This is a genomic window from Rhodococcus sp. IEGM 1318, from assembly GCF_033142465.1.
Taxonomy (GTDB): Bacteria; Actinomycetota; Actinomycetes; order Mycobacteriales; family Mycobacteriaceae; genus Rhodococcus_F; species Rhodococcus_F qingshengii_B.
Genome location: NZ_JAWLSC010000006.1, coordinates 255,531 through 312,899 on the forward strand (window position 1 = coordinate 255,531; position 57,369 = coordinate 312,899).

General features: G+C 62.9%; 53 protein-coding genes and 2 pseudogenes (2 of these 55 running past the window's edge). 27 read left to right on the forward strand and 28 right to left on the reverse strand.

Going from position 1 to position 57,369, the window contains the following annotated elements:
• Positions 1-952, forward strand: partial view of an APC family permease gene (locus R4P65_RS16525; protein WP_317827305.1) — the 3' portion only. The gene continues 575 nt to the left of window position 1, outside the view; 952 of the gene's 1,527 nt are visible here — the last part of the coding sequence; the start codon falls outside the window, past its left edge; the stop codon is at positions 950-952.
• Here the strand turns inward: R4P65_RS16525 and R4P65_RS16530 are convergent.
• Positions 949-1,566: a TetR/AcrR family transcriptional regulator gene (locus R4P65_RS16530; protein ID WP_317827307.1), complete on the reverse strand. Its 618-nt coding sequence runs from the start codon at positions 1,564-1,566 to the stop codon at positions 949-951. The genes R4P65_RS16525 and R4P65_RS16530 overlap by 4 nt on opposite strands.
• A gap of 149 nt (positions 1,567-1,715) precedes the next feature.
• Here R4P65_RS16530 and R4P65_RS16535 point away from each other — a divergent pair, with 149 nt between their 5' ends.
• Positions 1,716-2,663, forward strand: a complete 948-nt coding sequence (locus R4P65_RS16535; protein ID WP_317827308.1) for a nitrilase-related carbon-nitrogen hydrolase — start codon at positions 1,716-1,718, stop codon at positions 2,661-2,663.
• On the forward strand, positions 2,660-3,685 hold the full coding sequence (locus tag R4P65_RS16540) for an agmatine deiminase family protein (protein ID WP_317827309.1): 1,026 nt from the start codon (positions 2,660-2,662) through the stop codon (positions 3,683-3,685). Before R4P65_RS16535 ends, R4P65_RS16540 begins: the two co-directional genes overlap by 4 nt.
• A gap of 11 nt (positions 3,686-3,696) precedes the next feature.
• Here R4P65_RS16540 and R4P65_RS16545 read toward each other — a convergent pair whose 3' ends face one another.
• From R4P65_RS16545 to R4P65_RS16555, 3 genes and pseudogenes are all read right to left on the reverse strand, one after another.
• A complete protein-coding gene (locus R4P65_RS16545; protein WP_317827310.1) occupies positions 3,697-5,634 on the reverse strand; it encodes a VWA domain-containing protein in 1,938 nt (645 codons plus the stop codon).
• Positions 5,635-5,643: 9 nt separating this feature from the next.
• Positions 5,644-7,020: an ATP-binding protein gene (locus R4P65_RS16550; protein ID WP_317827311.1), complete on the reverse strand. Its 1,377-nt coding sequence runs from the start codon at positions 7,018-7,020 to the stop codon at positions 5,644-5,646.
• A gap of 54 nt (positions 7,021-7,074) precedes the next feature.
• Positions 7,075-7,406 (reverse strand): annotated as a pseudogene (locus tag R4P65_RS16555) (VOC family protein).
• Between the two features lie 85 nt (positions 7,407-7,491).
• Between R4P65_RS16555 and R4P65_RS16560 the strand changes: the two are divergent.
• The 3 genes from R4P65_RS16560 to R4P65_RS16570 all read left to right on the forward strand — a co-directional run bounded on the left by R4P65_RS16560 (position 7,492) and on the right by R4P65_RS16570 (position 9,733).
• Positions 7,492-8,064, forward strand: coding sequence for a DUF4126 domain-containing protein (locus R4P65_RS16560; protein WP_317827312.1), 573 nt, complete (start codon positions 7,492-7,494; stop codon positions 8,062-8,064).
• 27 nt (positions 8,065-8,091) lie between these two features.
• Positions 8,092-9,060: an alpha/beta fold hydrolase gene (locus R4P65_RS16565; RefSeq protein ID WP_317827313.1), complete on the forward strand. Its 969-nt coding sequence runs from the start codon at positions 8,092-8,094 to the stop codon at positions 9,058-9,060.
• Between the two features lie 451 nt (positions 9,061-9,511).
• On the forward strand, positions 9,512-9,733 hold the full coding sequence (locus tag R4P65_RS16570) for a hypothetical protein (RefSeq protein WP_003946391.1): 222 nt from the start codon (positions 9,512-9,514) through the stop codon (positions 9,731-9,733).
• 79 nt (positions 9,734-9,812) lie between these two features.
• On the opposite strand, the gene purH is transcribed toward R4P65_RS16570, so the two are convergent.
• The 4 genes from purH to R4P65_RS16590 all read right to left on the reverse strand — a co-directional run bounded on the left by purH (position 9,813) and on the right by R4P65_RS16590 (position 14,816).
• Entirely contained in the window at positions 9,813-11,372 is a 1,560-nt protein-coding gene (purH, locus tag R4P65_RS16575; protein WP_003946407.1) for a bifunctional phosphoribosylaminoimidazolecarboxamide formyltransferase/IMP cyclohydrolase, read from the reverse strand.
• Positions 11,365-12,084, reverse strand: a complete 720-nt coding sequence (gene purN / locus R4P65_RS16580; protein WP_411742550.1) for a phosphoribosylglycinamide formyltransferase — start codon at positions 12,082-12,084, stop codon at positions 11,365-11,367. Before purN ends, purH begins: the two co-directional genes overlap by 8 nt.
• Before the next feature lie 6 nt (positions 12,085-12,090).
• Positions 12,091-13,632, reverse strand: a complete 1,542-nt coding sequence (locus R4P65_RS16585) for a DUF6350 family protein (protein WP_317827316.1) — start codon at positions 13,630-13,632, stop codon at positions 12,091-12,093.
• A 122-nt stretch (positions 13,633-13,754) separates the two neighbouring features.
• Positions 13,755-14,816 carry a DUF5336 domain-containing protein gene (locus tag R4P65_RS16590; RefSeq protein ID WP_317827317.1) on the reverse strand — a complete coding sequence of 354 codons (1,062 nt, stop codon included), beginning with the start codon at positions 14,814-14,816 and terminating at the stop codon, positions 13,755-13,757.
• 86 nt (positions 14,817-14,902) lie between these two features.
• Here R4P65_RS16590 and R4P65_RS16595 point away from each other — a divergent pair, with 86 nt between their 5' ends.
• On the forward strand, positions 14,903-15,538 hold the full coding sequence (locus R4P65_RS16595; protein WP_230814350.1) for an IMPACT family protein: 636 nt from the start codon (positions 14,903-14,905) through the stop codon (positions 15,536-15,538).
• Between the two features lie 42 nt (positions 15,539-15,580).
• Here the strand turns inward: R4P65_RS16595 and sucD are convergent, their stop codons facing one another.
• The 3 genes from sucD to R4P65_RS16610 all read right to left on the reverse strand — a co-directional run bounded on the left by sucD (position 15,581) and on the right by R4P65_RS16610 (position 19,689).
• Positions 15,581-16,483 (reverse strand): succinate--CoA ligase subunit alpha, encoded by a 903-nt coding sequence (gene sucD, locus R4P65_RS16600; protein ID WP_003946432.1) that lies wholly within the window; start codon positions 16,481-16,483, stop codon positions 15,581-15,583.
• Between the two features lie 15 nt (positions 16,484-16,498).
• Positions 16,499-17,668: an ADP-forming succinate--CoA ligase subunit beta gene (gene sucC, locus R4P65_RS16605; protein WP_003946426.1), complete on the reverse strand. Its 1,170-nt coding sequence runs from the start codon at positions 17,666-17,668 to the stop codon at positions 16,499-16,501.
• A gap of 179 nt (positions 17,669-17,847) precedes the next feature.
• Positions 17,848-19,689 carry a hypothetical protein gene (locus R4P65_RS16610; RefSeq protein WP_317827318.1) on the reverse strand — a complete coding sequence of 614 codons (1,842 nt, stop codon included), beginning with the start codon at positions 19,687-19,689 and terminating at the stop codon, positions 17,848-17,850.
• Positions 19,690-20,050: 361 nt separating this feature from the next.
• On the opposite strand from R4P65_RS16610, the gene R4P65_RS16615 reads away from it, so the two are divergent.
• Complete coding sequence (locus R4P65_RS16615) at positions 20,051-20,944, forward strand: M23 family metallopeptidase (protein ID WP_021332297.1); 894 nt, start codon at positions 20,051-20,053, stop codon at positions 20,942-20,944.
• A gap of 76 nt (positions 20,945-21,020) precedes the next feature.
• Here R4P65_RS16615 and pcrA read toward each other — a convergent pair whose 3' ends face one another.
• Positions 21,021-23,513, reverse strand: a complete 2,493-nt coding sequence (pcrA, locus tag R4P65_RS16620; RefSeq protein ID WP_317827319.1) for a DNA helicase PcrA — start codon at positions 23,511-23,513, stop codon at positions 21,021-21,023.
• 316 nt (positions 23,514-23,829) lie between these two features.
• Between pcrA and R4P65_RS16625 the strand changes: the two genes are divergently transcribed.
• On the forward strand, positions 23,830-24,165 hold the full coding sequence (locus tag R4P65_RS16625; RefSeq protein ID WP_153211831.1) for a chorismate mutase: 336 nt from the start codon (positions 23,830-23,832) through the stop codon (positions 24,163-24,165).
• A gap of 74 nt (positions 24,166-24,239) precedes the next feature.
• On the opposite strand, the gene R4P65_RS16630 is transcribed toward R4P65_RS16625, so the two are convergent.
• On the reverse strand, positions 24,240-25,694 hold the full coding sequence (locus R4P65_RS16630) for an NAD-dependent succinate-semialdehyde dehydrogenase (RefSeq protein WP_317827320.1): 1,455 nt from the start codon (positions 25,692-25,694) through the stop codon (positions 24,240-24,242).
• Between the two features lie 92 nt (positions 25,695-25,786).
• Between R4P65_RS16630 and pgi the strand changes: the two genes are divergently transcribed.
• Complete coding sequence (pgi, locus tag R4P65_RS16635; RefSeq protein ID WP_317827321.1) at positions 25,787-27,442, forward strand: glucose-6-phosphate isomerase; 1,656 nt, start codon at positions 25,787-25,789, stop codon at positions 27,440-27,442.
• Between the two features lie 2 nt (positions 27,443-27,444).
• Here pgi and R4P65_RS16640 read toward each other — a convergent pair whose 3' ends face one another.
• On the reverse strand, positions 27,445-28,257 hold the full coding sequence (locus R4P65_RS16640) for an FAD:protein FMN transferase (protein WP_317827322.1): 813 nt from the start codon (positions 28,255-28,257) through the stop codon (positions 27,445-27,447).
• Between the two features lie 836 nt (positions 28,258-29,093).
• Here R4P65_RS16640 and R4P65_RS16645 point away from each other — a divergent pair.
• Positions 29,094-29,537, forward strand: coding sequence for a helix-turn-helix domain-containing protein (locus tag R4P65_RS16645; RefSeq protein WP_411742551.1), 444 nt, complete (start codon positions 29,094-29,096; stop codon positions 29,535-29,537).
• A 13-nt stretch (positions 29,538-29,550) separates the two neighbouring features.
• Here R4P65_RS16645 and R4P65_RS16650 read toward each other — a convergent pair.
• Both R4P65_RS16650 and R4P65_RS16655 read right to left on the reverse strand, forming a co-directional pair.
• Positions 29,551-30,148: pseudogene (locus R4P65_RS16650) on the reverse strand (ABC transporter permease); the annotation flags it as partial.
• A gap of 117 nt (positions 30,149-30,265) precedes the next feature.
• Complete coding sequence (locus tag R4P65_RS16655) at positions 30,266-30,580, reverse strand: hypothetical protein (RefSeq protein WP_317827323.1); 315 nt, start codon at positions 30,578-30,580, stop codon at positions 30,266-30,268.
• Between the two features lie 123 nt (positions 30,581-30,703).
• On the opposite strand from R4P65_RS16655, the gene R4P65_RS16660 reads away from it, so the two are divergent.
• Complete coding sequence (locus R4P65_RS16660) at positions 30,704-31,207, forward strand: hypothetical protein (protein ID WP_317827324.1); 504 nt, start codon at positions 30,704-30,706, stop codon at positions 31,205-31,207.
• Positions 31,208-31,210: 3 nt separating this feature from the next.
• Here the strand turns inward: R4P65_RS16660 and R4P65_RS16665 are convergent, their stop codons facing one another.
• Both R4P65_RS16665 and R4P65_RS16670 read right to left on the reverse strand, forming a co-directional pair.
• On the reverse strand, positions 31,211-32,533 hold the full coding sequence (locus R4P65_RS16665; protein ID WP_317827325.1) for an NAD(P)/FAD-dependent oxidoreductase: 1,323 nt from the start codon (positions 32,531-32,533) through the stop codon (positions 31,211-31,213).
• On the reverse strand, positions 32,533-33,285 hold the full coding sequence (locus tag R4P65_RS16670) for an SDR family oxidoreductase (RefSeq protein ID WP_317827326.1): 753 nt from the start codon (positions 33,283-33,285) through the stop codon (positions 32,533-32,535). The genes R4P65_RS16665 and R4P65_RS16670 overlap by 1 nt, the downstream gene beginning before the upstream one ends.
• 82 nt (positions 33,286-33,367) lie before the next feature.
• Here R4P65_RS16670 and R4P65_RS16675 point away from each other — a divergent pair, with 82 nt between their 5' ends.
• From R4P65_RS16675 to R4P65_RS16685, 3 genes are read left to right on the forward strand one after another with little or no spacing between them, the layout of a single operon-like run.
• Entirely contained in the window at positions 33,368-34,777 is a 1,410-nt protein-coding gene (locus R4P65_RS16675) for an NAD(P)/FAD-dependent oxidoreductase (protein ID WP_317827417.1), read from the forward strand.
• A 29-nt stretch (positions 34,778-34,806) separates the two neighbouring features.
• Complete coding sequence (locus R4P65_RS16680) at positions 34,807-36,336, forward strand: carboxylesterase/lipase family protein (RefSeq protein ID WP_317827327.1); 1,530 nt, start codon at positions 34,807-34,809, stop codon at positions 36,334-36,336.
• Positions 36,333-37,805 (forward strand): carboxylesterase/lipase family protein, encoded by a 1,473-nt coding sequence (locus R4P65_RS16685; RefSeq protein WP_317827329.1) that lies wholly within the window; start codon positions 36,333-36,335, stop codon positions 37,803-37,805. The genes R4P65_RS16680 and R4P65_RS16685 overlap by 4 nt, the downstream gene beginning before the upstream one ends.
• A gap of 7 nt (positions 37,806-37,812) precedes the next feature.
• Here the strand turns inward: R4P65_RS16685 and R4P65_RS16690 are convergent, their stop codons facing one another.
• Positions 37,813-38,238, reverse strand: a complete 426-nt coding sequence (locus R4P65_RS16690) for a hypothetical protein (protein ID WP_317827330.1) — start codon at positions 38,236-38,238, stop codon at positions 37,813-37,815.
• Positions 38,235-38,825, reverse strand: a complete 591-nt coding sequence (locus R4P65_RS16695; RefSeq protein WP_317827332.1) for an XRE family transcriptional regulator — start codon at positions 38,823-38,825, stop codon at positions 38,235-38,237. The genes R4P65_RS16690 and R4P65_RS16695 overlap by 4 nt, the downstream gene beginning before the upstream one ends.
• A gap of 165 nt (positions 38,826-38,990) precedes the next feature.
• Here R4P65_RS16695 and R4P65_RS16700 point away from each other — a divergent pair, with 165 nt between their 5' ends.
• From R4P65_RS16700 to R4P65_RS16725, 6 genes are all read left to right on the forward strand, one after another.
• Complete coding sequence (locus tag R4P65_RS16700; RefSeq protein ID WP_317827333.1) at positions 38,991-39,776, forward strand: aldolase; 786 nt, start codon at positions 38,991-38,993, stop codon at positions 39,774-39,776.
• A gap of 33 nt (positions 39,777-39,809) precedes the next feature.
• Positions 39,810-40,712 carry a dihydrodipicolinate synthase family protein gene (locus tag R4P65_RS16705; RefSeq protein WP_317827334.1) on the forward strand — a complete coding sequence of 301 codons (903 nt, stop codon included), beginning with the start codon at positions 39,810-39,812 and terminating at the stop codon, positions 40,710-40,712.
• 59 nt (positions 40,713-40,771) lie between these two features.
• On the forward strand, positions 40,772-41,653 hold the full coding sequence (locus R4P65_RS16710) for an SDR family oxidoreductase (protein ID WP_317827335.1): 882 nt from the start codon (positions 40,772-40,774) through the stop codon (positions 41,651-41,653).
• On the forward strand, positions 41,653-43,431 hold the full coding sequence (locus tag R4P65_RS16715; RefSeq protein WP_317827336.1) for a DEAD/DEAH box helicase family protein: 1,779 nt from the start codon (positions 41,653-41,655) through the stop codon (positions 43,429-43,431). Before R4P65_RS16710 ends, R4P65_RS16715 begins: the two co-directional genes overlap by 1 nt.
• Positions 43,432-43,618: 187 nt before the next feature.
• Entirely contained in the window at positions 43,619-44,095 is a 477-nt protein-coding gene (locus tag R4P65_RS16720; RefSeq protein WP_230814369.1) for a nitroreductase/quinone reductase family protein, read from the forward strand.
• Between the two features lie 57 nt (positions 44,096-44,152).
• Positions 44,153-44,932, forward strand: a complete 780-nt coding sequence (locus R4P65_RS16725; RefSeq protein ID WP_317827337.1) for a DUF427 domain-containing protein — start codon at positions 44,153-44,155, stop codon at positions 44,930-44,932.
• Positions 44,933-44,962: 30 nt separating this feature from the next.
• On the opposite strand, the gene R4P65_RS16730 is transcribed toward R4P65_RS16725, so the two are convergent.
• Positions 44,963-46,195 (reverse strand): MFS transporter, encoded by a 1,233-nt coding sequence (locus tag R4P65_RS16730; RefSeq protein WP_317827338.1) that lies wholly within the window; start codon positions 46,193-46,195, stop codon positions 44,963-44,965.
• A gap of 72 nt (positions 46,196-46,267) precedes the next feature.
• On the opposite strand from R4P65_RS16730, the gene R4P65_RS16735 reads away from it, so the two are divergent.
• Complete coding sequence (locus R4P65_RS16735; protein ID WP_317827339.1) at positions 46,268-47,143, forward strand: LysR family transcriptional regulator; 876 nt, start codon at positions 46,268-46,270, stop codon at positions 47,141-47,143.
• On the opposite strand, the gene R4P65_RS16740 is transcribed toward R4P65_RS16735, so the two are convergent.
• The 3 genes from R4P65_RS16740 to cobF form a co-directional block, all read right to left on the reverse strand.
• On the reverse strand, positions 47,136-48,002 hold the full coding sequence (locus tag R4P65_RS16740) for an Fpg/Nei family DNA glycosylase (protein WP_317827340.1): 867 nt from the start codon (positions 48,000-48,002) through the stop codon (positions 47,136-47,138). The two genes, R4P65_RS16735 and R4P65_RS16740, sit on opposite strands and share 8 nt — an antisense overlap.
• 40 nt (positions 48,003-48,042) lie before the next feature.
• On the reverse strand, positions 48,043-48,189 hold the full coding sequence (locus R4P65_RS16745) for a hypothetical protein (protein WP_317827341.1): 147 nt from the start codon (positions 48,187-48,189) through the stop codon (positions 48,043-48,045).
• 230 nt (positions 48,190-48,419) lie between these two features.
• Complete coding sequence (gene cobF / locus R4P65_RS16750; RefSeq protein WP_317827342.1) at positions 48,420-49,160, reverse strand: precorrin-6A synthase (deacetylating); 741 nt, start codon at positions 49,158-49,160, stop codon at positions 48,420-48,422.
• An 86-nt stretch (positions 49,161-49,246) separates the two neighbouring features.
• On the opposite strand from cobF, the gene R4P65_RS16755 reads away from it, so the two are divergent.
• From R4P65_RS16755 to R4P65_RS16775, 5 genes are all read left to right on the forward strand, one after another.
• Positions 49,247-50,047 (forward strand): thymidylate synthase, encoded by an 801-nt coding sequence (locus R4P65_RS16755; RefSeq protein WP_269590705.1) that lies wholly within the window; start codon positions 49,247-49,249, stop codon positions 50,045-50,047.
• 2 nt (positions 50,048-50,049) lie between these two features.
• On the forward strand, positions 50,050-50,541 hold the full coding sequence (locus R4P65_RS16760; protein WP_317827343.1) for a dihydrofolate reductase: 492 nt from the start codon (positions 50,050-50,052) through the stop codon (positions 50,539-50,541).
• A gap of 84 nt (positions 50,542-50,625) precedes the next feature.
• Positions 50,626-50,958 (forward strand): cupin domain-containing protein, encoded by a 333-nt coding sequence (locus R4P65_RS16765; protein ID WP_230814377.1) that lies wholly within the window; start codon positions 50,626-50,628, stop codon positions 50,956-50,958.
• Between the two features lie 19 nt (positions 50,959-50,977).
• Positions 50,978-51,673 carry a hypothetical protein gene (locus R4P65_RS16770; RefSeq protein ID WP_317827344.1) on the forward strand — a complete coding sequence of 232 codons (696 nt, stop codon included), beginning with the start codon at positions 50,978-50,980 and terminating at the stop codon, positions 51,671-51,673.
• Between the two features lie 27 nt (positions 51,674-51,700).
• Positions 51,701-53,392 carry a GAF domain-containing sensor histidine kinase gene (locus R4P65_RS16775; RefSeq protein ID WP_317827345.1) on the forward strand — a complete coding sequence of 564 codons (1,692 nt, stop codon included), beginning with the start codon at positions 51,701-51,703 and terminating at the stop codon, positions 53,390-53,392.
• A gap of 2 nt (positions 53,393-53,394) precedes the next feature.
• On the opposite strand, the gene R4P65_RS16780 is transcribed toward R4P65_RS16775, so the two are convergent.
• The 4 genes from R4P65_RS16780 to R4P65_RS16795 all read right to left on the reverse strand — a co-directional run.
• Positions 53,395-54,033 (reverse strand): response regulator, encoded by a 639-nt coding sequence (locus R4P65_RS16780; RefSeq protein WP_003946380.1) that lies wholly within the window; start codon positions 54,031-54,033, stop codon positions 53,395-53,397.
• 76 nt (positions 54,034-54,109) lie between these two features.
• Positions 54,110-55,003, reverse strand: coding sequence for a universal stress protein (locus R4P65_RS16785; RefSeq protein WP_317827346.1), 894 nt, complete (start codon positions 55,001-55,003; stop codon positions 54,110-54,112).
• A 358-nt stretch (positions 55,004-55,361) separates the two neighbouring features.
• Positions 55,362-56,402, reverse strand: coding sequence for an LLM class F420-dependent oxidoreductase (locus R4P65_RS16790; protein WP_230814737.1), 1,041 nt, complete (start codon positions 56,400-56,402; stop codon positions 55,362-55,364).
• Positions 56,403-56,577: 175 nt separating this feature from the next.
• Positions 56,578-57,369, reverse strand: the 3' portion of a protein-coding gene (locus tag R4P65_RS16795; protein ID WP_020970378.1) for a universal stress protein. The gene runs 102 nt beyond the window's last position; only the last 792 of its 894 coding nucleotides appear in the window; its start codon lies beyond the right edge, outside the window; its stop codon occupies positions 56,578-56,580.

Genomic DNA, 57,369 nt, shown 5'->3' on the forward strand with positions numbered 1-57,369 from the left:
TGCCGGCGATGCCCCGGCCGGATTGTCCTTCGACCTGAGTTGGTTCAACCCGTTCAGTGGACTCGCCATCGGCGCATTCGTCATCGGACTCACCGGATCGATCTTCGCGTTCTGGGGCTGGGATACCTGTCTCACGCTGGGCGAGGAGTCGAAGAACCCCAAGAAGACCCCGGGCCGTGCCGGTTTGCTCTGTGTCGCAACCATTCTCCTGACCTACCTGCTGGTCGCCGTGGCCGCGATGATGTACGCCGGCGTCGGCGAGGAAGGCCTCGGCCTCGGTAATCCCGACAACTCCGAGAACGTCTTCGGCGCTCTGGCCGACCCGGTCTTGGGCAACTGGGGTGGAATGCTCCTGTTCCTCGCCGTATTCGTCTCTTCCGTCGCGAGCCTGCAGACCACGTTCCTGCCCGCCGCGCGAACCATGCTCGCCATGGGCGCGTACGGAGCCTTCCCCAAGAAGCTCGCCGAGGTCTCCCCGCGCTTCCTGGTGCCGTCGTACGCCACAGTCGTGGCCGGCGCTGTGACCGCCGTGTTCTACAGCGTCGTCACGTTCCTTTCCGAGAGTGCACTGCTCGATACGATCGCCGCACTCGGCATCATGATCTGCTGGTACTACGGCATCACGGCATTCGCGTGCGTGTGGTACTTCCGCAAGACGGTGTTCGACAGCGTGCGAAACTTCGTCTTCCGGCTCGCGTTCCCGCTCATCGGGGGGCTCATGCTGCTTGCGGTGTTCGTCATTTCGGTCCAGGAGAGTATGAATCCGGACAACGCCAGTGGAGCATCCATCGGCGGTATCGGCCTGGTCTTCTTCCTCGGATTCGGAATCCTCATCCTCGGCGCGGTCCTGATGATGGTCATGCGAGTGCGCAATCCCGCGTTCTTCGAGGGCAAGACCCTCAACCGCGACACGGAGGCTCTGCGCGACGAGAACGACCTCAGCGTGTCCTAGGAGACAGCGGATTCGGGAGCCTGCGCGATCAGGCCCGCCATCAACACACGTAAGCCGAATTCGAAGGCGGCGTCGGCACGTTCGGGATTCTTCCCGGACGTTGCCAACGCCGCCTTCATCGCGTCGTTGGCCTCGGGCCCCGACGCCCACTGGACGTCCGGCGCCGCCAGGTCCAAGGCCGAACCGAGAACAAAACTGTCGACGGTCGTGATCGCGTGCAGTGTTTCAGCCGGGCCGAAGCCACCATCGGCAAATGCCTGCGCCAATGCGTTGTAGAGGGTGAACGCCACACCGGCTTGCACGGTCTGCGCCGTGAAGAGCGGAATCAGACGAGGATGCGCGGCGTAGCTTCGCCGATACTCGGCTGCCAGCGCCGCGACGGTCTCACTCCAGTTCCCCGAAGCCGACTTCACGTCGATTCCTGCCATCAGTTGAGCCCTCATCAGTTCGACGATCTCAGCTCGTCCGGAAACGTGGTTGTAGAGCGACGAGGGTCGAACCTTCAGTCTTGCGGCGAGTCCCGGCATGGTGAAGTCGCCGGACTCGTCCACCGACTCGATCGCTGCCTCGGTGATGATCGCCGGTGAGAGCAGTCGTTGCGATGGCCGCGGCATATGTCCTCCTGTAGTGATCCACACCGTTCGGGGCGCCGCAAAAAACAATTCCTCGAAAGTCCTTGATCAATCAGCGCTCACCCACCATACTTAACGAATCACATTCGTTTTACGTTGAACGTCGAATACCCGAGCGCCGAGGAAACCCCATGCTGACGATCACCGCCCTCACTCCACCCGAGTCGCTGGCCGCGACTTCGCCCTCCACGTCTGCCCCACTGCGAATAGGTCTCGTCCAACATCGCTGGCACGAGGATCAGGACGACCTCCGCGCCGAACTGAGTGAGGGCATCGCGGCCGCAGCGAAGCTGGGAGCGGCGGTGGTGTTCCTTCCGGAGTTGACGCTCAGCCGCTACCCCGCCTCCACTCCTGCCGGGGACAATCCCGGACGCGAAGCGGAAGACCTGCTCACCGGACCCACTCTCTCCTTCGCTGCCAAGGCCGCCGCCGAGAACCAGGTCCTCGTTCATGCGTCGCTGTACGAGCGCAGCGAAGCCGAGGACGGACTGGGATTCAACACCGCGATCCTCGTCTCCCCCGGAGGTGAGCTTCTCGCTCGCACCCGCAAGCTCCACATTCCGGTGACGGCCGGGTACTACGAGGACACGTACTTCCGAGGCGGTCCGTCCGAGGACGCATACCCCGTTCACGAGGCGCTCGGCGCCAAGTTCGGACTCCCGACGTGCTGGGACGAATGGTTCCCCGAGGTCGCTCGTGCTTACTCCCTCGCCGGTGCACAGGTTCTGGTGTATCCGACGGCGATCGGTTCGGAGCCCGATCACCCGAACTTCGACACCCAACCACTGTGGCAGCAGGTGATCGTCGGAAACGGGATCGCGAACGGCACGTTCATGGTTGTCCCCAATCGCCACGGCAGTGAAGGCCTCATCACCTTCTACGGTTCTTCCTTCATCTCGGACCCATACGGACGCATCCTCGTTCAGGCTCCCCGCGACGAATCAGCCGTGCTGGTCGCCGATCTCGACCTGCAGCACCGTGAAGACTGGCTGGCACTGTTCCCATTCCTGGCAACGCGTCGTCCTGACACCTACTCGACTCTGACCGCACCGGTGAACACCGCGGGAGCCAAGCGATGACCTGGCGCATGCCCGCGGAGAGCGAACCGCACGAACGTACCTGGATGGCGTACCCCAGCGCCGGATATTCCCTCGGGGACACCGCGGAAGAACAACACGAAGCTCGCTCGACGTGGGCTGCAGTTGCACACGCCGTCGCCGAATTCGAGCCGGTCACCGTCGTCGTCGATCCCGCCGAGGTCGAAGAAGCGCGAAAGTACCTGTCCGAGAAGGTAGACATCGTCGAGGCACCTCTCGACGACGCATGGATGCGCGACATCGGACCGACGTTCGTATTGTCCGACGAAGGCCGTCTCGGCGGAGTCGACTGGGTGTTCAACGGATGGGGCGCACAGGATTGGGCGCAGTGGGACAAGGACTCGAAGATCGGCAGGTTTGTCGCCGAACAATCCGGTGCCCAGTTGATCGACTCACCAATCGTCAACGAGGGCGGCGGCATTCAGGTCGACGGTCTCGGCACCGTGCTGGTCACCGAAACCGTCCAACTCGATCCCGGGCGCAATCCCGACCTGACGAAGGCGGACATCGAGGCCGAACTCGCCCGCACTATCGGAGCCAAACACGTCATCTGGCTTCCCCGCGGATTGACCCGCGATCAGGAGACCTACGGAACCCGCGGACACGTCGACATCGTCGCTGCCATCTCTTCCCCCGGAGTGGTACTGGTCCACGACCAACGCAATCCGGTGCACCCCGACTACGCCGTCAGCAAGACGATCATCGAGTTGTTCGAAAGCTCGACGGACGTCGGCGGCCGGCCGTGGAAGGTCGTTCGGGTACCCGCTCCCGAAATCCTGCGCGACGACGAGGGATTCGTCGACTACAGCTATATCAACCATCTCGTGGTCAATCGTGGAGTGGTCGCCTGCAGCTTCGACGATCCGGCCGACGCCGAAGCGGCCCGGATCCTGTCAGCAGCTTACCCCGGACGCACTGTCGTGACCGTCGACGCAAGACCGCTGTTCGAACGCGGCGGCGGCATCCACTGCATCACCCAGCATCAGCCCGCTGAACAGAATTAGCAGCGACAGAGTTAACGGCGACCTCGCATGTAGTCACTCACGACGGCTGCGCCGAGGCCGTCCAGGTCCGGCGCGATGACGCGCCCACCCACCCGGTGCGCCATCCGGTCGACCACCCTGGCCAGGCCCGGATCCTCACCGAGGCGGAAGAACGTGACCTTGGCGCCCAGCCTGGCCACGGCATCGAGTGCTCGAACCGTCAAACCGAGGGTTCGAGCACTCGGCGGGTAGTCGAACCTGGCTTCTCCGTCCGCTTCGAGATGGGCCGTCGGCTCACCGTCGGTGACGATCAGAACCACCGGCTGCGCATTGGAATGGCGCCGAAGGTGCCTGGCCGCCAACAACAGTGCGTGGTGCAGGTTGGTTCCCTGGTCCCAGGCGCCGTCCAAACCGGCAAGCTCCGACGGGCTCAGTACGTGCGCGTGGCGTCCGAAGGCGATCAACTGCAGCTCGTCGCTACGAAATCGCGTACTCACCAGATGATTGAGCGCCAGTGCGGTGCGCTTCATCGGAACCCAGCGATCCTCCATGACCATGGAAAACGACGTGTCCACCAGCAGAGCCACGGCAGCCTGACTGCGCTGTTCGGTTTCGGCCACTTCGACATCGACGACGCTCAGCCTCACCGGCATTCGGCCCGGGTCACGCAGGACGGCGTTGGTGATGGTTCTCGTGACGTCCCACGGTTCGGTGTCCCCGAATTCCCATTCGCGGGAAGCTCCGGTCGGTTCGCCCATCGCACCTGCCCGACGCGTGTCGCGTTGACCGGTTCGCGAGGACAGTTGCCCGGCGACGTCGCGCAGAGCTGTCTGCCCGAGCTGCCGCATGGCCTTGGGCGACAGGCGCCATTGACCGTCCGGTGCGCGATCGAAGAAACCCTGTTCCTGCAAGGCCTTTTCGAGGTCGGCCAGGGTGCGGGCGTCAGCAGCGGCTTCGTCGCCGAGCTGCCGCGCGAGTAGCTCGGGGTCGATGTCGTCGAGCGCTGCGCCTGCATACTGCTGCGACAGTTGGTCCGCCAACGATTCCAGCTCGGCAATGTCCTGCAGTGCGCCGGTCCCCTCGCCCAAACCCATTCCGTTGTCGCCGCGGAACTGTTGCGCTCCTTCCCAGTCCTCACCCGGTCGAGCTGACTGAAGGTACTGGTCGAGTTGCCCCAGTTCACTCACCAGGCTCGGATCGCCGAAAGCCTGCTGCGCCAACGCATCCAACTCGTCGCGCTGCTCCTGCGAGAGCGAGTTCCGCAATCGTTGTGCGGCCGCTGCGCGCTGCGCCAACGAATCCAGAAGTTCCTCGACGTTGCGGGGGTTGTCCGGGAAGTACAGCCCGTGCTTGTCCATGAACTCTGCAAACTGCTCCGGAGTGTCGACGCCCCGAGAGTGCGCATCGAGCAGTTGATTCAGATCTGCCAGCATCTGACGAATCTGCTCCCGATCCTCGTCGGTGGCACCCTCGAGCGCCTGCTTCATGCCCGAGAATCGCTGATCGAGGACCTCGCGTCCGAGCAGATCACGGATCTTCTCGTAATCCGCGCGAGCCTGTCCGCTGCGCCAGTTGTAGTCGGCCAGATCTTGCACGGCCTGAGCTGTCGACGGTGGCAACTCCTCGATACGCATTTCGTTGAATCGTGCGTCGTCGTCGAGAGCACGTGCCAGTTCCTTGCGCTCTTCGAGCACCGCCTTGTCGAGGAGCTTACGAACCTCGTCGAGCGTTCCGTCGAGATTGTTGCGGCGCAGCAACTCCCGTCGACGCCGGTTCGCCTGGGCGGCAAGGTCGTCGAGCCCACGCATGTCACGATTGCCTCGCCGCAGCAGCTCCCGGAGGGCATGGCGCGGCGACGTGCCGGACAGGACGTCGTCGCCGATTGCCGCCAAGGCCTCGCGCAGATCTACCGGAGGCGCCAGCGGATCGGGACCACCGTCGTACGGCCCGTACCGCGGATTATGGATCATTACTGCCCCTTACGAATACACCGAGCGGCCGCCCGGGCCTTGATCTTTGGAGATCCGGCGCGCGAGGTAGAGCCCTTCAAGGGCAAGTTCGGCACCGGCGGCACGCTCGCCGTCGGATTGCGCGCCGAGACGTTCGGCTACTTCGTCCAGGACCTCGAGATCCGGAAGCTCGTCGAGAAACGCCTTGGCCGTGACAGATTCACCGGTGACGATCGTATTGCCCATCTCTACAGCAGCAACCAGCATTCCCAGGTCGATTCCGCCGAGACGCACCCGAACGGTATCGGCCGTCGCGCGACGTAACAGGTGCTCGAGCACCTCCAGTTCGCGGCCCTCTTCGCCGGATTCGAACTCCACCTTTCCACGGAGAACCTCGACCACCGACTCGAGATCGACCGGCCGTGCGACAGGATCGGCTTCGCCGAGCACCGCCGCGCGTCGTACCGCGGCCGCACTGACCGTTTCTGCGCCGGCGACGGCAAATCGTGCCGACACACCAGATCGCTGGTCCACCGAGGTGGATTCACGAAGCAGGCGTGTAAATCTGGCAAGAATTTCGAGGAGGTAGTCGGGCACCTCGGCGGCCAGATGCGCTTCCTGCTCGATCACCGCGATCTCGCCCTCCAACTCGACCGGATAGTGAGTGCGGATCTCGGCGCCGAAGCGGTCCTTGAGCGGTGTGATGATGCGTCCACGGTTGGTGTAGTCCTCGGGGTTCGCGCTCGCGACCAGCAGGACGTCCAACGGAAGCCGGAGCGTATATCCGCGGACCTGGATGTCTCGCTCTTCCATCACGTTGAGCAACGAGACCTGGATGCGCTCGGCCAGGTCGGGAAGCTCGTTGATGGCCACGATTCCGCGATGCGCGCGAGGCACCAGACCGAAGTGAATGGTCTCCGGATCGCCGAGACTCCGGCCTTCGGCAACCTTGACGGGATCGACGTCGCCGATCAGGTCGGCGACCGAGGTGTCCGGCGTCGCCAGCTTCTCGGAGTACCGCTCGCTGCGGTGTCGCCAGGCAATTGGAAGGTCGTCCCCCAGTTCGCGGGCCCGGCGAATCGATGCCGGTGTGATCGGCTCGTACGGGTGCTCCCCCAATTCGGAGCCGTCGATGACGGGCGTCCACTCGTCGAGCAGGAGCCCGAGAGTGCGAAGCAACCTCGTCTTTCCCTGACCTCTTTCGCCGAGCAGAACCACGTCGTGGCCGGCGATCAGCGCCCGCTCGAGTTGTGGAGCGACCGTGTCCTCGAACCCGACTATCCCGGGCCAGGGGTCACGGCCGTCCCGCAACGCGGCGAGAAGGTTCTCTCGTAATTCTTCCTTGACACTTCGCTGTACGTGTCCGGAGGCGCGTAGCTCTCCGAGGGTCTTTGCGACAGTCACCACTCCACGCTACGAGTGTTTGCGGGGTTTCGCCTCTCGCCGAGGAAGTTCGGTCGCTCAGCCCTCGATGTTCTCGGGATTCATCCAGACGATTTCCCAGATGTGGCCGTCGGGATCCTGGAAGCTGCGGCTGTACATGAATCCGTGATCCTGGGTCGCACTTCCGTCGACGTCGAGGTGTCGGCGATGCCCTTGGTGGTGAAGGTCTTGAAGAAGGGCTCGGCCAACAGCATCACGACGATGGTGTCGCTGATGACCATCGACGACGCGTTCTCGTCGGAGAACTGCGTGTTCTTGGAGTATCCGAGGACCTTGTAGAGGTTGGTGGCCTTGCCCAGGTCCTTGACGGGCAGGTTGAGGAAGAACATCGGCTGCGGGTTTGTCGCCATCGAAGGTCCTTTCCGAGTGCTTGCTGTGCGCCTTTGTTAACCGCCGGCAGTTAATAAAGGCGCACAGTAGACCTAAACTCCACCCATGGATACCTGGGTGTTGCCCGCCATGCTCGGCCTCGGACTCGCCGCAGCGTCCGGAATGCGAACCTTCCTGCCGCTGTTGATGCTCAGTGCTGCGGTGCATTTCGAACTGTTCGGGGTCACCGTCGGTGAGTCGATGCGGTGGATCGGATCCACCGGCGCACTGGTGGCATTGGGAATCGCCGCAGTGGTCGAACTGGGTGCCGACCTCATTCCCTTCGTGGACAACGCGTTGTCGGTGATCGGGAACGTCACCGGACCCATCGCCGGAGTGATCGCGGCCTGGGCGGCTTTCAGCCATCTCGATCCTGCGATGGCCGCGTTGGCGGGCATCATCGTCGGAGCGCCGACGGCGTTGACGTTCAGCGCCGCCCAGACCGGTACTCGAGCGGTCAGTACGGCCACTACCGGTGGGCTGGCAAATCCTGTCGTTTCCGTCATCGAAGACGTACTGACTTTCTTCACCTCGTTGATCGCGATGATCTTGCCGTTCCTGATCATTCCGCTGCTCGCCGCGCTCTTGTGGTTCAGTTGGCGTGGCTGGCGCCGTGTTCGGAGTCTGCGCACCGCCTGAAGGTACGGACCTGGTAGACAAGTCGTCATGTCCGACACCGAGATCTCGTTCCAATCCGGCGACGTCACCCTGTACGGGAGTCTTCGCCTCGCCGCCTCACCCGACGCCCCTGCCCCGGCCGCGCTGATTCTGGCCGGCAGCGGCCCCACCGATCGCAACGGCGACAGCGCGCTCCTCGAAGGTGATATCGGAACCCTCCGCTTCATCGCGGATCTCCTTGAGAATCAGGGCATTTCAAGTCTGCGTTACGACAAGCTCGGCAGTGGCGAAACCGCACTCGGCGACTACGAGATCGAAGACATCGCCGATCTCGGCTTCAACACATTTGTCGACGCCGCCTCCGACGGACTGGACTACCTCGCCGGGCAACCCGGTGTCGATCCCGAGCGCTTGTTCGTGGTCGGACACAGCGACGGTGCCGTCGTCGCACTGGCTCTCGCCACTGCGAAGGAGGGCACAAGAGTCAGCGCCCTCGCACTGCTCGAGCCACTGAGCGTCAGGCTTCTCGATCTACTCACGACGCAGATTCACCGCCAGCTCGACGCCGTCGTCGGCGCCGGTCAGTTGCCGGTCGAACTCGCTGACGAACTGCGCGTCGCGCTCGCCGACGCCGTTGAGTCCCTGCGATCCGAGGGCACAGTTCCGGATGATCTGCCCGAGCCCCTGCAGAATGCGGGACTCGTGCACGCCAACGCCAAGGCACTCGCCGAGGAAGACGCATTGGACCCGGTTGCGCTCGTGGCGGCGCTGCCGGCGGGCATGCCCGTTCTCACCAGCTGCTCGGACAAGGACATCCAAGTCATTCCCGCCGATGTCGCAGCGCTGGATGCCGCGCTCTCCCATACAGCGCTGACTTCCGTGCGGATGCGCAACGCCAACTTCGTACTCAAGGACATCGGCGACGAACAGTCCACCGGTGCTGACTACGTCGCGCCGCTTCCGTACTCGGCAGAGTTCTCGGAGCCCTTCACAGCGTGGGTCCGTTCGTTCTCCTGATCACGTACAGACCGAACGTCCTTTTCTTCAGGTAAAAAGTTCCCTCCGCGAAGCATCGCGGAGGGACTTTCGCTTTCTACGCCTGACCTGCAACAGAGGCTCCTTCAACCCCGCAAATCCGGGGACAGAAGTCACCTGATGTTTACGTTCGCGGCGCTTTTTATTGGTGCGAACCCTCGATCCGTGCTGTACGGTCATCCATTAACCAGCAACGCCACCCAGAAAGGAACGGACATCATGTCGCTACACCCGAACGTCGTATCCGTACCTTCGTGGCGCAGCTGCACCGCAGACAAGCACATTTTTTCGGCCGCAATGTCGGCCAAGCACATGGGCAGCAAGCGCGGTGTACCCCGAGAATGATCCCCAGTTTCACCGGATTCGTTCTCGGGCACCCAGGGCAAACGCCTCGGGTGCCTTTTCTTTTACCTTTCACACGCAGGAGCACCACATGAAACTTCGAGTCAACCAACTGTCCATAGCGCCGCCGTACGTCGATCTGCCCGGTGACCTCACCGGATACGCCGTCACCCTGGATCTTTCGCACTCCGACGCCGCCCACGAAGCCACCCTCGGCGCACTGATAAGCGAGATCCGCAGTCGCGGAGCCTCACGCGTCGTCATCACCGGCTCACCCCGCGAACTCCAGGGCACCCACAGCAGCGCCGCCTGAAAGAACCGGGCCGCCTGAAAACAGAACGGACCCCGACAACCTACGAAGAGGAAGTCGAGGCCCGCCGGCGAAGCAGGAATCAGTGCGCGAAGTGGCGCGCACCGGTCAGATAGAGAGTGACGCCGGCTTCCTTGGCCGCGGCAATCACCTCGTTGTCGCGAACCGAACCACCCGGCTGCACAACAGCCTTGACGCCGGCGTTGAGAAGTACCTGCAGACCGTCGGGGAACGGGAAGAACGCGTCCGAGGCTGCGACCGAACCTACGACGCGGTCACCGGCTCGCTGAACAGCCAGATGCGCTGCATCGACGCGGTTGACCTGGCCCATGCCGACGCCGACGGACGCGCCGCCGGAGGCCAGCAAGATCGCGTTGGACTTCACCGAACGGCTAGCACGCCAAGCAAATTCGAGGTCTGCAAGAGTCTCGGCATCGGCAGCCTCACCGTTGGCGAGAGTCCAGTTGGCCGGGTTGTCCCCGTCAGCGTCGAGGACGTCGCGCTGCTGTAGCAGAGTACCGCCCGAGATCGGACGCAGTTCGATTCCGGTAGCGGTCGGAGCGGCAGCCTTCAGAACACGAATGTTCTTCTTACGCTGCAGAACCTCGACAGCTCCGTCTTCGTACGAGGGCGCGATGACAACCTCGGTGAAGATGTCGGCGATCTGCTCGGCCAGTTCGACAGTAACCTCACGGTTGGCTGCGATGACACCACCGAAAGCACTGACCGGATCGCATGCATGCGCCTTGCGGTGAGCATCGGCGATGTCGGTGCCGATGGCGATGCCACACGGGTTGGCGTGCTTGATGATTGCCACTGCCGGATCCGTGAAGTCGTACGCTGCGCGCCACGCGGCGTCGGAGTCCGTGTAGTTGTTGTACGACATCTCCTTGCCGTGCAACTGCTCCGCCTGAGCCAAACCTGCAGGCGCTGCGGGGTTTTCGTACAGTGCGGCGTCCTGGTGCGGGTTCTCGCCGTAGCGCAGGACAGCGCTGCGGTTCCACGTGGCACCGACCCAAGCCGGGAACAGCGAACCATCTTCGTCGGCGGCAATCGTGCTCGTCATCCAGCTTGCAACAGCGACGTCGTACGACGCAGTGTGCTGGAACGCCTGCGCCGCAAGCACAGTGCGCTCACGCAAAGTGAATCCGCCACCGGCAACGGCAGTCAGAACATCGGCGTAGCGAGCGGGATCTACCACGACGGCAACCGACGGATGATTCTTGGCTGCAGCGCGCACCATCGACGGGCCGCCGATGTCGATCTGCTCGACGCACTCGTCCGGGCTCGCGCCCGAGGCAACCGTCTCCGTGAAGGGGTACAGGTTCACGACGACCAATTCGAAAGTCGCGATGCCGAGCTCCTCGAGCTGGGCGAGGTGGTCCGGCTTGCGGGTATCGGCGAGAACGCCGGCGTGGACGCGCGGATGCAGCGTCTTCACACGGCCTTCGAGGCATTCCGGGAATCCGGTCAGAGCCTCGACCGGGGTCACGGGGATTCCGGCGTCGGCGATCTTCGACGCAGTCGAACCGGTCGAGACCAACTCGACACCGGCCTCGTGCAGGCCCGTGGCCAGCTCGATCAGACCACTCTTGTCGTAGACGCTGACAAGTGCACGGCGCACAGCCTTGCGTTCACTCACTGGGGATCACGGCCTTTCGTCCATCGGAAACCACTCCGCGCGTAGCAACAGCGGCGATGACGTCCGCCAACAACCGTCGCTCCACAATTTTGATGCGTTCATGCAACGACGACTCGGTGTCGTCGTCATGCACCGGCACAGCTTCCTGCGCCAAGATAGGCCCGGTATCAATTCCGCCGTCGACGAGATGCACCGTGGAACCGGTGACCTTCACGCCGTACGCCAGAGCGTCGGGAACCGCGTGCGCGCCGGGGAAGGCAGGCAGCAACGCGGGATGAGTGTTGATGATTCGGCCGCCGAAACGCGCGAGAAATGTGGGGCCGAGGATCTTCATGAAACCGGCACTGACCACCAGGTCGGGGTCGTGCTCGGCCACCGCTGCAGTCAGCGCGTCGTCCCAGGTAGCGCGATCTTCATAGGCCTTGATCGACACTTTGAAGGACGGAATCTTGGCTTCCGCGGCATGCTCGGCGGCGAGGCAGTCACGATCTACACCGACGGCAACGATCTCGGCCGGGTATCCGTCGGCATGCGAAGCGTCGATCAGCGAAGTCAACAGGGTTCCCGCGCCGGAAGCGAGTACGACTACCCGCGCGATCGAGTCGCGAAATTGGACCCTGTCGGGCATTGTCGGCTGCGGATTGTCGGCCGAGGCAGTCAGCGCACTACTCCTGAGAACTGGAAGATGATGCGGCCGGAGTATCGGCCGCATGACAGCCTAGTCGCTGGACTCCTGAGGCTTCGAGGGCAGGTCGGTCTCCGCCTCGGACGCAGGGCCGGGTCCGACTGCGGGGTCGGTCTCGGGTGCCGCGACAACTTCGGCCTCGACTACTTCGATTTCGACGGTTTCCTCTGTCACGACCTGCACAGGTTCGCCTGATTCCTCGACGATTTCGGCTTCGACGACCTTGGTGACAACTACCGCAGATTCCTGGGCGAGCACTTCGCCGGTGTTCTCGTCTGCCTCTTCCGGGGTGGCCGCGGCCGTGATCGCGAGTTCGGGCTCGGATGTTCGAGCCGGTTCAGCCTCCGGCGGCGCAACCTCGTCCTTCAAGTGTCCGCGATGCGAGAACCACATCGCGAACAGCGCCGAGACGGTTCCGAACAATCCCAGCCACGCAAAAGTCAGAAGACCGAAGCCCCACCACAGGACCTCGACGGTGCCGAACTGCCCGAGGTCTCCCCCGGCAGCAAGGGCAAGCAGAGCCATGACGACGCCGGCACCGGCAGCTGCCGTCAGCACCGCGAGCACACTGTCCTGCCCGGCGATGCGTCGAGCGCAATCGCGGCCGAGCATCACCCCCACCGCCGCCGGAACGATCAACAAGACCGGCCAGATTCCGCCGGCGACGCCTTCCGGAATGGCTCCGAGAAGGGGCAGCGGTGGCAGGTCTCCGCCGATGTTGCCGAACACACTGATGGAGACGTTGCCGAAATCGGCCGTCGATCCCGTCATCACCGCGGCAGCACCGACGACCAAGTTCGGTAGATAGAGGAGCGACAACACCGTCAATCCCAGAACGCCGACAAACCCGTTGCCGCGCGCGAGCAGGTCACCGACCGTCGACCACGACACGAGCAGTGACACCACGACGGCCACGGCGCCCGCGGCCAACAGCGCTGCCGACGCGGCCGTTGCCGGTCGAACAGCGGCAGATGCCCACGGCGGAATCTCGGCGACGACGCGATCCCAGTGCGCAGCAGCAACTCCGACGGACGCGGCGATCAGGTGAATCCCTGCGACCCAGCCGAAAGCGGCCAATGTGTTGGGGCTCGACAGCGGAATCGCCGCGGAGGCGTCGGCGACCACTGCGAGCGCGATCGCCGTGATCGTCAACGGTCCGGCGATCGCGGCGCCCACCAGGCGGAGGGTGTCGTCACGGGAGTCGGTGTGCACCGCAGTCGACGCGCATCGGCGTGCGACCACCCACATCATGACCGCCGTCGGAAGCAACGGCAGTACACCGAGTTGGACGCCGCTGATAGTCGCCGGCACTTGGTGGATGACCAACCATGTAGTGGCAATGGCGCCGAAGGTTCCGGTCAGGTCGCTGCTCGCCGATACCAAGGTGACCACAACGACGGCCGCAATCAGCAGCATCGTCAGGCCCGACGGTCGGAACGCGACAGTCAGCAGCTTGCGTGCCAGGTCCGGGTTGGGTGCCGGGCGACCGCCGCCGACGCGGCCGCCGCCAGTACGACCACGTCCGGGTCGTGCGGACGCGGGACGGGACCGGGTGCCATCAATCAAAGAACTCATCCCCTCGAGGGTTTCACTCGATAGTGCGCCGCGCACTCAGGCGCGCCGTCGGGCTCACGGAATGTGGCCTCCACCCGCAGCGGGTCGGAGGCCACATTCATGCTCGTGAAACGAAGAAAGTACTACTGCTGACGCTCGTCAGGGTTCTGGGAACCGAAGACCTTGGTCTCGGCCGCAGAATCGCTGCTGCCCTGGTCAGGTTCCGCGGGCGGCGTCGGTGATTCGAACGTCGGGGGCTCGAAGCCGGTCGGCTGCTCGGTCGAGCCAGTCGGCTGCTGGTTGTAGGGCTGGCCGTAACCGCGTGGAGCGGTGAACTGGTCCGACGAGTAGCTCGGGTTCGGCTGGCCACCGGGCTGCGAGGTCAGCGGATAGTAGGACGACGTCGTTGCGGACGACGACGAGTCGGTCGGGGTCTGCGTGGGATTCTGCACCGGGTTCTGGCCGTAGGGAGATGCGCTCTGCCCATAAGGCTGCTGCGAAGCAGTCGGGTCGGCGGGGGCGGCGTGTGCTCCCCCGTATCCCTGCTGTTGTGCCTGCCCGTACTGCGGATTCTGCTGGTACTGGCCCTGCTGAGGTTGCTGCTGTGCCTGCTGAGGCTGACCGTACTGGCCCTGTCCGTAGCCCTGGGGCTGCCCCTGCTGTTGACCCTGCTGCTGACCGTAGCCCTGCGGCTGACCGTACTGCTGGGCTACCGGACGCGGCGCGGGAGCCTTCAGGATTCCGATCTCGAACAGCAACGCGGCAACGGCGACGACGGTCTGCACGAACGAGAGAATCAGCACGATGATCAGGCCCCAACCGAGCCCGATCTCGACGTAGTCGCTGGTACCGACCGAGAATGCGGCGAACACCAAAGAGAAGAAACCCGTGAGTGAGAGCGCTGCGGCAATACCTGCATACGACTGCTTCGGGAGCAGCGAGATCCCGGCGACAACACCGCCGGCGAAGATGAATCCGAGGCCGTAGATGCTCGACTCGAAGAAGCTCGAACTGGTGTCCAGATCGCTGCCGATTCCGCTGCTGCTTCCACTGATCGTGGTGAAGGGCGCAAAACCGAGTAGGAAGTTGATCAGGCCGAGCGCCGCGACGGCGATGAGCAGGATGAATCCGAGATTCTTGGTTCCACCGCCCGCTGCCGGCTGATTCGGTGGCCCGAAGTTGGGCCCTTGCGGCGTGAACGTCATGACTTCTCCTCGTAGACGGCCTTCGATGGTTACCAGCGTATGTGTCTCGACTTCGCACGCTAACACCGACGGGAGACAATGGGCAGATGCCCTTCACCCTCGCGCCCGGCGCCGACCATGTCGTCGAAACCGAGGTGAAGCACTCACGATTCATCGCCGCGCTTCGCCGGATCGACGACACCGACGCCGCCATGGAGTTCGTCGCGGAGCAGAAGTCGTTGTATCCCGATGCGCGCCACCATTGTTCGGCTTTCGTGATCGGATACGAGGCGAACTCACGCGTCGAGCGTGCACACGACGACGGCGAACCGGGCGGCACTGCGGGGGTGCCGATGCTTCAGGTTCTCAAGTCTCGAGATCTGGTCGATGTGATTGTGGTCGTCACGCGCTATTTCGGCGGAATCAAGCTCGGCGCCGGCGGATTGGTTCGCGCGTATTCGGGAGCGGTCTCGGTTGCTCTCGATTCGGCCGAACTGGTGGCCAGGGAGCGGAAAATCCTGCGCACTTTGGCGATCCGGCATTCAGAGGCCGGTCGAGTGGAAGCAGAACTGAGAGCGCGGGGCGTCTCGGTGCTCGGAACTACGTATGGATCGAAAGCGGTCATGACACTCGCCGCCGGTGATGCCGACGATCTCGAATCGGTCGTCGCATCCATCACATCCGGTGCCGGGCAGTTGGAACCTGCCGGGTCGATGTGGGTCGATACCACTGTGCGTGGTTAAGGAGTCCGGAGACTCCCTAACCACGCACGGGGGCGAAGCCCCTTACAGGGACTGAAGAATCTCGCGAGCGAGAGCAGCAGTGGCGGACGGCGTCTTTCCGACCTTCACGCCTGCAGCTTCGAGAGCTTCCTGCTTGGCCTGAGCCGTTCCCGAGGAACCGGAGACGATGGCGCCGGCGTGGCCCATGGTCTTGCCTTCGGGAGCGGTGAAGCCAGCCACGTAGCCGACGACCGGCTTGGTGACGTTGGCCTTGATGTAATCGGCTGCACGCTCTTCGGCGTCGCCACCGATTTCACCGATCATCACAATGACCTTGGTCTCGGGATCCTTCTCGAACGCCTCGATGGCGTCGATGTGGGTGGTTCCGATGACCGGGTCGCCGCCGATGCCGATGGCGGTGGAGAAGCCGAAGTCACGGAGTTCGTACATCATCTGGTAGGTCAGGGTGCCCGACTTGGAGACCAGGCCGATGGGGCCGGTGCCTGCGATGTTGGCGGGCGTGATGCCGACGAGGGCCTCACCCGGGGTGATGATGCCGGGGCAGTTCGGTCCGATGATGCGGGTCTTCTTGCCCTTGGACTCGTTGTATGCCCAAGCGTAAGCGGAGTCCTGAACCGGGATGCCCTCGGTGATGACCACGAGAAGCGGGATCTCCGCGTCGATGGCCTCGACGATGGCGTCCTTCGAGAAGGCCGGCGGAACGAATGCGATGGAGACGTCTGCGCCGGTCTCCTTGATTGCCTCTTCGACCGTCGCGAAGACGGGGAGCTCGACAGGGGAACCGTCAGCAGCAACGTGCGAGACCGTGGTGCCGGCCTTGCGAGCGTTGACGCCGCCGACGACCTGGGTGCCGGCCTTGAGCATCAGAGCGGTGTGCTTGGTGCCCTCGCCGCCGGTGATGCCCTGGACGATGACCTTTGAATCCTTGGTGAGGAAGATTGCCATTGTTCTGTGAGTCCCTTACTTCGCTGCGTGAGCGAGTTCGGCGGCCTTGTCGGCGGCCTCGTCCATGGTTGCGACGACCGTGACCAGCGGGTGGTTGGCCTCGGCGAGGATGCGGCGACCCTCTTCGACGTTGTTTCCGTCCAGGCGAACGACGAGCGGCTTGTTGGCCTCGTCACCCAGGGTCTTCAGTGCGCCGACGATGCCGTTGGCAACTGCGTCACACGCGGTGATGCCGCCGAAGACGTTGACGAACACGCTCTTGACCTGTGCGTCGTTGAGGATGACGTCGAGGCCGGCTGCCATGACTGCAGCGGAAGCTCCGCCGCCGATGTCGAGGAAGTTGGCGGGCTTGACGCCACCGTGGTTCTCGCCGGCGTATGCGACGACGTCCAGGGTGGACATGACCAGGCCTGCGCCGTTGCCGATGATTCCGACCTCACCGTCGAGCTTGACGTAGTTGAGGTCGTTTTCCTTGGCCTTGAGCTCGAGGGGATCGGTAGCGTCGCGATCCTCGAATGCCTCGTGGCCGGGCTGACGGAACGCTGCGTTCTCGTCCAGGGTGACCTTGCCGTCGAGAGCGAGGATCTGATCGTCAGGCGTACGAACGAGGGGGTTGACCTCGACGAGGAGTGCGTCTTCGCCGATGAAGACCTCCCACAGCTTCTGGATCGTCACGGCCGCTGCGTCGAGCACCTCTGCGGGCAGCTTTCCTGCCTCGGCGATGCTGCGCGCGAACGCGAGGTCGACGCCCTTGACTGCGTCGACGGGGATCTTGGCGAGAGCGTCGGGGTTCTCCTCGGCGGTGACCTCGATCTCGACGCCACCCTCTACCGAGCACATGGCCAGGTAGGTGCGGTTGGTGCGGTCCAGCAGGAAGGAGATGTAGTACTCCTCGGCAATGTCACTTGCCTCTGCGACCAGCAGCTTCTTGACGACATGGCCCTTGATGTCCAGGCCCAGGATTGCCTCGGCGTTTGCCACTGCGGCATCCACGTCGGGCGAGTACTTGACGCCACCGGCCTTGCCGCGGCCGCCTACCTTGACCTGTGCCTTCACCATCACGGGCTTACCGATTTCTTCGGCAATCTCGCGTGCGCCGGCGACTGTGTCTGTAACACGTCCAGCCGAAGTCGGCACTCCGTGCTTGGCGAAGAGTTCCTTCGCCTGGTATTCGAAGAGATCCATCTGCTCACCGTCTCGTCTGCGTTGTCACCCGCTCGAGGGGTAGGAGCGGGTCTGTTCTGGACTTTAACCAGTTGCCGCGTTCAGTTTGCGCCCGCATTGATGCTATGTGGCCCAAGTCACGCGCAATTGCCCAATGAGGCACGCCTCACCGATTCGGCAAGGTGGCCACACCGAATTTGTCAAGCATCAGTCTCACTGATTCTTGCGCTCGAGAACGCTGCAACGAGAAGCAACACTATGCCCGCGGCTGCTGTGATCGCCCCCACCCCCACCGTTGCGTCCGATATGCGTGATGACGTGAGCGGCCACTCACTGACGTACACCAGAGCTGCCACGGCAGATCCGATCAGCAGTACTGCGCCTTGCGTCGGCCGCGCAGACGCGGCGATCACCGCGGCGATCACGACGGCGACGCCGACAAGCAGTTGCCCCCAGACATCAATTCCCCACGGCCACTCCAGAACTGACGCCGCCCTGTACACGTCGCCTTGATAGAGCGGAAGCGCGGTTCCGATCAGGACAGCGACTGCGCCGATCCCTCCGACGAGAAGCACCAGCCCGCTCGAACCGCCGTCTACCGACGTGTCGACGTCCTCACGTTCTGCGCTTCCCGCCAGCCAGACGAGCAGTCCCGTCGCCGCAGCAAGGAATGCCGCGCCGCAGAGCACGAAGGCACCGGCCCCCAACCCGACACCCGGTACGTCCGTCGCGATGACCGCCGACTGCATGACAGCGGCGACTCCCATCACGACCGTGGTCCACAACACTCCGACGGCCGGACGCACCACCGCGGCGCGGCCCGGGGCAAACAGGCCCAGCGCGGCGACCAGCAGTACAGCAGCCGCGAGCAAGACAACTCGAGACGAAAGCATGGACGGTTCGGGGATGTTCTCTGGCAACGACAGGACCGGAAGGGCCACGCCCAGGGCTGCCACTGCTGCGGTGACAACTGCGCCGCCTCCGGCAACGCGGTGAAGTCTGTTCACTCGTGCCTGCGCAGCCCGGGACTGAGCCACCATGGCTGCTTTGAGCGCCCCCTTCGTCGTCTTGGCAGGAGCGCGGACCGCACTGGCGGCGGGAATCGCATCAGCTTCGCGCCTGGACGCCAGATAGTGCGCCGAAATTCCGATGACGACGATGACCACTGCTGCCAGCGCCCCGACCACGGAACCCGATCCGACCTCGATGCGATCACCTGCCGCGAACCCCGCCACCACCCTGGTGCCGCTGACTGCCAGTGCGCCGAGACCGACACCGATCAGCGCGCCGCAGCCGACCGGCAGCGAGATGGACGTCAATGCCGCCGCGACCGCCACCAGTACCGCGACGCCAACCAATCCCGTACCGACAGCAGTGGCCGCCGCCGAGTCGACTAGTGGTTTCACCAGGAAGATCGGATCCTGCGAACTGAAGGAAGGACCGAACAGGGAGAGCACGAACACCACTGCGGCCAGAATCAGCAGCGCTGTCGGCCACCCACCGATCCGCCCGCCAACAGATCGCCCGTCGAATTCTGCGGCGCGAGCGCTCCCGTATCCGTCTCGTTCAGATTCACGATGGACGACCATGAGCCCGAGGACACCGGACACGACAAGAAGTCCGTGGCTCGCGAGCGTGAGGTAGGCACCCGGACCCGCTTCGATCGAACCTGCTGAAACCGGACGGAAAAGGTCCAAGCGGTTTGCATCGATTGCGTCGACAAACAACTGGACGTCCAGAATTGCCGCCCCGAGCGCCACCGCACCGATACCTGCCAGGAGCCCACCGGCAAAGGCGGGTCTGCGTCCGGAGGCAAGCACTGCAACCAACGGCCCGATGATCGTGCAGACAGCGGAGAAGAGAGCTGCAGAAGTAAGAGCCCCCGCCGTGTCGATCCCACGGCCACTCCCGACTCCGACGACGGGACTGGCCGCCACTGCGACAGCTCCGAGCAGGCCGGTTGCCGCCGCGAGGGGCGCCCCGGACTTCACTCGGGGGTCGTCGATACGCGCCTGCGACGTAGTTCCAGGTGTTGTGGACACTCGATCGACGGTAGTGCCTGAACGGACCGGTGATCCGGTTGTGACACGCGGGATCACGAAACGAGATGATTCGTCCGTTTTGCCCAGATCGGCATATTCCCAGGTCAAGCTGTGAGGCACGTCACATAATCGGACGGGTTTCCGCTACGGCTTGCGCCCATCGCAATCATTTCGTTACCGTCAGTCGGTCTAAGTCACGGGCTGATCACGAACTCGAGGAGAGAACCGGCATATGCATCACCGCAGCCAGTTCACCGCTAGTAGGTTCTCGAACTCAGCTCCAGACGAGGTCACGACCACTTATCCAGCGCACTCGGCCAGGCGTTACACCGAGACCAAAAGTTCTGAGATCTCTACCGATATGTTCACTCGAAATTCATCCTCAACGTCGTCAGATTCCGACTCTCACGAGTTCGTCGAGTCCGACGTGATCAGCACCCCTACTTATGCCTCCTCCGCACCGACAGTCGATGTCGAATCCCCGGTTCGCCGCAGCGGTGCTCACCGACTCCCCACACCGCCCTCCGCTCTCAAGGGCCGCGCCGCCGTTCTGGCCGTTGCCGCCGGCGCAGTTGTCGCCGCGGGCCAGGCAGTCGTCAACGACGGTTCCTCCTCCGCCGCCGACCACTCAGAAGTTGCACTCGCCAACGAGTCCTCCGCGATCGGCACCACTGCAGAACCGCAGGCCGCTCAATTCGCTCCGGCCACCTCCACGGCAGCCACCACCGAGGCCGACGCTCCCCAGGTCCTCAACGTCGCGGCACCGACCGATCTTTCCCAGTTCAGCAACCTGCTTGCCAAGGGCCAGCGTTTCAGTGACGAGCGCGCCGCACGCGAGGCCGCTGCCCGTCGCCCGCTGTTCGTCCTGCCCGCAGTCGGAACCTTCACGTCCAACTTCGGTACCCGCTGGGGCACCCTGCACGCGGGCGTCGACATCGCCGCCCCGATCGGGACGCCCATCGTCGCCGTCGCCGACGGCAAGGTCATCGATTCGGGCCCGGCTTCCGGATTCGGCATGTGGGTCCGCCTGCAGCACGCGGACGGAACGATCACCGTCTACGGCCACATCGACACGTCGACCGTCACCGTCGGTCAGCAGGTCATGGCCGGTGACCAGATCGCCACCGTCGGCAACCGCGGCTTCTCCACCGGCCCGCACCTTCACTTCGAGGTTCACCTCGCCGGCGAGAACAAGATCGATCCCCTCCCCTGGCTCGCATCGCGCGGCATCAGCCTCGGTATCGAGCAGGACTGATCGCAAGCCCAACACTTCTGAAAAAACTTCCGGCCCGCACCTTTTCAGGTGCGGGCCGGAAGTTTTTGTCTGCCTTCTACAGCTTGACCATCGGCACACCGCCGATGAGCATCAACCGCACCTTGCCGGCGCTGCCGAAGTCGATGGTGACGGTCGCGGTGGGTCCGGTGCCCTTGGTTTCGAGAACGGTACCCAGACCGTACTTGTCGTGACTGACGCGATCACCCGTGGTGAGGACCAGAACGTTGTTGCGGCCGCGCGCGGCTCCGAAACTGGGAGTCGACGCGGCCTTGCCAGACCCTCCCCCGTAGTTCTGCCCGCCACCGTATCCCTGTCCGCCCTGGCTGCCGTAGCGGCTTCCGCTGCCGTAACCCGGCCTGCCACTACCGAATCCACCACCGGTGCCCGGATCCTCGCGGCGCCAGTTGATCAGGTCCTCCGGGATCTCCTGAATGAATCGTGACGCCGGGTTCTGGATCGGTTGCCCCCATGCCGAACGCATGATCGCGCGCGTCAGGTACAGGCGCTGCCTGGCTCGGGTGATGCCGACGTAGGCAAGTCGACGCTCTTCGGACAGCTCTGCAGGATCGCCGAGGGCGCGCATGTGCGGGAACTGTCCGTCCTCCCAGCCGGTGACGAAGACGACCGGAAACTCGAGGCCCTTGGCGGTGTGAAGCGTCATCATGGTCACGACGCCGTCGTCAGAGTCCGGCAGTTGATCGGCGTCGGCGACAAGCGATACGCGTTCGAGGAACGCGGCGAGCGAACCCGGATCGGGTTCGCCTTCGCGCATGGCTGCCGTTTCCTCGTCGTCCGGATCTATCAGCCCCGCCGCGTTTCGTGCATCGGAACTGAATTCTCTTGCCACGCTGACGAGTTCGTTCAAGTTGTCGAGCCGAGCGCCGTCTTGAGGATCGCTGCTCGCCGCAAGTTCGGCGCGGTAGCCGGTTCGCTCGAGCACCGCCTCGGCGACCTCACCGATGTCACCGAGTTCGAAGGGTTCGTCCTCGTCGGCCGCTGCTGTCGGCAGCAGGGCCCGCAGTCCGTCCATCATCTCGAGGAACGACGCGATGGCCTTCTGTGAACGCGTATTGAGCAGCGCCACTTTGCCTTCCGCGCCGTCGCGCAGTGCGGCGGCGAAGCTGATGTTGCGGTGCTCGGAGTGCACGGCGACGCAGGCTTCGGCTCGATCACCGATACCGCGTCGTGGTGTGTTGAGAATGCGTCGCAGGCTCACGGTGTCGTCTTCGTTGGCGAGGACGCGCAAGTACGCGACGATGTCACGAACTTCCTTGCGTTCGTAGAAGCGAACGCCGCCGACCACCTTGTACGGCACTCCGAGTCGGATGAAGATTTCCTCGAGCGCACGTGAGGAGTTGTTGGTCCGGTAGAAGACCGCGATGTCGGCGAACTTGGTCTCGCCCTGGTCCACCAGACGATCGATCTCCGAGGCGACGAACGATGCTTCGTCGTGCTCGTTGTCTGCAACGTAACCGACGATCAGTTCGCCCTCACCGGAATCGGTCCACAGGCGCTTTTCTCGTCGTCCGGTGTTCTTGGAAATCACGGAGTTGGCCGCAGACAGAATGTTCTGCGTCGAACGGTAGTTCTGTTCGAGAAGGATGGTCCGAGCGTCCGGGTAGTCGCGTTCGAACTCTTCGATGTTGCGGATGGTAGCTCCGCGGAATGCGTAGATCGACTGATCGGCGTCACCGACGACGCACAATTCGGCCGGGGCAACGGCGTGGTCGGACTCGCCGGCACCGCCGACCAGTTCACGCACCAGCATGTACTGCGCGTGGTTGGTGTCCTGGTACTCGTCGACGAGCACGTGACGGAAGCGGCGACGGTAGTACTCGGCGATCTGCGGAAACGCCTGCAAGAGCGCAACGGTCTCACCGATGAGGTCGTCGAAGTCGAGTGCGTTCGCAGCTCGCAGTCGCTGTTGGTAGTGGCCGTAGACCTTGGCGATCAGTCGCGGCAGTTCCGCCGGATCCTGATCGGCCGCGACAACCGCTTCTTCCGGTCCGACGAGTTCGTTCTTCAGGTTGGAGATGTGCGTGGCGAGAAGCCGCGCGGAGAATCGTTTGGTGTCGAGCTCGAGGTCCTTCGAGATCATCGTCAGCAGTCGACGCGAGTCGTCGGAATCGTAGATCGAGAAATTCGAGTTGAGACCGGGCAGGAGCGCCGCCTGTGCCCGCAGGATGCGAACACAACTGGAGTGGAACGTCGATACCCACATGGCGTTGGCGCGCGGTCCGACAAGCGCGGCCACACGCTCACGCATCTCGGCCGCAGCCTTGTTGGTGAACGTGATGGCCAGGATCTGACCGGGGGTGACACCCCGTTCGGCCAGCAGATAGGCGATGCGACGCGTCAGTACTGCCGTCTTGCCCGAGCCGGCGCCCGCGACGATCAGCAACGGCGAACCGGCATGGACCACGGCCTCGCGCTGTTGCGGGTTGAGACCCTCGAGGAGGGCGTCCGAACCCGCGCCATGTCCCCGCGCGCCGCCCCCGTCGTGCTGGGAATGTCCGTCGTGCTCACCGAGTGCTGGGTACGTGTTCATCGCCTGTCCACGCTACCGGCGTCCACCGACACGGTCGTCAGTGCGTCCACCTGCTGGTAGAGGCACTTGGATTACCTGTGTCGAGCATGGCAAACTGGACGCCATGTTCAGCATTTCCGTTCGCGACAACACGGCCGACCCCGTCGGCCCGCTGTGGCGTTACTTTACGTGCCCCGGACCTCGGTGCACGTGATCTGAACAGCTCACCCGCCCCTGGTCCGAATCGGATCCGGGGCATTTTCGTCAGTGCGCCTGGATCGGTAACGACCCGAGCCGAGACCACGATCCACGCAGTAGGAAGAGGAGACGAATAGCAATGAGCACCCAGGCTGCAGCACCCAATGGAAATACTGTAAATACTGTAAATACTGTAAATACTGCTCCGACAGACGTCGAGATCCCCCAGAGTGAGGCGGAGATCGACGAACTACGGAAAGAAATCGACCGTCTCGACGCCGAGATCCTCGCGGCCATCAAACGCCGCTCCGAGGTCTCCCAGATCATCGGCCGTACCCGGATGGCATCGGGTGGTCCGCGTCTGGTGCACAGCCGAGAGATGAAGGTCCTCGAACGGTTCAACGAGCTGGGTCAGGAAGGCCACACCCTCGCGATGCTGCTCCTGCGCCTGGGCCGCGGACGCCTGGGCCACTAGCGCACACCCAGATCACTTGCGAACGGCTACATCGGATGCCTCTGGCAGTCCCGATGTAGCCGTTCGTGTGTGTATCAGTTCTCGAGCGCGATGTATTTCGTGTCGAGGTATTCCTCGATCCCCTCGGTCCCGCCCTCGCGGCCGAATCCGGATTCCTTCACACCACCGAACGGCGCTGCCGCGTCCGAGATCACTCCGCGGTTGACGCCGATCATTCCTGATTCCAGTGCGTCGGAGACCCGAAGCGCACGGTCGAGATCCCTCGTGAAGATGTACGCAGCCAATCCGAACTCGGTGTCGTTAGCGGCCGCGATGCCTTCGGCTTCGGTGTCGAAGCCGGTGATCGCGGCAACGGGTCCGAACACCTCTTCCTTCAGTATCCGCGCGCTCGCCGGAACGTCGGCCAGCACCGTGGCGGGATAGAAGTACCCTTCACCACCTGGTAATTCGCCACCCAGTCGCACTTTCGCCCCGGCGTCCACCGCATCTGCGACCAGCTCCGCGACGGTGTCGAGCTGATTCTGGTTGATCAGCGGGCCGAGCTTGGTCTGCGGGTCGGTACCCGGTCCCATGGTGAAAGCCGCCATCTTCTCGGTCAGCTTGGTCGTGAACTCATCACGCACCGCGTTGGCGACATGGAACCGGTTGGCGGCGGTGCAGGCTTCGCCTCCGTTGCGAAGCTTGGCCAGTACCGCACCCTCGACTGCCTTGTCGACGTCCGCGTCGTCGAACACGACGAAGGGCGCGTTGCCACCCAATTCCATCGACGTGCGGAGCAAGCGCTTCGCGGACTTCTCCACCAGCATCTTGCCGACGCCGGTCGACCCGGTGAAGGTGAGCTTGCGCAATCGCGGATCGTCGATGAGCGGGCCGGTCACTTCACCGGATTTTGACGTCGGCAACACCGAGAGGACACCGTCTGGCAGCCCTGCCTCGGCCATGAGCTGAGCGAGCAGCAGCATCGCCAACGGGGTCTCCGAGGCGGGCTTGACGATGATCGTGCATCCGGCAGCCAAAGCCGGTCCGATCTTTCGGGTACCCATCGCCAACGGGAAATTCCAGGGTGTGATGGCCAGACACGGTCCGACCGGCGCCTTGGTGACGAGGATCCGGCCGTTGCCCGCCGGCGCCGGGGTGTAGCGCCCGCCGATGCGAACGGCCTCCTCACTGAACCACCGGAAGAACTCCGCCCCGTACTTCACCTCGGCGCGGCTTTCGGCGAGTGCCTTGCCCATTTCGAGGGTCATCAGCAGCGCCACGTCCTCGGCGCGCTCGGTGATCTTCTCGAAGACGGCTCGCAGGATTTCACCACGCTCGCGCGCAGGTGTGCTCGCCCATTGTGGCGAGACGGCCACTGCTTCGTCGAGCGCGCGCAGCGCGTCCGCGGGGCTCGCATCGGCGACATCGGTCAACGGTTTCCCGGTCGCCGGATCGGATACCGGGAAGGTCGCGTTGTTCTCCGCGGGGACGAACCGGCCGCCGACGAACAACTGGGTGGGAACTGATCGAATGAATTCGAATGTGTCCATGGGTTACATGATGCTCGCCAGAGTCGCGTACGTCTGCGGGCGAGTAAGACTCGCGAGGAAGTTTCCAGCCGGTGCCACTAAAGTCGATGATCGTGAGCACTGATATCACCGGAACCTCAGCCTGGCAGAAACTGCGCGCTCATTACGCCGACATCGAAGGCGTTCACCTGCGAGAACTCTTCCAGGACGATCCAGCCCGAGGGCGAGAGCTGACGATCGACGCCGGTGATCTTCACATCGACTACAGCAAGCATCGAGTCAGCCGCGAGACTCTCACACTGCTCGTCGACCTTGCCCGTGAGGCCGGCGTCGAGGCACGACGCGACGCGATGTTCGCGGGAGATCACATCAACACTTCGGAAGACCGCGCCGTGCTGCACACAGCGCTGCGTCTGCCGAAGGATTCTGCTCTCATTGTCGACGGTCAGGACGTCGTCGCGGACGTTCACGAGGTTCTGGACGCGATGGGCGCTTTCGCGGATCGCGTGCGCAGCGGCGAGTGGACCGGCGCCACCGGCAAACGCATCCGCACCATCGTCAACATCGGCATCGGTGGTTCCGACCTCGGGCCCGTGATGGTCTATCGCGCGCTCCGGCATTACGCCGACGCCGGAATCAGCGTCCGGTTCGTCTCCAACATCGACCCTGTCGATCTGGTCGGGCAACTCGACGACCTCGATCCGGAGACGACGCTCTTCATCGTCGCGTCCAAGACCTTCTCGACCCTCGAGACACTCACCAACGCGACCGCGGCAAAGCGTTGGCTGTTCGCCGGTCTGGGCAGCGAAGACGTCTCTGCCGTAGCCAAGCATTTCGTCGCAGTCTCCACCCACGGTGACCGCGTGGGGGAGTTCGGCATCGACACCGCGAACATGTTCGGTTTCTGGGATTGGGTCGGCGGGCGCTACTCGGTCGACTCGGCGATCGGCTTGTCGGTCATGTGCGCCGTCGGACCCGTTCGTTTTGCGGAGTTCCTCGACGGTTTCCACCAGATCGACACGCATTTCCGAAACCAACCGCTCGAGCAGAACGCGCCGGTCCTCCTCGGCCTCATCGGGCTCTGGTACTCCAACTTCTTCGGCGCTCAGTCCCGCGCAGTTCTGCCGTACTCCAACGACTTGTTGCGCTTTCCCGCGTACCTGCAGCAGCTGACCATGGAGTCCAACGGCAAGTCGGTGCGCGCCGATGGCTCACCGGTGACCACGTCCACCGGTGAGATCTTCTGGGGCGAGCCTGGAACCAACGGGCAGCACGCGTTCTATCAGCTCCTGCATCAGGGCACCTGGCTCGTGCCTGCCGATTTCATCGGCTTCGCGGAATCCACCGACGATCTACCGACAGCGGACGGCACGGGATCCATGCACGATCTGCTCATGAGTAACTTCTTCGCTCAGACCAAGGTTCTCGCGTTCGGCAAGACGGCTGAAGAGATCGCGTCAGAGGGCACGGCACCGGAGTTGGTGCCGCACAAGGTGATGCCCGGCAACCGGCCCTCGAGCACCATCTTGTCGAAGGAATTGACACCCTCGGTCGTCGGTCAGTTGATCGCCCTCTACGAGCATCAGGTATTCGTCGAAGGTGCTGTGTGGGGTGTCAATCCGTTCGATCAGTGGGGCGTCGAACTCGGCAAGACACAAGCGCTGGAACTGGGGCCTGCGCTCTCTTCCGAAGCAGCACCCGGCGACCTCGGCGACACATCTACAGACGCTCTGGTGCAGTGGTACCGCAAGGAGCGCGGACGGGCCTGACTTCACGCGGCGGCTGGGCCGAACCAACTCTCCGTTGTGTACACACGTCCGGATTGGTCGACGAGCCGAGCGCGAAGCTCTTGCTGTTCAACCCATTTGATGGCGCTGATGCCTCGGATCAACGCTGCTTCGCTCGCGGCGTATGCCCACACAGCATCGTCCGCGATCACCGAGACCTGCGCCCACTCCGTGGAGGGCCGCTCTTGGTTGGGTTCCCAGGAGGGCAGCTCTAACGCCCGCGCCGTCGCCATCGCGGTTCCGTTGATCAGCTCGACTTCTTCGCTGCCTGGCACCGGAATCTGCCAGCCACCGGCCGGTGCATGGCCGGCAGTGGCGATCACGTCGCCGATCCGGACGGCAACGCCACATTGCAATTCGGCAGCGACGATCTGCGCGGCGCGATCGACGGTGTCCGCCTTGGCAACTCCGGTGATGTCGAACGACGCACCCCACGGCGCGTACACCACGTCACCGTCGAGCTGTACGCCCTCGAAGGTCGGGGTCGGGTGCACCGGAGGGATGGATTCGTCCTCGGAGTAGTTGTCGGCAAGCGGATTGACTGCACCGCCGGTCATACGGGCCGCCCACAGCGCCGACCGCAGCAGAGCCGACATACGTCGTGTCACTTTGACCGGAGTTCCCTGAGCGAGATTCACGGCATGAATCTCGGCGTCGCCCCGGCCAAGGTCGCACACCTTCTCGGTCTCGTCGATGGCAGCTGCGATCAACTCGTGTGCTGCGGGCAGCGCAGCGCCTTCGGTGACGTCCACCTCCACGGCGGAATCCCACATCGCCCACTTCTCGACACTGACCATGCCAGTCCTGCCCTTCAAACACCGCGTTGTAACCAGTATGCGCCGGTCAGCAAGCCCCGTGCCATAGGCCGCTGATCAGAATCGAGGCAGGCGTGGTTCAGGTGTGCAACATATCGACAGCGATGCAGGGACGAATCGGAAGGTCTGTGCGACAGAATTGCCGCCTGCCACTGTCACCCTCCGCGCCGCCCTGACGGGCGTCTTATTGAAGCGGGCGCCGACTACTCCAGACGCAGCAGGCAATTCCGACTCGAAAGATACAAAGACGACTCTCGACATGTCCTACACTTTGATGCTGCTCCACGAGACCTGTTTGTCGTCGCCGAAGGCTGCCGAAATATGTCCGGGCACAGGCCGACGGCGCCGACTGCCCGGTATGAAATAGTGGCGAGCGACGAGATGTGCTGCGCTCCAACATCGGTGACATACCAATCGGCCGCTTCTCGGAATGCGTAAACATCGATCGAAACTGCTGAGGAAGTAGGGACGGCGCGCCAACTCCACGGATCGCCGCGGCCGTCGACCGCCGACAGTTCTCGCACGTTACAGACAGTGCCGACATGCATCGACCCTCATGTATAGGACCGGCCGAAAGAACCTGCAGCACAACGGGGTAACCACCATCTTTTTGCTTATACGCCACCGCCGCACAGCTTGGCAAAACGAACGGTCAGTACGCGGCGAAAATCACATACTTTGCAAAGTCTTTGGAATTTCGCCGCACCAAATATTCGCAGGTGAAAGGACTTTCGACTCGAGTTCAGAATAACCGTGTCGTCTACTATGTGAAAACTGCGAAGTAGCTGTGACGCTGGGTCACGCTCGAGGGAGGAAATGTGACCGATTCATTCAAGGACCGCTTGAACGCCTTGTACCCGGCCACAGCCCCTAGACTCACCAACGCACAAGTTGTGGAAGCTCTTTCACAACGAGGATGCAAGATTTCGACTCCGTACCTTTCGCAACTCCGAAGTGGCGTGCGCACAAATCCGTCGGAGCAAGTCGTTTTGGCATTGGCCGATTACTTCGGCGTAGCAGCAGAGTACTTCTTCGGCCCGAAACCTCGCCAAGATCCCGAACTGATTCCGGAAGAAGACCGTTCGGTAGTCGAAGAGTTCCACGACAGCGAATTACGTTCTCTGGCCATAAAAGCGGTCGATCTCTCCCCTGAATCGCAGGACTTGCTCTCATCCATTGCGGAGAAACTTCGCTCGTCCGAAGGACTCCCGGCTGTCCCTCCGGATTGCAGCACGTACGCCCCACCGTTCACGCGCGACTAGTCCAGGGTGAATGTCAGCGTGTCGACCGGCCCAATAGTCCCGAGGCGGTGACGATTCCGAGCAGCGCTGACACCTCGTAGCTCAGCGGGTTAATGCGGCTGAGCCACTGAACCAACGTCGGCATGAGTTCGACCGGATACAGCGCGTTGAAGGCAAAGAACAGTGGCATGGTGATTGCCTGCCCGATGCCAATCAATCGACCTCGTTTGAGCACGATTCCCGCGATCGTGACCGACAGGCAGGCAAAAACGAGGAGCCCCGGACAACGACGACCCGACCCCGAACAGTTCGAGCGGGTTCCACGTCATACTCACGCCCAGCAGTGCCGCCACGACAACGACCACCACTGCCTGGGCGACAGCGCGGATATCGGCGGCGAATGCCTTACCTGTCACCAATGCAGCGCGCGGCGTCGGCGTGACCACTAATTTGGTGAGGCCTCCCCCGTCACGCTCCCAGATGATCTGGTTTCCGTAGAAGATCGCAACAAGGAGAGCGGACTGCGGGACGTCGTACAGTCGCGCGAACCAGGTCACATTCTCGCATGCGGTCAATGCGCTTTCGATCGAAAGCTGTTGTGGCACGTACCCGAGGCAGCGCCGCGTGGTCATCGTCGAACTTGTATGTGACCGAGTCGATCTCGACCGCGGGTGCGCCAGGGCTCGACCGCGGGTGCGCCAGGGCAATGAAAAGGTGTCGCTCGGCTCTTCCACAACTGTGTCAGCATTTCACTGAACCTCACCTTCTGATCCGGCTGCTGCCAGAGCGCTCGCCAATCGAGACAGGGCCGGTAGCGCAGCCTCGATACTCGTCCTGTCTTCTCCGGTCAGACTCGACAATGCTTGACCGACAATCACACTCCGTCGATCACGCCACACTTCGACGCGGGCGCGCGTCTCATCCGAGAGCACCAATCGCCCGGCAGCCTCGGCCACGGACAGACCCGGGTTGCGTCGCAGCAACCTGACGAGTTCGATCTGGGCGCCGCCGAGCGGTCGTTCCGCAAACGGCCGCCCCGACGCCTTCCTGGCGCCCCGACGCAATTGCCCAAGCGCCTCCAGGACGTCATCCGCAAGAGGGATCGATCACCCAGCGTTTTCAGCTCGTCCGCAGCGGGTATCCCCGATTGCTTGTCCCGAGCACTCCCGCCCAGAAACGGAGACGTCATGCGCAGACAGTGGTTGTTCGCGACGGTTGCGAGTACCGCCCTCGTCCTCACCGGTTGCTCGCCCGACGCCCTCGATTCCGGGGACAGCGCGGACAACGTCACCGCTATCTCGACGTCGCTGTCACCACCTGCCGCTGCCGATGCACCCTTGCTGAAGACCGCCGACTCCCCGCTCGGGACGATCGCCGTCGACGGCGAGGGCATGACGGTCTACGTCTACAACCCGGACGAGGAGAACTCCCAAGCCGGCTCGTGCGACGAAGCGTGCCTGCGTTACTGGCCCGCAGTCACCTCGGTCACCGATTCACCGATCGTCGAAGGAATCGACGCGGTGATCGGCACCGTCGACGGACCCGAGGGATCGTTCCAGATCACCGTCAACGGCAAGCCCGTCTATCGGTATCTCGACGACAAGGTTCCCGGCGACATGCTCGGGCAGAGCGTCGGCAGCCTGTGGTGGATGATCAACGCAGCCGGGAACCCTGTGTTCGAAACGGAGTAGGCGTCAGTTGTACGGCTGCCGAGCGGTTTCCGGGTCACCGTACGTGATTGCCCGTTCCCGACGAGTTTTCGACGCCAAGGTTGCACCCCAGTTCAGCACCGTGCTGGCGCGGTTGCGGAACCCGGCGAGAAACGCGATGTGGATGATTCCCCAGGACACCCAGCCAATGAACCCGGACAACTGAACCGGCCCTGCCTGAAGCAACGCGTGGCGACGCGAAATGTAGGCCGCAGTTCCAAGATCGCGGTACTTGAAAGGCTTTCGGTTGGGTGCACCGTTTTCGACTGTGGCCGCGATCCTGGCCCCGGCGTGCCGGCCACCCTGCATCGCGACCTCGGCCACCCCGGCAAGTTTGTCCCGCGACATGAGGTCGCCCACCACGTAGACGTTCGGGTGGCCGGGAACGGTCAGATCGGCTTCCACCTCGATGCGGCCAGCGCCGACCTGCTTCACACCCAGCGCCGTGGCCAGTGCCTCGGCGAACGGCACTGCTTCGACGCCCGCGGTCCACAAAATCGTGCGGGTCTCGTAATGCCGCTTCTCTTTTGTCTTCTTGTCCGTCGTCTCGATGCTGGTCTCGCACACGTCGGTGACGTGCACTCCGAGGTGAGTCTCGACGCCGATCCCGTCGAGAGTACGTTTGGCGGCGGCGGAGAGCTTGCGACTGAACGACGGCAGCACCCGGTCGTCGCCGTGGAAGAGCAGTACCCTGGCCTCGTCCGGATCGATGGACCGGAACTCGTTGGTCAGCGCGTGCATTGCCAATTCGCGGATCTGTCCAGCTAATTCGACGCCCGTGGGTCCGCCGCCAGCCACGGCGAATGTCAGCCACGGTCGACGTTCTTCCGCTGTCGGGAGAGATTCAGCCATCTCGAACGCAGCAATGAGACTGCGTCTGATCGCCAGAGCGTCGTCGAGGGTTTTCATGCCTGGCGCCCATTTGATGAACTTGTCCTGGCCGTGGTACGACTGGCGCATTCCAGCCGCCACGATCAGGTAGTCGTACGGCAATTCGAAGGTCGACCCGTCGAAGCGACTGGCAGTCAGTATTCCGGCGTCCGCATCCACCGACTTAGCCTCGCCCAGAACGACGTTGGTGTTCTTGTTGTCCTCGAGTAGATGACGCAGCGGACTTGCGATCTGCCCTTCGGAGAGCAGACCCGTGGCGCACTGGTAGAGCAGCGGCTGGAAGACATGGCTGGTTCCCCGGTCGATCAGAACTACCTCGACGTCGGCCTTCTTGAGTCGTCTCGCCGCGTACAGCCCGCCGAAGCCGCCACCGACGATCACTACCCGGGGCTTGCCGTTCGAGATGTGGATGCTCATCAGACAAACCTCGCTGTCACCGAGTTGGGCAGAAATCGTAGAGCCGCGTCTATCCCCTGCCACTTGAGGCCGGGTAGTGCCGCCCGAGTGGTTTCCTTCTCGATGGCGTCGACCATCGCGCTGACGCCTTCGTCCAAACTGGCCATGAGCGCAGCATCGTCGCCGGCGCCGGCGGACATGTCGGTCTTGATGAAGCCTGGCAGCAACGTCGTGACCCGAATGGGTGTGCGCGACAACTCGATACTGAGCGCCTCACCCAGAGCCGCTACCCCTGCCTTGCTCGCCGAATAGGCCGCCTTCGGCCCGGGTAGCCCCCGGTCCGCGCTGATCGAGGACACGAGAACCAGGTGTCCGGCGTCCTGCGCGCGGAAGATCTCGAGCGCAGCTTCACACTGCGACAGCGCACCGACAAAATTCGTCTGCGCTGTTGCGAGATTCGCGTGCGCTTTTCCGGTACCGATCTTCGCGCCCTTGCCGAGCCCGGCGTTGACGATCACCCGATCCAGACCGCCCAGCTCGTCGCGAAGCTCGCCGAAAACCCTGACGACGGAATCGTGTTCGGTCACATCGAGTTCGCGCACTGCGACGCTGATCGACGGGTACTGCGCCACCAACTCCCCTCGCAGCGTGTCGAGGCGATCCGTCCGCCGGGCACACAGCGCGAGATCGCGACCTGCTGCGGCAAATCTCCTGGCCATCTCCTCCCCGAGACCCGAACTGGCACCTGTGATCAAAATCTTCTGCCGCGTCATGGGTGCAACTGTAGCCACCATCGAGCTCTCGTACCCGGCAGTAACCGAGCGAACTCGGACCGATCCGGCATACCGTGGAGCCATGACCGACGAATTCGATGTCATCGTGATCGGCGGTGGGCCCGCTGGTGAGAACGCCGCCGCATACGCCATCGCCGGCAGCAATCGCACCGCCGCAATCGTGGAACACGAACTGGTCGGCGGTGAATGCTCGTATTGGGCTTGTATGCCCAGCAAGGCACTACTGCGCCCGGGGCAGGTCCTCGAGGCTGCCGACGCCTTGCCCGGGATTCCGGCCGGACCGCTCGACGTCGACGCTGTTCTGAAACGGCGCGACTCGTTCACCCACAACCACGACGATTCGTCCCAGGTCGACTGGGCCACCTCCGTGGGAATCACCGTGATCAAAGGCCACGCGGTGATCGACGGCGAGCGAACAGTGACCGTCGACGGGACCCGTAAGCTCCGCGCCCGCCAGGCAGTCGTACTCGCCACGGGCACAACTGCCACCGTCCCGAAGACACCGGGATTGAGCGAGGCGCTCCCGTGGACCTCGCGCGATGCGACCAACCTGCACGAGGTTCCGTCGCGAGTGGCGGTCATCGGCGGCGGAGTCGTCGCAACGGAGTGCGCAACGTGGTTGTCGTCGTTCGGCGCTCACGTGACGCTGCTCGTGAGAGGCGATGCTCTGTTGAAATCAGCAGAACCGTTTGCCGGAACGATGGTTGCCGAAGCACTCGGCGCCCGCGGTGTGGACGTTCGACTGAGCACTGACGTCAACTCGGTGTCACGCCCCGATGCCAAGGACACCGGCGAAGGTCACATCCACGGTGGATCCGTCAGCATCGAGACATCTTCCGGCGTGATCGAGGTCGACGAGGTCATCGTCGCGGCGGGCCGCGGTCCGACATCTGCCGATCTCGGCTTGTCCGCCATCGGCCTCGAGGACGGCAAGTACGTCACCACCGACGATCATCTCTGCGCCCAAGGTGAATGGCTCTACGCCGTCGGAGACATCAACGGTCGGTCTCCCCTCACCCACATGGGCAAGTATCAGGCGAGAGTCTGTGGAGACGTCATCGCTGCGCGGGCCGAGAGCCGGGGACTGCGGGGACCTCGATACACCGCGTCGGCGGACAACGGACAGGTCCCCCAGGTGGTGTTCACCTCACCCGAGATCGCCTGGGTGGGACGCACCGAGAAGAAAGCTCGCGACGACGGCTACGACGTCGAAGTCGTCGAGATCGAACTCGCCGTCGCGGGATCCTCGCTTCTGCGCGACGACTACTCCGGGCGCGCGAAGTTGGTCATCGACAAGGCCACCGACGTGATCCTCGGCGCTACTTTTGCCGGGCCCGAAGTATCCGAACTGGTGCACGCGGCGACAATCGCGGTGGTCGGCGCCGTCCCACTCGAAACTCTCTGGCATGCGGTGCCCTCGTATCCGACGGTCAGTGAGATCTGGCTGCGATTGCTGGAGGCTCGCCGCTGACGCGATCCCGAAGTACGTATAGTCGCGACATGGCGTCCGACATACTTGTGACCACGGCCGACGGCACCCTGCGCGGCCGCCTGGTGGGAAAACTTCGTGCCTGGCGCGGAATTCCCTACGCCCGGCCGCCAGTCGGAACACTGCGTCTGACGCGACCCCAGCCGGTCACGCCGTGGACCGGAGAACGCGACGCGACCAGGTTCGGCGACGCGTCTGTCCAACACAAGAAGGGGCTGTTGCTCGCGCCCGGGAAGTACCAGCCGAGCAGCGAGGACTGCCTGACGCTCAACGTGCTCGCTCCCGCGAACACCGGCAATACTCCGCGTCCCGTCATGGTTTTCATCCACGGCGGGGCGAACACCATCGGAACCTCCGCGACCGGCTTGTACTCCGGTGTGTCCCTCGTCGAACGCGGCGACGTCGTCTACGTCTCGATCAACTACCGGCTCGGCGCTCTGGGCTACCTCGATTTCACCCCGTTCTCCACATCCGAGCGCGTATTCGACTCCAACCTCGGACTGCGCGATCAGGTCGCGGCCCTGCAGTGGGTGCAACGCAACATCGCCGCCTTCGGTGGGGATCCTGAAAAAGTCACGATTTTCGGTGAATCCGCCGGAGCCACCGCCGTCACCACCCTGATGGCGACTCCGGCTGCCAGGGGACTATTTGTCGGGGCTATCGCCGAGAGTTCGGCTCCGGATCTGGTCTCGAGCACGCAGCGATCGCATGCCTGGGGTGCGCGTTTCGTCGAGATCCTCAATTCCGGCCTACCGCCTGCGAAGGCCCTGACCTCGGCGACAGCCGTCGAATTGGGCAGAGCCGGAAGCAGACTGGGCGCCGAGGTACTCGCGAACACACCTGGACTACATCCCTTCGGACCGGTCGTCGACGGCGATTTCCTGCCGCGCTCCCCCTTGGACGCATTCAAAGAAGGATCGGCACACCAAGTGCCGATGATCATCGGCACCAACAGACGGGAGGGGACCCTGTTCCCGAAGGTGCTCGACGCACTCCCGACCAACCCGTCGCGCATCGACACCATGTTCGCTCTCACCGATCCCGAGGCCGGGAAGCGCATCCTCGCAACCTATCCCGGCTACCCGGACGAGCAGTCCGCGATCGACGTCGGCGGAGACGTCACGTTCTGGCACCCGTCCGTGGAGTTGATGCAAGCGCACGCACAATCGGCGCCGACATACGCCTACCGATTCGACTTCGCGCCGACGATGATGCGCTGGCTCGGCCTCGACGCCACCCACGGATTCGAGATGTTCGCGGTCTTCGGCATCGGTGACACCCTTGTCGGGCGCGGCCTCACCCTTCCCGGCGGTCGACGCGGACTGCGCGCAGTCACCGAATCCGTTCAGGGACACTGGCTTCACTTCGCCAAGCACGGCTCGCCGCGCGGATCGTGGCCGCGCTACGAGGGGCAGGAGCGTCGGACCATGATCTTCGACGAGATCGTCCGCGTCGAGAACGATCCCAGACGTGAACAACGCTTGGCCTGGGCGGGATACAGCGGTTACCGTAGCCACGGCACCGACATCTCCCCACCGTGACGAGTCCTCTCGAGGTCACTCTCGATTCCGGGGTAGTACGCGGGCGACTCGATCGAGGACTGCGCACCTGGCGGGCAATCCCCTACGCAGCGCCCCCGACCGGCCCCTGGAGATTTCGCGCACCTCAGGCTGTGAAGGCCTGGAATGGTGTCCGCCCCGCGGAAGCATTCGGCTCTCCGTCTCCGCAGCGCAAAAGCGATTTCGACGAGAACTCACTCTTCGTCAACGTCGTGGCCCCGCAGGTGCCGTCGGATTCGTTGCGACCGGTCATGGTCTTCGTTCACGGCGGCGCGTACAACGGCGGGAATCCGTCGACGCCCATGTACCGCGGAACGAGCCTGGTCGAACGTGGCGACATCGTCTACGTCTCGATCCAATATCGTCTCGGCGCGTTGGGCTACCTCGATTTCAGTGAATATTCCACTGCGGAACAATCATTCGACACGAACCTCGGATTGCGCGATCAGATCGCCGCGCTGACGTGGGTCCAGCGCAACATCGCCTCTTTCGGTGGTGACCCGAACGCCGTCACCGTCTTCGGTGAATCGTCCGGCGCCAACGCTGTCACAACTCTGATGGCAACGCCGACGGCCCGAGGGTTGTTTGCTCGGGCCATTGCTCAAAGTCCGCCGGCTGCTTCGGCGTACGGAAAGCATCGAGCGCATCGATGGGCGCGCGAGTTCCTCGAGATCGCAGACGCACCGGTAGCCGATCCAGCCTCGTGGCTACGCTCCGCCTCGGTGAAGGAACTGGTCGATGCCGGCGAAGAACTTGCGCGACGCGGCGCGGACGAAGAACCCGGAACACGGGCGTTCGCCCCTGTAGTGGGTGACGACATTCTTCCCGAACACCCGCTCGACGTGTTCGCCGCCGGACGGGCCCACCCCGTTCCGCTGCTCGTCGGTTCGAATCTCCATGAGGGAAGAATCTTCCCGCGCGTTCTCGACATCTTGCCTACCAACCCGGTTCGGATCGAGAAGATGTTCTCCCACACCACCCCTGAAGTGAAAGCACGTGCGCTCGCGGCGTATCCCACGTATCCGCATCGTTTCGCTGCTGCAGATCTCGGCGGCGACATCACGTTCTGGGAACCGGCGATACTGTGTGCACAGGGTCATTGCCAGGTAGCTCCTACCTACAGTTACCGCTACGATTTTGCGCCGCGCCTGCTCAGACTCATCGGCATGGGCGCTACCCATGCCACCGAATTGCTTGCGGTCTTCGGCCGTTCGGATGCACTCACCGCGGCCTTGACCGCGGTCGGTGGACGTCGCGGACTGGCCGCGGTGACCTCCACCATGCAGCGCCACTGGATCCATTTCGCCCGACACGGAGTGCCGGACCAGGATTGGCCCGCCTACTCCGTCCCGGAGCGGCAAACGATGATCTTCGACGAGACGTCCGGGGTGGAGAACGACCCGATGGGTGAGCGTCGACGCGCCTGGATCGGCTACGAGCACCGACGCTGAAGCCCGGTCAGAAGAACTGGCCTTTCACGAAACCTGCGAGCAGGACCGCGAATCCGCCCACCTCACCGAGAATCAGCAGGAACATTCCGAGGTGCAGGGGAGGACCGGCGGACTCGAACTGATTGTCGGTGTCCTTCATCGTACCGTGAGCGATGTAGCTGAAGATCGCTGCGAGAAAGAAGAACACGACCACTGCGGCACTGGTCAGGTTGATCCACGTCGGCCACGCACTGAGTTCGACGAACACCGCGATCAGCAGCGTCGCAAACGAGTACATCAGGGCAGCGCGGTGGGCGATGTCGACATACGGATGGGCGAGGTGATTGTCCGAGGTGGCCATCTGTCGGTACTTCCAGATTCCCAGGCACAGGGAGAGAAGGAAGATCAGACCGGCAGCCAGCAGCGTCAGTGTCGTGTCGATCCCCAGCGTCATCTGCCCACCCCGCAGTGCGCTTCCAGTGAGTCACCGCTGGGCGATCCAGTCGAAGGCTTGTCGTAGACGACAACCAGCACCACCGCACGATCTGCCGTCACCGACCGCATCCGGTGTGGCGTGTTCGCGTCGAAGTAGAGGCTGTCGCCGGCGTCGAGGTGCATCGTCTGCCCGGGGATTTCGAATTCGACGGAACCGGAGTGCACGAAAACGAATTCCTCCCCCGTGTGATCCATGAACTTGGGGCTCATCACCGAGGCCGGGTGAACCACGAACGGCTGCATAGCCTTTCCGACCAGAGCCGGAGCGATCGGATCGTAGACAGAAGACTCGGCCGAGGCAGCCGGGTCGATCACCCGGTCTTTGGCACGCGCGATCGTCATGACGTTGCCCTCCATGCTGTCCGAAAACAGTTGTCCCACATCGGCATCGAGCACCCGCGCAATCTTGAGTGCTACCGCGATCGACGGCGTGCTGATGCCCCGCTCGACCTTCGAGAGGTAACTCTTCGTCAGACCGGTCTGCTCGGCCAAGCCCTCGAGCGTCAGACCGGCGCGACGCCGATGTGTTCGCAGAAACGCTGCCATTTGATTCCTCTCACGAGACTTTGTGTCATCACCCTACCAACCGATTGACCTGCGATGATCAGCACCATATGAACCTGAGGTTGCACATTTCCGTCGCGTATGACACTTTGTGTCCTATAGGCGACTGTATGTCATCCACTCCCGAGTCCCGAGAAAGACACACCCATGACCGACACGATGCATGCGAGCAAGCAAGAACTCATGGCCACCGCTGAGACGAAGATGCTCACCGAAGTAACCACCGGTAGTTGGACTCTTCGACAGAAGATCGCGCTGACCTGCCGGGCACTGTCGGACGCCGGACACGATTCCGGCCTTGCCGGCCAGATATCCGCCCGCGCTGAGCGGCCTGGCACGTTTGTCACCCAGCGACTCGGCCTCGGGTTCGACGAGATCACCGAGGAAAACCTCCTGCTGGTCAACGAGGATCTCGAGGTTCTGGACGGCGAGGGAATGCCGAACCCCGCCAACAGGTTCCACAGTTGGATCTACCGCGCCCGACCCGACGTCAACTGCATCGTCCACACCCACCCATTGCACGCGACGGCGTTGTCGATGCTCGAGATTCCCCTCGTCGTATCCCAGATGGACATCGCACCCCTCTACGACGATTGCGCATTTCTTGCCGATTGGCCCGGAGTTCCTGTGGGAAACGAGGAGGGCGAAATCATTTCGGCTGCACTCGGTGACAAGCGGGCAATTCTGCTCGCTCACCACGGCCAGCTCGTCGTCGGCAATACCGTCGAAGAGGCCTCTTCCCTCGGGCATCTGATCGAGCGAGCCGCGCGGCTGCAGTTGCTGGCGATGGCGGCCGGCGACATCAAGCCACTACCGCCTCGCCTGGCGAAAGAGGCACACGATTGGACGCTGACTCCTCGGCGCAGCGAGGCGAACTTCGCGTACTACGCCCGTCGCGCTCTCCGCAATCACCCCGACACACTGACCAACTGAATTTCGTTTCCCACCAACAGAACTGAGAGCCCCATGAGCAGCACCATCAAGGGAATCGTCGCCTATCCCATCACCCCGTTCGACCGGGATACCGGAGCATTCGATCCCAAGCCGCTACACACGCTCCTCGACAGCATGATCAGCAGTGGTGTCGACGCGATAGCCCCACTCGGCAGCACCGGTGAGAGCGCCTATCTCGACGATGCAGAGTGGGAGACGGTCGCTCGGGAAACTGTCGACTACGTCGACCGCCGAGTCCCCACCGTCGTCGGAGTGTCGGATCTGACGACGGCGGGAGCACTCCGCCGGGCATCGATCGCGGCAGACGCCGGAGCCGACGCAATGATGATCCTCCCCACGTCGTACTGGCATCTGAGTGAGCAGGAGATTCGTGAACATGTCACTGCGGTAGCCGATTCCGTCAACATTCCGACGATGATCTACAACAATCCAGCCACCACCGGTATCGACATGTCGCCGGACTTTCTCGTCGATCTCGTCTCCACCGTCGACGGCATCACGATGATCAAGGAATCCACCGGCGACATCACCCGGATGAACCGCATCAACGAACTGAGCGGTGGCACGATCCCCTTCTTCAACGGCAGCAATCCTCTTGCACTGCAATCTTTCTCTTCCGGTGCAAACGGGTGGTGCACGGCAGCCCCGTGTCTGGCCCCCGAACAGGTGGTGCACTTCTGGCATCTACTCGAATCCGGTGATCGGTCGGGTGCCGCCGCTGTGTTCGAACAGATCGAGCCACTACTCAAGGTGCTCGTCAGTCGCGGACTGCCGTCGACGGTCAAAGCCGGGTTGGAACTTCTCGGCGTCGACGCCGGCCTTCCCCGCCGGCCCCTGCTGCCCCTCGACGACAACACCAGGATTGCTCTGTCCGATGCGTTGTCGGTGGCTCGCGGTGTAATCGTCGCGTCGTGACGTGACGTGGGAGTGGGTTCCGGCAAGATGGGATGCACACCGACCGAAGGAGGGGCACCATGTCCGTAGATTCACGGTCTGCGAGGATTGCCGTCACCGGCGCTACCGGTCATATCGGCGGCCTGGTGGCCGCGTCGTTGGCCGACGCCGGTGTCCCGCAGCGGCTGATCGCACGTTCGGTCAATCGATTACCGCAGCTCCCCGGTGCCGATTCAGCCGAGACCACGTACGGGGATCAGGAGCGCGCTCTCGCGGCTCTGGCCGGAATCGACACCCTCTTCATGGTGTCGGCGGCCGAAAGCGCAGATCGCCTGGATCAGCACCGCACCTTCATCGACGCCGCAGCGGCGGCCGGGGTCAGACACATCGTGTACACGTCGTTCCTCGGCGCCGCTCCGGACGCGACGTTCACGCTCGCTCGCGATCACTGGATCACCGAAGAACACATCCGTGCTTCTGGACTCGCATTCACCTTCCTGCGCGACAGCTTCTACCTCGATTTCCTACCCGCTCTCGCCGGCGAAGACGGTGTGATCCGCGGCCCCGCCGGGAACGGTCTCGTCGGCGCCGTAGCGCGGTCCGACATTGCTGCCGTCGCTGTCTCGGTCCTCAAGGATCTGGATTCCCATCTCGGACAGACGTACAACCTGACCGGACGGGAGGCGCTGACGCTCTCCGAGGCTGCGAGCATCATCACCGAAGTCACCGGCAAGCAGACCACGTACGTCGAGGAAACTGTCGAGGAAGCTTACGAATCACGGGCGTCGTACAACGCACCCGAATGGGAGCTCGATGCTTGGGTGTCGACGTACACCGCAATCGCGCAGGGTGAATTGGCACTGATCACGGGCACTGTCGAAGAACTTGTCGGCCGGCCTCCAGTCACGCTGCGTGAATTCCTCACGGCAGAGACCGACACCACCGAGGTCGAAACCGCCTGATGCCACCACGCAAAGCAACCACGGCGCGCAAGGCTGCCGCAAAGAAGGCTGCTCCCAAGAGGAGTGCAAGCAAGAAGAGTGCAACCAAGAAGACCTCCGCAACGAAGAGACCTCGCGCTGTGATGCCCGACGTTCCGACAGCCGGTCCGGGCGAACGAGTCTGGCTTCTCGACGTACCCTTTCGGACGCCGGCGCCTGGTGCGCAGTTCGTCAAGAAATGGAAGAGCTACGCGTGGGTGGGTACGGAGTTGCCCGTAGAACTCGCTCCATTCAAGGCACTCCCCTTCTCGTATCAGCAGTGGGTAGAGGACGACATCAATGACAGCACCGGCGAACGTCCCGTTGCTGCACCCAAAATTCCTCGGCCCGAGCAGGTTTCGGGGGCCGACGCCGTCGTCGATGCCGCTCGCGCCGGCAAACGCGGATTTCTGTTGGCAGACAATGCCGGCCTCGGTAAGACACTGATCGCAGTGATGTCGGCCAAGACGATTGCCGAAGAGCGCGGCGAAACCAACATCCTCGTCCTCGTCGATCGACCCGCACAGATCACCATTCCGCATTGGCGCTATTCCATCGCCTCGGTGGGCGACGGTGGATTCCGCTGGCTGATCATGTCGCCTGACCAACTGAAGAAACTGATCGCGCGAAACGGCCGCCCCAAGTACACGTTCGGTGTGGTGATTGCGGACGAGGCCCAGCTGTACAGCAACGACACACAGCGCACGGCTGCATTCGAGAAAGTCGCGCGCTTTTCGAATGCTCACGAGCAAGCGCCGTTCGTCCTGTCCGTGACAGCAACACCGGGACATACGCCGGCAGATCAGCGTTACCTGGCACCGCTTTTTGCGCAGCTGCATTCAGAACCTTCGGAGTACTGGTCCGACCTGGGCGCCAGGCTGGTCGAGTCCGGCCTTCCGCTGGACAAGTCCTATGGGAAGTGGACATGGAGCACAGAGGCGAAGGAATCACCTGCGCTGCAATCTCGAGCGCTCGAGACCGTGCGTGGGTGGATGTCGAACAGTAAACCGCCCTTGATGATTCATCGACCGACGCCGTGGGGACCCGTTCCGCTCGACGGTATGCCGATCGACCTCACCCATGCCCAGCGCGCCGAGTACGAGACGGAGTGGGCCGAGTACGCCTACGAAATGGGATTGGCCCGTAAGAGCCGCAACATCGCGCGCGGCCGTGCGCTGGTTCTCCGCTACCGACAGAAAGCGGGCATGATCCGCGCCGAGTCGACGGCCCAGTGGGCGCAGGCCCAAGTCAAGGCAGGCAAGCAGGTGTTGGTGGCCGTCGAATTCGTCTCCACGGCAGGCGATCCACTGGTCGAAATGATCGAAGCCGCCGGGATCTCGGTGGCAAAACTGTTCGGCGCGGTGCCGGACAAGGAGGGTCAACGTCTGCGGTTTCAACGCGGGGACGCACCGGTCATCGTCTTCAATGTCACGACCTCGATCTCGCTCCATGCCAACGAAGCACTCCCAGACGGCACTCACGCGTCCTCGCTGCCACGGACGGGGATCTTTCACCAACCTCGATACTCGGGAATCGCGGCAGAACAGACATTCGGTCGCTCACACCGCGACTACCAAACGTGTCCGTGGGTCATACCCTTCGGAGTGGGCACCAAGGAAGAGGACGTCGCCACGGTCATGTTGCGCAATCTCAATTCGGTCACAGGTCTGAAAGGTGGTGATCGATCCGGTCTGCGGTCGCTGTCCGAACTGCTCGGCGTCGAGTGGCTCGAGCCTGATGTCTTGACCTCGGAGGGTTGATCTTCCAACGCGCACAAACGAACGATTTCGGAGGTTTGCCGAATTCCACTCCACCAAAACCAAATTCGGCTGACCGATTCGTTCCTTTCAGGACCTTGGCACTCAGGTATCTGTGACCTGACGTGGCAGACTCTTTCGAGTCGAGGTGCACCAGCCTCGAAACAGTGCCGAGAATGCGAGGGGTCCGATGCGCAACATCTACCGGTCATTGATGCGCAATGTCGGCCATACACAATGGTTCTCGGATCTCGGCAAGGATCTGGTTCCGCTCGATCGAGCAGTACAGAGAGTGTCGGGAGGCAAGCTCTCGTTGGTCGGAGAAAACACCGTGACTCAGCTACTGCTCACCACGACAGGCCGTAAGACCGGCCGTTCTCGCATCACGCCACTCCTGTACGCACCCGACGGCGATGCGTTTGTCGTCGTCGGTTCCAACTGGGGGCAGGATACGCATCCGGCGTGGACACTCAATTTGATGGCAAACCCCACCGCAATCGTGACAGTGAAAGGCGTCGAAATACCGGTCGGTGCGAGTCTGGCGGAGGGCGCCACGCGTAAGAAGCTGTGGGAGCTCGCGACCACCACGTGGCCGCCGTACGAAACCTACGCCGATCGAGCATTCGGGCGCCAGATCCGCGTATTTCGACTCCAACCTGTCAAATAACTGCTGCCGGGCGCAAGATGGGAAGGACCGCCCTGCCGATCTCAGGAGCATTCCCGAATGTCCACAGCACTGACACACGCAGAAGACACACAGATCACAGCTTCCAACGGGCGGATCGCACTGGAGCCGAACCCCCGCCGAGTTCGAGCATTCTTCGCTGGTCACGCCGTCGCGGACACCACTCGTTCGGTATACCTTTTCGAACGCGGCCGCCTGCCGATGTACTACATCCCCCTCGCGGACGTTCGCACCGAATTCCTCGTCCCGACGTCGACGACCACCCATTGCCCATGGAAAGGTGACGCCACCTATTGGACGATCGAGATCGGGGATAGCCGGGCCGAGGACGCCGTCTGGTCCTACCCTGAACAGTTCGACGGTTCCCTGGACTTGAGTGAGTACGTCGCATTCTATTGGGATCGCATGGACGCCTGGTACGAGGAGGATCAACAGGTCTTTGTCCACGCCCGCGATCCATACGTACGTATCGACGCACTCCCCTCGTCCCGCCACATCCAGGTTTTTGTCGGCGACGTACTGGTCGCCGAGACGACACGACCCAGACTGCTCTTCGAAACCGGACTGCCCACGCGGTACTACATTCCGAGAATCGACGTTCGCAGCGAGTACTTTGCGCCGTCCCCGACCACCACGGCCTGCCCCTACAAGGGCACTGCGTCGTATCTGTCGTTCACCGGCACAACCGAACTCGCTCCGATCGAGGAGCTGGCGTGGTTCTATCCGTTCACTACCGCCGAAGCGTCCGGGATCGACGACCACGTGTCGTTCTATCCCGAACGCGTCGGCAAGATCCTGGTGGACGGTGCCGAAATCTGAAAGGTGCGGTAGCCGAGAAGGTGTGGGTGCCTATCCCACCGCGACAGGGGATTCCGGGATTCGCAGCTCAGCGGTCTCCAGTCGGCGATCGTGCATCCACACCAACACCGTTGCAAGGGAGAGGACCAACCCGGCGATGCATACTCCGTTCCAGCCGTACGACTTCCACACCACAGACCCCACTGCCGAGCCCACAGCAGCACCGACGAAGTAGGTGGTCATGTACACGGAGTTCACACGCGAACGTGCCTCGGGGACAAGGGCGTAGATCACGTTCTGATTGCTGACGTGCACTCCCTGCAGCGCGAGGTCGGCAAGGACGATGGCAACGAGAAACCACACCACGTGGGTGGCACCGGCGACAAAGGGAAGCCACGACACCAAGAGAATCGCGATGGCGCCGCCGGTCGCCACCTGACCCAATCCCCGATCGGCCAGTCTGCCCGCCACCGTCGCCATCGATGCTCCCGCCACACCGAGTAGTCCGACCAAGCCGATTTGAGTGTCGCTGTAGCCGAATTCGTCAGAGAGCAGAAAGGCCATCGTCGTGAAGACGGTGCTGACAGCAGCAAAAGCCAGTCCACCCATGGCCGATCGGGTTCTCAGGCGCGGCAAGTTCGCAGCCAACTTCCCTACCGAAGCAAGCGTGGCGCCGTAACCGGCCTTCGGTCGATCTGCGGAATCGGACGGCAGAGATCGCCACAATGCCACGGCCATCACCACCATCAGCACCGCCGCCGCCTTGTAGACCGTCGACCAACCTCCCAGTCCGGAGAGTACGCCGGCAACGCTGCGCGCCAACAGGATTCCGATCAGCAGTCCACTCATGATCGTGCCGACCACCTGACCGGACCTCTCAGGTTCGGCCAGTGAGGCGGCAAACGGAATCAGAACCTGGGCAGCGACCGAAAAAACTCCAGCGACTGCGATTCCCACTGCCAGCGTGGCAAAGTTCGGCGCAAATCCGCTGACCGCTTGACCGGTCGCCGCCAGCAGCATGAGCCCTACCGTCAGCTTGCGCCGGTCCACCATGTCGCCTACCGGAACCAGAAGTATCAATCCGAGTGCATACGCGACCTGTGCGATGGTCACCGTCGCGGCCGCTGCGGAGGCCGACACATTCAGGTGATCCGAGATGGAATCGAGGAGTGGCTGATTGAAATAGTTACCGCCCGCGCACAGGCCCGTCGCTGCAGCCATCAGCAGCACTATCGGTAGTCCGAGCCTCGGACGCGCGTCGCTTGAGATCATGTCGTCAAGCATGACCGCCCACACCGACGCGCGTCCAATAGATAGATATGCATGATCTATCTCCAGAAACGATAGATTGGTGCAATGGAACTACGTCACATCCGCTACGCCCTGGCAGTCGCGGAAGACAGACACTTCAGCCGAGCAGCCTCGCGGTTGCACGTTTCCCAGTCCGCCTTGAGTGCCCAGATCAGAGACCTCGAAAAGGAACTGGGAGTCGAATTGTTCAACCGGAACAGTCGAAACGTCGGACTGACTGCTGCCGGCGAGGTATTTGTCGCCCGCTCCCGTGAGGTACTCGGCGCCGTGTCGAGACTCGTCAGTGATGTCTCGGCACGGAGCAACGAGCAAGTGCGGTTGACGGTCGGCATCATCACCTCGGCGGGGCGCGTCGACGTAGGCCGCGCGCTGGCAGATCTGACACGCCGCCACCCTGCAATCAACATCACAGCGCGACCGTACGGCAGTGAAGTAGTTATCGAAGGAGTCCGGTCCGGCGCAATCGACGTTGGCATTGTCGGATTGGCCGCAGGTCGCCTACCCAAGAGCTTTGCCGCCGCGCCGTTGTGGAGTGAACCCACCGCAGCGTTTGTTGCTCCCGACCATCCCTTGGCCCAGGCCTCGTCGATCAGGCTCGAAGACCTACGCGATCACACTCTCGTGGACTTCGCCTCCGGCAGCGAGGCCCGTGTCCAAACCGACCAAGCCTTCGCCGAATCACAGGTCCCTCGGGGAAAAACGCTTGAAGCCAACTCGGTAGACCTGATCTGTTCACTGACCGCCAACGGCCTGGGCGTAGGTTTGCTCCCCCAATCCATGAGCGCCCTACACCCCGAATTGGTCTGTATTCCGATCACCGATGCGCCGCATCGGATCGTCCACGCAATTACCGAACCCACCCATTCGTCGGCGCTCGCGCGCGAGTTCGTCGAACTACTCGCGGCGCAGTTCGCTACTTGAGCAGTTTCGACATTCGCCTGTCCGCCAACGGCTTACCACCGGTCTGGCACGTCGCGCAGTACTGAAAAGAGCGTTCTGCGAACGACACTTCGCGTACGACGTCACCACACACCGGGCAGGGAAGTCCGGTACGCGCGTGTACTCGCATCCCCGAGCGTTTCTCGCCTTTGAGTCGGGCTGCGTCCTGGCCCTCCGAACGCTCGATCGCGTCGGCCAGCGTGGATCGCATCACGGCGTACAGGGCCGAAATCTGCTCCGGTGTCAGGCGCGACGAGGTCGCGAACGGCGAGAGTTTCGCGGTGTGGAGGATCTCGTCCGAGTAGGCGTTCCCGATCCCGGCGATCAGCGACTGATCGACTATCGAGTTTTTGATCCGCGCCGACGTGCCGCCCAGAATCTCAGCGAACTCAACTTCGGTCACAGCCATCGCGTCCGGACCTAATCGGGCGATCCCCGGAACCTCCTGCGGATCGTTCACCACCCAGACTGCCAGGCGCTTCTTGGTACCCGCCTCGGTGAGATCGAATGCCGGCGTCAACCCTTCGGGTGTGAAGAAATGGACGCGCAGCGCCAACGGCCCCTTGCCCGGCTTCGGCGGTGTTACCGACGGATTGTCGAGCCACCGCATCCAACCGGCACGCGAGAGATGCGTGACCAACCACAACCCGTCGCAGTCCAGCGCCAGATGCTTTCCGAAGCGGGCGGCGGCCGTCACGTCACGCCCTTGCAAAGCCGTCATCGGCGGATCGAAGGTCTTGAGCACACTCAGTGCGGCGATGTCGACGCGCCCCACCACTGCGCCGACCGCGTGCTGACGAAGGAACCCTGCCAGCGCTTCCACCTCGGGTAGTTCAGGCATGGCAACAGACTAGCGCCGACCACGGACACTCACAGTGCGCTCAGTCCGTTTCCGTCTGCAGAACCACCGAGTGCCCACCGCACGCCTTCGCGGAATACATCGCCCGATCCGCTCGCCGCAGCAGGGTCATCGCGATGACGACCGTCGTCAGGGAACCGACGACCAGCAATCGGACGGCTAGTTCCAATCCTGTCGTGGCGAGATATCGATTGAAACTGTCGAATTGATCAGGACGCCGATACCACTGAACGAGAAGTCGAAAGCCGACTTCACAGCTGATCTTTCACGACCACGTGGCGCGGGCAGGACCGACTGCAGTCGGTCCTGCCCGAACGATGTCATGCACGGATCCTAGGTGCGCAGACCGCCATTCTGGATCAAGAGCGCAGGATCGACTGTGCAATCTGTGGCCGGTTTTCAACGCCGAAGGAGGTACGTATCCATGATCCAGCCGTGCTTCTCACGCAGCTCCGCCCGGCGCGCGACGATCCGATCTTCGACGTCGCGCAGTTTGCCGGAAATCAACTCCTCATCCAAGGTTCCGAGGTACGCACCCCACCAGATCTCGGCGTCGTCTTCGGCCACCTGAGTGAACGTGCAATGCGCGTCGAGCATCACGACGGCGTTATCCACTCCGTCAGGTAAGCCCTCGGCCAGTTTGCGGCCGGTCGTGATGTGGATAGGTTCGCCAATTCGGTTCAGGACGATCCGGTGTTGTGCAGCCAGCGACTGCACGCTCGTGATCCCCGGGATGACGGAGTAGTCGAACGACACTCTCCCGCGAGCAAGCACGCGCTCGACGATCCGCAGAGTGCTGTCGTAGAGGGAAGGGTCACCCCAGACGAGAATCGCGCCCACTCCGGGCTCGGCAGCGAATTCCGCTTCGAATTTCGCTGCCCGGCGCTCGTGCCAGTCCTCGACGACACCTTCGTAATCGGTCGGGGTTCGGTCCCGCGGTGGGTCCGTGATCTCGACCACCTTGTAGTCGAGGTGAACGTGCTCGTTGAGGATGCCGGTTCGCAGGTCGACCAGAGCTTGCTTCTCGTCACCCTTTCCGATAATGAAGAAGGTATCGGCCCTGTTCATGGCCTTGATCGCCTGAACGGTCACCTGGTCGGGATCACCCGCACCGATACCGATCACCAAGAGTTCGCGCATGCGCCGAGGCTATATTGCTGTGCGCCTTTATTAACCGCCGGAGGTTAATAAAGGCGCACAGCAGGCTAGGCCCTAGACTGATTCCCGTGACTGTCTCCACTGCTTACGAAGACCTCCTCCGGCTCGTCATGGAGACGGGTAGCGCCAAATCCGATCGCACCGGAACCGGCACCCGCAGCATCTTCGGTCACCAGATGCGTTTCGATCTTGCCGACGGCTTTCCGCTCGTCACCACCAAGAAGGTCCACCTCAAGTCGATCGTCAACGAGCTCCTGTGGTTCCTTCGCGGCGACTCCAACGTGGCGTGGCTGCACGAGCACGGCGTCTCCATCTGGGACGAGTGGGCCGACGAGAACGGCGAACTCGGCCCCGTCTACGGCGTCCAGTGGCGTAGCTGGCCCACCCCTTCGGGCGAGCACATCGACCAGATCACGCAGACCGTCGAGACCCTGCGCACGAACCCCGATTCGCGGCGGATCATCGTCTCGGCGTGGAACGTGGCCGACATTCCGCAGATGGCGCTGGCGCCCTGCCACGCTTTCTTCCAGTTCTACGTCGCCGACGGCAAGCTCTCGTGCCAGCTGTACCAGCGCAGCGCCGACATGTTCCTCGGCGTTCCGTTCAACATCGCAAGCTACGCGCTACTCACTCACATGATGGCCCAGCAGGCCGGACTCGACGTCGGTGAGTTCGTCTGGACCGGCGGCGACTGCCACATCTATGACAACCACGTCGATCAGGTTACCGAGCAGCTCGGTCGCGAGCCCCTGCCGTTGCCGACCCTGAAACTGAACAAGCGCGACTCCATCTTCGACTACACCTTCGAGGATGTGGAGATCGTCGACTATCAGCACCACCCCGCGATCAAAGCGCCGGTTGCGGTCTGACGATGACCGATCGCACAGTCACCCTCGTCTGGGCACAGGCTCATGACGGCGTCATCGGCGCCGACAACACGATCCCGTGGCGCGTGTCCGAAGACATGGCCTACTTCAAACGCGTAACCATGGGGCATCCGGTGATCATGGGGCGGCGCACCTGGGACTCCATTCCACTGAAGTTCCGGCCGTTCAGCGGGCGCCGGAACATCGTCGTCACCCGCGATCCGGAGTGGCACGCCGAAGGCGCCGAGGTAGTCCACAGCTTGAACGACGCCCTGGCGTTGCCGGACGGCGACGTCTTCGTGGTCGGTGGCGGGCAGATTTATTCGGGTGCACTGCCATTCGCGACGCATCTACTCGTGACCGAGATCGACCTCGACATCGCCGGTGATGCCTTTGCTCCCGAGATCGGCTCCGAATGGAACCTGAAGTCCGACGAGCCCTGGCAGACCTCGGATAAGAGCGGGCTGCGCTTCCGCTGGCTGGAATACACTCGCTGATCGACTTCCGCCGATAACGAGGCACCTTGCGAGTGAGTCGGTCATACTCCAAGAACGACATTCACCGCTTTCGAGAGGTCTTCGATGGACAAGAAGTCACTGACCGCTCTCGCTCGCCAACAGTTGAAACTGGCGGGCTCGGCGACCAGCGGTCGCAGTTCACAAACCGTCTACGGCGGCCACCAGCGCAGCCTGCGGCAGACGGTGATCGCGCTGAGCGCCGGCAAGAGCCTCGCCGAACACGACAGTCCGGGCGAAGCCACGCTGTTGGTCCTGAGCGGGAAGCTGAATCTTGTGTGTGGGAGCGACCAGTGGAAAGGATCCACCGGTGATTTCCTCGCCGTTCCGGCCGACCGGCACAGTGTCGAAGCGCTCGAAGACGTCGCATTTCTGCTGACCGTCGCCATGAAGGGCTGAAGTCGGTAGCGTCTTCCGGATGAGCGAAACCGTGATCGAGGTGTCGATCGTCGCAGCCCCGTCCGTACTCTGGCCCGCGTTGCGTGATCCGTCGCTGATTCGTCGTTGGTTCGGCTGGGAGTACGACGGACTCGACGACGAAATCACCCAGATCTACTCCACCGCTGAGGCCGACCCTGAAGCGTTGACGCTGAGACTCGGAAACGGTGATCATTTCTCTCTATTCGAACAAGACGGCAAGACGGTCGTCCGCATCGATCGGCCGGCAAAGTCGGCGGAAGACAATTGGTACGACGACATCACCGAAGGATGGACGACGTTCCTCCAGCTGCTCAGATTCGCTGTGGAGCACCACGGGCTGGCCGAGCGAAGAACCATTTATCTCGACGGTCTTCTGCTCCCCGGCGAGAACGTGGCGACTGTCCTCGGGATCACCGAAATCGATCTGGCAGAGGGAAGTCGGTACGCGGCGACGATCGCTCCCGGCGACTACTTCGAGGGCGTCGTCGACTTCGTCACCGACCACCAATTCGGCTTGACAGTCGAAGATCTCGGCCCTGGCCTGCTGTCCGTCGCCTCGCAGTCCGTGACTGCCCAGCGACCCGATGGAGGTATGTCGATCCTGCTGACCACCTACAACCTGAGCGATGACGAGTTCGACGAAATCAAGCATCACTGGTCTTCGTGGTGGGAAGGTCGCCGTCAAGAGGGCTGACGTTCCGCGAGGCGATATGCTTCGACCATGGTCGAAGCTTCGGGTCACTGTCCGGCACGCACGTTCGGCGAGTTGCTCGACCGCCTGGGCGATTCCAACGCAGACGTCCCCACGCTCCACCGTCTGCTGGAGGCGGTCCTGGTCGTCGGTTCAGGCCTTGATCTCGACCTGACACTTCAACGGATCATTACTTCTGCGACAACGGTTCTGGATTGCCGCTACGGCGCCCTGGGGGTTGCGGCGCCAGGGGGCGGGCTCTCGGAATTCGTCTACGAAGGAATCCCCGGGTCCCAACGCGCGATCATGGGACATTTTCCCGAAGGGCATGGCGTTCTGGGTGTTCTGATGAATCATCCGCAGACTTTGCGCGTGGCGCATCTCGGCGACCATCCCGAATCGGTCGGATTCCCCGCAAATCACCCACCGATGGAGAGCTTCCTCGGAGCGCCGATCATGATGCGAGGAAAGGTGTTCGGCAGCATCTATCTGACCGAGAAGCGAGGAAAAGCCGAGTTCACCCAGGAAGACGAGGTCATTCTGGAGGCTCTCGCCATCGCAGCCGGTATCGCTGTGGAAAACGCCCGGCTGTTCGAGCAGTCTAGGACTCGTGAAAGATGGCTCACCGCAACATCTGCCATTCGCTCGCGGTTGCTGGCCGGTGACTCGCTCGAGGACGGCTTGCAACTTCTGGCCAGCCGCGTTCGGGATTTGACCGGGGTCGAGGACGTGATCGTGGTGATCTGCGAGAACGGGTATGCCCAGGTCCATGCCGCGGCCAGCGCCCGAACCACTTCTCGTGGGGTCAGAATTCCAGCGACGACCTATCCGTTCGACGTCGTGCGAAGTACGCGAAAGCTACAGGTGCTCACCACCTTAGGTGCGCTCACAGCGCTGGTGCCGTCGGCCGGTAGTGCGGTCGTTGCACCGATGTGCGTCGCCTCGGGTGTAGTCGGCGCGATCATCGTGGCGTCGAATTCCACCAACACGCACTGGGACCACGACGAACTGACCCGGATCGAGTCGATGGCCGAACTCGGCTCCGTTGCAATCGAGTTCGACGAGAAACAGAAGGCGCAACGCCTGTTGTCGGTTCTCGCGGACCGCGACCGCATCGCACGCGACCTGCACGACAACGTCATCCAGCGACTGTTCGCGAGTGGCATGAGCCTGCAGAGCACGCTTCCGGACGAGACCCTCCCCGAGTCGGCGCGCGCAATTGTCAAACGATCGCTCGAACAATTGGACAAGACCGTCCGCGAGATCCGGACTACCATCTTCGATCTGCAGACTCCCACGGCCACCGATTCGTCGAGCCTGCGCCGACGCCTCCTCGACGTCATCGGCGACGCCACCGCACAATCCGCCGTGACCCCCAGCGTCCAATTCTCCGGCGCCATCGACACTCTCGTGAATCCCGGCATCCACCAGCACGCCGAAGCTGTACTGCGAGAAGGACTGAGCAACGTCCTTCGGCATGCACAAGCACACCACATCACCATCGCAGTCACCGCGGATGTCGAATTCGCGATCACAATCGAGGACGACGGCGTCGGACTCCCCTCCGACTTCCACAAGAGTGGGCTTCACAATCTCGAGCGCCGTGCCGAACACTGCGGCGGTACATGCACAATCGTCAACCACGATCCGAGCGGTGCACGTCTGCTCTGGCGAGTGCCGCTCGGCCGCACCAACTCGAATCGACCGAAGTCCGGTCGGTAGACCTATCGACTGCCGCTGCGGATTTCGGTGGCCAGCACTGCAGCCTGAGTACGACGCTGCATGCCCAGCTTCGACAGCAGACGCGTCACGTAGTTCTTGACCGTCTTCTCCGCGAGGAACAATCGCGCGCCGATCTCCCGGTTGGTGAGTCCCTCTCCGATGAGGTCGAAGACTGCTCGTTCCTGATCGGATAGCTCGGCCAACGGATCAGCTGTGCGGTCGCTACGGATCCGCTGCATCAGCGCCTCCGTCGCCCGACTGTCGAGCAGTGAACCGCCGCGCCCGACTGTGCGGACCGCAGCGACCAGATCGGTTCCCAGAATCTGTTTGAGTACGAACCCCGAGGCGCCCGCCATGATCGCGTCGAGCAACGCCTCGTCGTCGGCGTAGGAGGTGAGCATCAGGCAGCGCAGGTCGGGAAGCATGGAGCGCAGTTCGCGGCACAGTTCGACGCCGTTGCCGTCAGGCAACCGTACGTCCAGAACCGCGACGTCGGCATTGCTCTGCGGTACCGCAGCCAATGCTTCTCCCACGGATGCGGCTTCGCCCACCACCACGAAGTCTTCGACCCCGCCGAGTAGGTCGAACAAGCCGCGTCTGACGATCTCGTGATCGTCGACCAGGAATATCCGCGTTGTCATCGAACCCCTCCAAAAGACATCTCGAGTCGAACGGTACCGGAGATGGTGGACTCAGAACTCATTGAATGCATTCTCTTTACTTGTTGACGTGCCGGACTATGAGAACCGGGCAATCCGCAGTGTGCAGGAGCGCCCGACTGGTCGATCCGAGGAGCATTCCCGCGAATCCGCCGCGCCCACGGCTGCCGACGACTATCAATTGCGCCGTCTCCGCGTATTCGCTCAGAACTCGCACCGGACGGTCACGCGCGACGACCCTCTCGACGACGACGTCCGGGTAGCGTTCGGTGAATCCGGCCAATTGCTCGGCGAGGACAACTTCCTCGCCTGTCTGGATACTGCTCCACAGTGGGTCCTCCGGGGTGGCGCCCAGCGAGGGCTGCACACTCACGTCGCTCCACACGTTGACCGCAATCAAGGTGGCGCCCCTCGCGGAAGCCTGCTCGAAAGCATGCTCGACTGCCTCGATGCTGCTCTCGGATCCATCGACGCCGACGACGACGGGGCCTTCAGTCGGCGGTCGCCCGTCGAGGGTTCGCCCTCTGACAACTGCAACCGGTGATTCGCCGTGCGAGACCACGGACACCGTCGCGGAACCGACGACCAGTCCGGTGAATTCACCGTGTCCGCGGGGTCCGAGCGCAATGATGTACGCACTCTTGGACAATTCGATCAGCCGATCGGAGGCACTGCCATCGAGAAGTTCGGTGACGATCTCGAGGTCGTCGTCGATGCTCTGGCGCGCGAGGATCTGTGCGCTGTCCAGACGAGCGGTGGCAGTGCGGCGCAGTTCGTCCTTGAAGCTCTCGGCGAGGTACGGCTCGGAGTAGTAGAAGGCGGGGATGTGCACCACCGTCGCGATGTGGAGAGGACGACCGAGCGCCACTGCCGTTCGAGCCGCCCAGACGACAGCCGACGACGCTGGTTCCGAACCGTCCACTGCTACGACGACGGGTTTGGTTGCACTCATGTTCGTCCCTCCACAATCGGCCACAGAATCTCTTCGCCCCACACTATTGCCCAACGGCGGCAAAAAGGATTCATCGGCCGACGCGAGTCCCGAATCGGACATTCGACCTTTGGGTGGACTGCGGCAACGGCCCCGCCAACATCCCGAACGGGCGTCAACGAGGCCACCGGTGCCGGACCCGCACGCGAACCCTGGCTACCCAATCCACGTTAGGTGAAGAAGCCGACCGCTCAGAAGTGCAGAAAGTCCTGTCAACAAGCGGCCAAAATCAGGTTTCGTGCGCAAGAGATCCCAAATCGACCACCTCTGCTGTGCGCCTCTATCAACCGCGAGCGATTAACAAAGGCGCACAGTAGGGTCAGTCACAAATCTTGCGGAACTTCTCGATCAGCTGGACACGGCCGTTGCGATCGGCAGCCAACGGCGTGACGTTGAGCGTCGTCACACCCGCTTCGGCGAAGGCTGCGACGCGTTCCCGGACGTAGCTCTCGGGGCCGATCAACGACACGGCACGAACCAGCTCGTCGGGGACTGCTGCTGCGGCTTCGTCCTTCTTGCCCGCGAGGTAAAGATCCTGGATCTTCTCGGCGGCCTCTTCGTAGCCGTAGCGCACCGCGAGATCGTTGTAGAAGTTCTTGCCCTTGGCGCCCATGCCGCCGATGTAGAGCGCAAGGCTCGGACGTACCCAGTCGAGCATGTGGTCGACGTCGTCACCGATGGCGAGCGCCGGCGACGCGTACACCTGAAGCTCGCCGAGGCTCGGATCGCGCTTGGCCTTGCCCTTGGCGATCGGCTCGCCCCACACGCTGGCTGCCTTCTCCGGATGGAAGAAGATCGGCTCCCAGCCTTCGGCGATCTCCGCCGTCAGCTCGACGTTCTTGGGGCCGAGCGACGCGATCAGGATCGGGATGCGCTCACGCACAGGATGATTGATCAGCTTGAGCGGCTTACCCAGTCCGGTGCCCTTCTCGGCGGGGAGCGGAACCTGGTAATACTTGCCCTGGTATTCGACCTTCTCGCGGCGCCACACCTTACGGCAGATCTCGACGACCTCACGGGTGCGCCCCAGCGGAGCGTCGTACTTGACGCCGTGGAATCCCTCGATCACCTGCGGCCCGGAAGCACCGAGGCCCATCACGAAGCGACCGTTGGAGACGAAGTCCAGGCCCGCTGCCGTCATCGCGGTCAACGAGGGCGTACGGGTGTAGATCTGGAAGATTCCCGAAGCGAGTTCGATGGTCGACGTCTTGGCCGCCAGGTAACCGAGCTGGCTGACGGCATCGAAGGAATACGCTTCCGGGACAAAAGCGATGTCCAGGCCCGCCTTCTCCAGGTCACCGACCTCTTCGACGGTTTCGGCGAACCCGCCGCTGTAGTTCAAACCCATACCGATACGCACGTTGTAACCCCAATCCTGACGATTGCTGCCGCGTGCGACGCGCACACGGCAGTGGTACTCCCATCGAACACTTACTCACATCGAACACTACGGAACCTGAGTCTGCATTCATGTGACTACCCCGTTCATATTCGATGACCGAAATGAACGGGGTAGCGGGAGCGTCTGAAGAGGGTCAGGATTCTTCGGGGCGCACCACCATGACGGGGCACTTGGCCGAAGCGATCAGGGTGTTGCTGGTCGAGCCGAGCAGCATGCCGCGGAATCCACCGCGGCCACGGCTTCCGACGACCACGAGCTGCGCTTTTGCCGACCAGTCCAGCAACCGTCCACGTGGGTTGTCGAGGTAGACCTCACGCCGGACCTTCACGTCCGGGTATTGCTCGGACCAACCCGCCAAGCTCTCGCTGAGAACTGCGTGCTCTTCTTCCTCGAGAGACTGCGGTGCAAGTGCAGCGGCCCTCGGATCTTCGAATGCCGCGCTCCCGAGGTCACTCCACACGTGCAGCGCCACCAACTCTGCGCCGCGGAATGCCGCTTCTTCGAATGCGGCACCCACGGCCTGCGCGCTGAGCGCGCTGCCGTCGACGCCGACCACGACCGGCCCCTCCGAGGGCACCGCGCCGTCGCGGTCTCGGACGACGATCACCGGGCACTTGCCGTGACTGGCCACCCCGACCGCGGTATTGCCGAGTACTGCCGTTGCCGCTTTGCCTGATGCAGAAGCTCCGACAACTACGCGCCTCGCCTGTGCCGAACTCTCGATCAACCACTGAGTTGCACTGCCGATGGCGATTTCGGTGTGAACCTCGAGTTTCGGATCGATCTCACGGGCGAACTGTTCCGCCTCTGCCAAGATCGCTTTTCCGGCCTCCTCGACCCATTCGTACACCCCACCCGCGTCGACGTACGGCCCACCGAAACCGTACGGCGCGAAGTCGAGAGCGTGGATGATGTCGAGTCGCAA

Bases quoted from the DNA above. Each gene is read 5' to 3' on its own strand.
- R4P65_RS16530 (WP_317827307.1), bottom strand. From the start codon at position 1,566: ATGCCGCGGCCATCGCAACGACTGCTCTCACCGGCGATCATCACCGAG.
- R4P65_RS16535 (WP_317827308.1), top strand. From the start codon at position 1,716: ATGCTGACGATCACCGCCCTCACTCCACCCGAGTCGCTGGCCGCGACT.
- R4P65_RS16540 (WP_317827309.1), top strand. From the start codon at position 2,660: ATGACCTGGCGCATGCCCGCGGAGAGCGAACCGCACGAACGTACCTGG.
- R4P65_RS16545 (WP_317827310.1), bottom strand. From the start codon at position 5,634: ATGATCCATAATCCGCGGTACGGGCCGTACGACGGTGGTCCCGATCCG.
- R4P65_RS16560 (WP_317827312.1), top strand. From the start codon at position 7,492: ATGGATACCTGGGTGTTGCCCGCCATGCTCGGCCTCGGACTCGCCGCA.
- R4P65_RS16565 (WP_317827313.1), top strand. From the start codon at position 8,092: ATGTCCGACACCGAGATCTCGTTCCAATCCGGCGACGTCACCCTGTAC.
- R4P65_RS16570 (WP_003946391.1), top strand. From the start codon at position 9,512: ATGAAACTTCGAGTCAACCAACTGTCCATAGCGCCGCCGTACGTCGAT.
- purN (WP_411742550.1), bottom strand. From the start codon at position 12,084: ATGCGGCCGATACTCCGGCCGCATCATCTTCCAGTTCTCAGGAGTAGT.
- R4P65_RS16585 (WP_317827316.1), bottom strand. From the start codon at position 13,632: ATGAGTTCTTTGATTGATGGCACCCGGTCCCGTCCCGCGTCCGCACGA.
- R4P65_RS16590 (WP_317827317.1), bottom strand. From the start codon at position 14,816: ATGACGTTCACGCCGCAAGGGCCCAACTTCGGGCCACCGAATCAGCCG.
- R4P65_RS16595 (WP_230814350.1), top strand. From the start codon at position 14,903: ATGCCCTTCACCCTCGCGCCCGGCGCCGACCATGTCGTCGAAACCGAG.
- sucD (WP_003946432.1), bottom strand. From the start codon at position 16,483: ATGGCAATCTTCCTCACCAAGGATTCAAAGGTCATCGTCCAGGGCATC.
- sucC (WP_003946426.1), bottom strand. From the start codon at position 17,668: ATGGATCTCTTCGAATACCAGGCGAAGGAACTCTTCGCCAAGCACGGA.
- R4P65_RS16615 (WP_021332297.1), top strand. From the start codon at position 20,051: ATGTTCACTCGAAATTCATCCTCAACGTCGTCAGATTCCGACTCTCAC.
- pcrA (WP_317827319.1), bottom strand. From the start codon at position 23,513: ATGAACACGTACCCAGCACTCGGTGAGCACGACGGACATTCCCAGCAC.
- R4P65_RS16625 (WP_153211831.1), top strand. From the start codon at position 23,830: ATGAGCACCCAGGCTGCAGCACCCAATGGAAATACTGTAAATACTGTA.
- R4P65_RS16630 (WP_317827320.1), bottom strand. From the start codon at position 25,694: ATGGACACATTCGAATTCATTCGATCAGTTCCCACCCAGTTGTTCGTC.
- R4P65_RS16640 (WP_317827322.1), bottom strand. From the start codon at position 28,257: ATGGTCAGTGTCGAGAAGTGGGCGATGTGGGATTCCGCCGTGGAGGTG.
- R4P65_RS16660 (WP_317827324.1), top strand. From the start codon at position 30,704: ATGCGCAGACAGTGGTTGTTCGCGACGGTTGCGAGTACCGCCCTCGTC.
- R4P65_RS16665 (WP_317827325.1), bottom strand. From the start codon at position 32,533: ATGAGCATCCACATCTCGAACGGCAAGCCCCGGGTAGTGATCGTCGGT.
- R4P65_RS16670 (WP_317827326.1), bottom strand. From the start codon at position 33,285: ATGACGCGGCAGAAGATTTTGATCACAGGTGCCAGTTCGGGTCTCGGG.
- R4P65_RS16675 (WP_317827417.1), top strand. From the start codon at position 33,368: ATGACCGACGAATTCGATGTCATCGTGATCGGCGGTGGGCCCGCTGGT.
- R4P65_RS16680 (WP_317827327.1), top strand. From the start codon at position 34,807: ATGGCGTCCGACATACTTGTGACCACGGCCGACGGCACCCTGCGCGGC.
- R4P65_RS16690 (WP_317827330.1), bottom strand. From the start codon at position 38,238: ATGACGCTGGGGATCGACACGACACTGACGCTGCTGGCTGCCGGTCTG.
- R4P65_RS16695 (WP_317827332.1), bottom strand. From the start codon at position 38,825: ATGGCAGCGTTTCTGCGAACACATCGGCGTCGCGCCGGTCTGACGCTC.
- R4P65_RS16700 (WP_317827333.1), top strand. From the start codon at position 38,991: ATGACCGACACGATGCATGCGAGCAAGCAAGAACTCATGGCCACCGCT.
- R4P65_RS16705 (WP_317827334.1), top strand. From the start codon at position 39,810: ATGAGCAGCACCATCAAGGGAATCGTCGCCTATCCCATCACCCCGTTC.
- R4P65_RS16710 (WP_317827335.1), top strand. From the start codon at position 40,772: ATGTCCGTAGATTCACGGTCTGCGAGGATTGCCGTCACCGGCGCTACC.
- R4P65_RS16715 (WP_317827336.1), top strand. From the start codon at position 41,653: ATGCCACCACGCAAAGCAACCACGGCGCGCAAGGCTGCCGCAAAGAAG.
- R4P65_RS16720 (WP_230814369.1), top strand. From the start codon at position 43,619: ATGCGCAACATCTACCGGTCATTGATGCGCAATGTCGGCCATACACAA.
- R4P65_RS16725 (WP_317827337.1), top strand. From the start codon at position 44,153: ATGTCCACAGCACTGACACACGCAGAAGACACACAGATCACAGCTTCC.
- R4P65_RS16730 (WP_317827338.1), bottom strand. From the start codon at position 46,195: ATGCTTGACGACATGATCTCAAGCGACGCGCGTCCGAGGCTCGGACTA.
- R4P65_RS16735 (WP_317827339.1), top strand. From the start codon at position 46,268: ATGGAACTACGTCACATCCGCTACGCCCTGGCAGTCGCGGAAGACAGA.
- R4P65_RS16740 (WP_317827340.1), bottom strand. From the start codon at position 48,002: ATGCCTGAACTACCCGAGGTGGAAGCGCTGGCAGGGTTCCTTCGTCAG.
- cobF (WP_317827342.1), bottom strand. From the start codon at position 49,160: ATGCGCGAACTCTTGGTGATCGGTATCGGTGCGGGTGATCCCGACCAG.
- R4P65_RS16760 (WP_317827343.1), top strand. From the start codon at position 50,050: ATGACCGATCGCACAGTCACCCTCGTCTGGGCACAGGCTCATGACGGC.
- R4P65_RS16765 (WP_230814377.1), top strand. From the start codon at position 50,626: ATGGACAAGAAGTCACTGACCGCTCTCGCTCGCCAACAGTTGAAACTG.
- R4P65_RS16770 (WP_317827344.1), top strand. From the start codon at position 50,978: ATGAGCGAAACCGTGATCGAGGTGTCGATCGTCGCAGCCCCGTCCGTA.
- R4P65_RS16775 (WP_317827345.1), top strand. From the start codon at position 51,701: ATGGTCGAAGCTTCGGGTCACTGTCCGGCACGCACGTTCGGCGAGTTG.
- R4P65_RS16780 (WP_003946380.1), bottom strand. From the start codon at position 54,033: ATGACAACGCGGATATTCCTGGTCGACGATCACGAGATCGTCAGACGC.
- R4P65_RS16785 (WP_317827346.1), bottom strand. From the start codon at position 55,003: ATGAGTGCAACCAAACCCGTCGTCGTAGCAGTGGACGGTTCGGAACCA.